The 54,398-nt window shown below is 67.6% G+C and carries 58 protein-coding genes and 1 pseudogene (2 of these 59 cut by a window edge); 23 read left to right on the forward strand and 36 right to left on the reverse strand.

Features of this window, described 5'->3' with window-relative positions; all coding sequences use genetic code 11:
• The 3 genes from MRBLAR12_RS13140 to MRBLAR12_RS13150 all read left to right on the forward strand — a co-directional run.
• Positions 1–3,883, forward strand: the 3' portion of a protein-coding gene (locus tag MRBLAR12_RS13140) for an NAD-glutamate dehydrogenase (protein ID WP_364746563.1). Its footprint begins 980 nt before the window's first position; only the last 3,883 of its 4,863 coding nucleotides appear in the window; its start codon lies off the left edge, out of view; its stop codon occupies positions 3,881–3,883.
• A gap of 157 nt (positions 3,884–4,040) precedes the next feature.
• A complete protein-coding gene (locus tag MRBLAR12_RS13145) occupies positions 4,041–4,544 on the forward strand; it encodes a GNAT family N-acetyltransferase (RefSeq protein ID WP_229991934.1) in 504 nt (167 codons plus the stop codon).
• 47 nt (positions 4,545–4,591) lie between these two features.
• On the forward strand, positions 4,592–5,026 hold the full coding sequence (locus tag MRBLAR12_RS13150) for an acyl-CoA thioesterase (protein ID WP_079555099.1): 435 nt from the start codon (positions 4,592–4,594) through the stop codon (positions 5,024–5,026).
• On the opposite strand, the gene MRBLAR12_RS13155 is transcribed toward MRBLAR12_RS13150, so the two are convergent.
• The 4 genes from MRBLAR12_RS13155 to MRBLAR12_RS13170 form a co-directional block, all read right to left on the reverse strand.
• Complete coding sequence (locus MRBLAR12_RS13155; RefSeq protein ID WP_364746566.1) at positions 4,965–6,065, reverse strand: FAD-dependent monooxygenase; 1,101 nt, start codon at positions 6,063–6,065, stop codon at positions 4,965–4,967. The genes MRBLAR12_RS13150 and MRBLAR12_RS13155 overlap by 62 nt on opposite strands.
• Positions 6,062–6,454: a nuclear transport factor 2 family protein gene (locus MRBLAR12_RS13160; RefSeq protein ID WP_229991933.1), complete on the reverse strand. Its 393-nt coding sequence runs from the start codon at positions 6,452–6,454 to the stop codon at positions 6,062–6,064. The genes MRBLAR12_RS13155 and MRBLAR12_RS13160 overlap by 4 nt, the downstream gene beginning before the upstream one ends.
• Positions 6,455–6,570: 116 nt before the next feature.
• Positions 6,571–7,761 (reverse strand): 4-hydroxybenzoate 3-monooxygenase, encoded by a 1,191-nt coding sequence (locus MRBLAR12_RS13165; RefSeq protein WP_229991932.1) that lies wholly within the window; start codon positions 7,759–7,761, stop codon positions 6,571–6,573.
• A gap of 95 nt (positions 7,762–7,856) precedes the next feature.
• A complete protein-coding gene (locus MRBLAR12_RS13170) occupies positions 7,857–8,636 on the reverse strand; it encodes an IclR family transcriptional regulator (protein ID WP_364746568.1) in 780 nt (259 codons plus the stop codon).
• A 132-nt stretch (positions 8,637–8,768) separates the two neighbouring features.
• Between MRBLAR12_RS13170 and MRBLAR12_RS13175 the strand changes: the two genes are divergently transcribed.
• Positions 8,769–10,073: an MFS transporter gene (locus tag MRBLAR12_RS13175; RefSeq protein WP_229991930.1), complete on the forward strand. Its 1,305-nt coding sequence runs from the start codon at positions 8,769–8,771 to the stop codon at positions 10,071–10,073.
• Here MRBLAR12_RS13175 and MRBLAR12_RS13180 read toward each other — a convergent pair.
• Positions 10,070–11,152 (reverse strand): FUSC family protein, encoded by a 1,083-nt coding sequence (locus tag MRBLAR12_RS13180; protein ID WP_364746572.1) that lies wholly within the window; start codon positions 11,150–11,152, stop codon positions 10,070–10,072. The two genes, MRBLAR12_RS13175 and MRBLAR12_RS13180, sit on opposite strands and share 4 nt — an antisense overlap.
• Positions 11,153–11,409: 257 nt before the next feature.
• Here MRBLAR12_RS13180 and mscL point away from each other — a divergent pair, with 257 nt between their 5' ends.
• The 3 genes from mscL to MRBLAR12_RS13195 all read left to right on the forward strand — a co-directional run bounded on the left by mscL (position 11,410) and on the right by MRBLAR12_RS13195 (position 13,521).
• Positions 11,410–11,907, forward strand: a complete 498-nt coding sequence (mscL, locus tag MRBLAR12_RS13185) for a large conductance mechanosensitive channel protein MscL (protein WP_229991928.1) — start codon at positions 11,410–11,412, stop codon at positions 11,905–11,907.
• 86 nt (positions 11,908–11,993) lie between these two features.
• Complete coding sequence (locus MRBLAR12_RS13190) at positions 11,994–12,557, forward strand: DinB family protein (RefSeq protein WP_364746574.1); 564 nt, start codon at positions 11,994–11,996, stop codon at positions 12,555–12,557.
• 106 nt (positions 12,558–12,663) lie between these two features.
• Positions 12,664–13,521, forward strand: coding sequence for an ACT domain-containing protein (locus MRBLAR12_RS13195; RefSeq protein ID WP_229991926.1), 858 nt, complete (start codon positions 12,664–12,666; stop codon positions 13,519–13,521).
• Positions 13,522–13,579: 58 nt separating this feature from the next.
• Here MRBLAR12_RS13195 and MRBLAR12_RS13200 read toward each other — a convergent pair whose 3' ends face one another.
• Entirely contained in the window at positions 13,580–14,530 is a 951-nt protein-coding gene (locus MRBLAR12_RS13200; protein ID WP_364746576.1) for a diacylglycerol/lipid kinase family protein, read from the reverse strand.
• Positions 14,531–14,747: 217 nt separating this feature from the next.
• Between MRBLAR12_RS13200 and MRBLAR12_RS13205 the strand changes: the two genes are divergently transcribed.
• Complete coding sequence (locus MRBLAR12_RS13205; RefSeq protein WP_364746578.1) at positions 14,748–14,939, forward strand: hypothetical protein; 192 nt, start codon at positions 14,748–14,750, stop codon at positions 14,937–14,939.
• 36 nt (positions 14,940–14,975) lie between these two features.
• Here MRBLAR12_RS13205 and MRBLAR12_RS13210 read toward each other — a convergent pair whose 3' ends face one another.
• The 12 genes from MRBLAR12_RS13210 to MRBLAR12_RS13265 all read right to left on the reverse strand — a co-directional run bounded on the left by MRBLAR12_RS13210 (position 14,976) and on the right by MRBLAR12_RS13265 (position 26,604).
• Complete coding sequence (locus MRBLAR12_RS13210; RefSeq protein ID WP_364746583.1) at positions 14,976–15,782, reverse strand: IclR family transcriptional regulator domain-containing protein; 807 nt, start codon at positions 15,780–15,782, stop codon at positions 14,976–14,978.
• 60 nt (positions 15,783–15,842) lie between these two features.
• Complete coding sequence (locus MRBLAR12_RS13215; protein ID WP_364746585.1) at positions 15,843–16,541, reverse strand: 3-oxoacid CoA-transferase subunit B; 699 nt, start codon at positions 16,539–16,541, stop codon at positions 15,843–15,845.
• A gap of 1 nt (position 16,542) precedes the next feature.
• Positions 16,543–17,232, reverse strand: a complete 690-nt coding sequence (locus MRBLAR12_RS13220; protein ID WP_364746587.1) for a 3-oxoacid CoA-transferase subunit A — start codon at positions 17,230–17,232, stop codon at positions 16,543–16,545.
• Between the two features lie 5 nt (positions 17,233–17,237).
• Positions 17,238–18,437 (reverse strand): thiolase family protein, encoded by a 1,200-nt coding sequence (locus tag MRBLAR12_RS13225; RefSeq protein ID WP_364746589.1) that lies wholly within the window; start codon positions 18,435–18,437, stop codon positions 17,238–17,240.
• Positions 18,434–18,889, reverse strand: a complete 456-nt coding sequence (pcaC, locus tag MRBLAR12_RS13230) for a 4-carboxymuconolactone decarboxylase (RefSeq protein ID WP_364746591.1) — start codon at positions 18,887–18,889, stop codon at positions 18,434–18,436. The genes MRBLAR12_RS13225 and pcaC overlap by 4 nt, the downstream gene beginning before the upstream one ends.
• Positions 18,886–19,704 carry an alpha/beta fold hydrolase gene (locus MRBLAR12_RS13235; RefSeq protein WP_364746593.1) on the reverse strand — a complete coding sequence of 273 codons (819 nt, stop codon included), beginning with the start codon at positions 19,702–19,704 and terminating at the stop codon, positions 18,886–18,888. Before MRBLAR12_RS13235 ends, pcaC begins: the two co-directional genes overlap by 4 nt.
• Positions 19,697–21,214, reverse strand: a complete 1,518-nt coding sequence (locus MRBLAR12_RS13240; protein ID WP_364746595.1) for a lyase family protein — start codon at positions 21,212–21,214, stop codon at positions 19,697–19,699. Before MRBLAR12_RS13240 ends, MRBLAR12_RS13235 begins: the two co-directional genes overlap by 8 nt.
• Positions 21,211–21,786, reverse strand: a complete 576-nt coding sequence (gene pcaG / locus MRBLAR12_RS13245; RefSeq protein WP_223982391.1) for a protocatechuate 3,4-dioxygenase subunit alpha — start codon at positions 21,784–21,786, stop codon at positions 21,211–21,213. Before pcaG ends, MRBLAR12_RS13240 begins: the two co-directional genes overlap by 4 nt.
• 7 nt (positions 21,787–21,793) lie before the next feature.
• On the reverse strand, positions 21,794–22,690 hold the full coding sequence (gene pcaH / locus MRBLAR12_RS13250) for a protocatechuate 3,4-dioxygenase subunit beta (protein ID WP_414645511.1): 897 nt from the start codon (positions 22,688–22,690) through the stop codon (positions 21,794–21,796).
• Between the two features lie 41 nt (positions 22,691–22,731).
• A complete protein-coding gene (locus tag MRBLAR12_RS13255) occupies positions 22,732–24,720 on the reverse strand; it encodes a sugar phosphate isomerase/epimerase and 4-hydroxyphenylpyruvate domain-containing protein (RefSeq protein WP_364746598.1) in 1,989 nt (662 codons plus the stop codon).
• Complete coding sequence (locus tag MRBLAR12_RS13260; protein ID WP_364746600.1) at positions 24,720–25,601, reverse strand: shikimate dehydrogenase; 882 nt, start codon at positions 25,599–25,601, stop codon at positions 24,720–24,722. The genes MRBLAR12_RS13255 and MRBLAR12_RS13260 overlap by 1 nt, the downstream gene beginning before the upstream one ends.
• A gap of 160 nt (positions 25,602–25,761) precedes the next feature.
• The gene (locus MRBLAR12_RS13265; protein WP_229991914.1) at positions 25,762–26,604 is read right to left on the reverse strand and encodes an IclR family transcriptional regulator; all 843 of its coding nucleotides are present in this window, start codon (positions 26,602–26,604) and stop codon (positions 25,762–25,764) included.
• Positions 26,605–26,829: 225 nt separating this feature from the next.
• Here MRBLAR12_RS13265 and MRBLAR12_RS13270 point away from each other — a divergent pair, with 225 nt between their 5' ends.
• Complete coding sequence (locus tag MRBLAR12_RS13270) at positions 26,830–28,149, forward strand: MFS transporter (protein WP_229991913.1); 1,320 nt, start codon at positions 26,830–26,832, stop codon at positions 28,147–28,149.
• A 115-nt stretch (positions 28,150–28,264) separates the two neighbouring features.
• Here the strand turns inward: MRBLAR12_RS13270 and MRBLAR12_RS13275 are convergent, their stop codons facing one another.
• Positions 28,265–29,350 (reverse strand): ATP-dependent DNA ligase, encoded by a 1,086-nt coding sequence (locus MRBLAR12_RS13275; protein WP_229991912.1) that lies wholly within the window; start codon positions 29,348–29,350, stop codon positions 28,265–28,267.
• Positions 29,351–29,456: 106 nt separating this feature from the next.
• Between MRBLAR12_RS13275 and MRBLAR12_RS13280 the strand changes: the two genes are divergently transcribed.
• The 3 genes from MRBLAR12_RS13280 (at position 29,457) to MRBLAR12_RS13290 (ending at position 32,612) form a co-directional block, all read left to right on the forward strand.
• A complete protein-coding gene (locus MRBLAR12_RS13280; RefSeq protein ID WP_364746603.1) occupies positions 29,457–30,452 on the forward strand; it encodes a TIGR03885 family FMN-dependent LLM class oxidoreductase in 996 nt (331 codons plus the stop codon).
• Positions 30,449–32,191, forward strand: a complete 1,743-nt coding sequence (locus MRBLAR12_RS13285) for an alpha-amylase family protein (RefSeq protein ID WP_229991910.1) — start codon at positions 30,449–30,451, stop codon at positions 32,189–32,191. Before MRBLAR12_RS13280 ends, MRBLAR12_RS13285 begins: the two co-directional genes overlap by 4 nt.
• Positions 32,192–32,375: 184 nt before the next feature.
• Entirely contained in the window at positions 32,376–32,612 is a 237-nt protein-coding gene (locus MRBLAR12_RS13290) for a hypothetical protein (RefSeq protein WP_229991909.1), read from the forward strand.
• Between the two features lie 3 nt (positions 32,613–32,615).
• Here the strand turns inward: MRBLAR12_RS13290 and MRBLAR12_RS13295 are convergent, their stop codons facing one another.
• The 3 genes from MRBLAR12_RS13295 to MRBLAR12_RS13305 all read right to left on the reverse strand — a co-directional run bounded on the left by MRBLAR12_RS13295 (position 32,616) and on the right by MRBLAR12_RS13305 (position 34,363).
• A complete protein-coding gene (locus MRBLAR12_RS13295; protein WP_229991908.1) occupies positions 32,616–32,942 on the reverse strand; it encodes a MoaD/ThiS family protein in 327 nt (108 codons plus the stop codon).
• 16 nt (positions 32,943–32,958) lie between these two features.
• Positions 32,959–34,083 carry a WD40/YVTN/BNR-like repeat-containing protein gene (locus MRBLAR12_RS13300; protein WP_229991907.1) on the reverse strand — a complete coding sequence of 375 codons (1,125 nt, stop codon included), beginning with the start codon at positions 34,081–34,083 and terminating at the stop codon, positions 32,959–32,961.
• Positions 34,084–34,150: 67 nt separating this feature from the next.
• Entirely contained in the window at positions 34,151–34,363 is a 213-nt protein-coding gene (locus tag MRBLAR12_RS13305; RefSeq protein WP_229991906.1) for a hypothetical protein, read from the reverse strand.
• A gap of 151 nt (positions 34,364–34,514) precedes the next feature.
• Between MRBLAR12_RS13305 and MRBLAR12_RS13310 the strand changes: the two genes are divergently transcribed.
• From MRBLAR12_RS13310 to MRBLAR12_RS13325, 4 genes are all read left to right on the forward strand, one after another.
• The gene (locus MRBLAR12_RS13310; protein ID WP_229991905.1) at positions 34,515–35,000 is read left to right on the forward strand and encodes a universal stress protein; all 486 of its coding nucleotides are present in this window, start codon (positions 34,515–34,517) and stop codon (positions 34,998–35,000) included.
• A gap of 214 nt (positions 35,001–35,214) precedes the next feature.
• Positions 35,215–35,592, forward strand: a complete 378-nt coding sequence (locus MRBLAR12_RS13315) for a metal-sensitive transcriptional regulator (RefSeq protein ID WP_229991904.1) — start codon at positions 35,215–35,217, stop codon at positions 35,590–35,592.
• Positions 35,593–35,661: 69 nt separating this feature from the next.
• Entirely contained in the window at positions 35,662–35,892 is a 231-nt protein-coding gene (locus MRBLAR12_RS13320) for a cation transporter (protein WP_229991991.1), read from the forward strand.
• A 136-nt stretch (positions 35,893–36,028) separates the two neighbouring features.
• Complete coding sequence (locus tag MRBLAR12_RS13325) at positions 36,029–38,263, forward strand: heavy metal translocating P-type ATPase (protein ID WP_414645520.1); 2,235 nt, start codon at positions 36,029–36,031, stop codon at positions 38,261–38,263.
• 27 nt (positions 38,264–38,290) lie between these two features.
• Here MRBLAR12_RS13325 and MRBLAR12_RS13330 read toward each other — a convergent pair whose 3' ends face one another.
• Complete coding sequence (locus MRBLAR12_RS13330; protein WP_229991902.1) at positions 38,291–38,563, reverse strand: DUF2277 domain-containing protein; 273 nt, start codon at positions 38,561–38,563, stop codon at positions 38,291–38,293.
• A gap of 94 nt (positions 38,564–38,657) precedes the next feature.
• Entirely contained in the window at positions 38,658–39,611 is a 954-nt protein-coding gene (locus MRBLAR12_RS13335) for an EamA family transporter (protein WP_229991990.1), read from the reverse strand.
• Between the two features lie 215 nt (positions 39,612–39,826).
• Here MRBLAR12_RS13335 and MRBLAR12_RS13340 point away from each other — a divergent pair, with 215 nt between their 5' ends.
• Positions 39,827–40,369: a CGNR zinc finger domain-containing protein gene (locus MRBLAR12_RS13340; protein ID WP_229991901.1), complete on the forward strand. Its 543-nt coding sequence runs from the start codon at positions 39,827–39,829 to the stop codon at positions 40,367–40,369.
• A 71-nt stretch (positions 40,370–40,440) separates the two neighbouring features.
• On the opposite strand, the gene MRBLAR12_RS13345 is transcribed toward MRBLAR12_RS13340, so the two are convergent.
• The 3 genes from MRBLAR12_RS13345 to MRBLAR12_RS13355 form a co-directional block, all read right to left on the reverse strand.
• Entirely contained in the window at positions 40,441–40,803 is a 363-nt protein-coding gene (locus tag MRBLAR12_RS13345; protein ID WP_229991900.1) for a hypothetical protein, read from the reverse strand.
• A gap of 84 nt (positions 40,804–40,887) precedes the next feature.
• The gene (locus tag MRBLAR12_RS13350) at positions 40,888–41,481 is read right to left on the reverse strand and encodes a hypothetical protein (RefSeq protein WP_229991899.1); all 594 of its coding nucleotides are present in this window, start codon (positions 41,479–41,481) and stop codon (positions 40,888–40,890) included.
• Between the two features lie 90 nt (positions 41,482–41,571).
• The gene (locus MRBLAR12_RS13355; RefSeq protein WP_229991898.1) at positions 41,572–42,927 is read right to left on the reverse strand and encodes an MATE family efflux transporter; all 1,356 of its coding nucleotides are present in this window, start codon (positions 42,925–42,927) and stop codon (positions 41,572–41,574) included.
• Positions 42,928–43,077: 150 nt separating this feature from the next.
• Here MRBLAR12_RS13355 and MRBLAR12_RS13360 point away from each other — a divergent pair, with 150 nt between their 5' ends.
• Together MRBLAR12_RS13360 and MRBLAR12_RS13365 are read left to right on the forward strand one after the other, a co-directional pair.
• Positions 43,078–43,512: a DoxX family protein gene (locus MRBLAR12_RS13360; protein WP_229991897.1), complete on the forward strand. Its 435-nt coding sequence runs from the start codon at positions 43,078–43,080 to the stop codon at positions 43,510–43,512.
• Between the two features lie 163 nt (positions 43,513–43,675).
• Positions 43,676–44,650 carry an acyl-CoA thioesterase gene (locus MRBLAR12_RS13365; RefSeq protein ID WP_364746610.1) on the forward strand — a complete coding sequence of 325 codons (975 nt, stop codon included), beginning with the start codon at positions 43,676–43,678 and terminating at the stop codon, positions 44,648–44,650.
• Positions 44,651–44,656: 6 nt separating this feature from the next.
• Here MRBLAR12_RS13365 and dnaB read toward each other — a convergent pair whose 3' ends face one another.
• Entirely contained in the window at positions 44,657–46,042 is a 1,386-nt protein-coding gene (gene dnaB / locus MRBLAR12_RS13370) for a replicative DNA helicase (RefSeq protein WP_091560661.1), read from the reverse strand.
• A gap of 730 nt (positions 46,043–46,772) precedes the next feature.
• Here dnaB and MRBLAR12_RS13375 point away from each other — a divergent pair.
• Positions 46,773–47,240, forward strand: coding sequence for a hypothetical protein (locus MRBLAR12_RS13375; protein ID WP_229991895.1), 468 nt, complete (start codon positions 46,773–46,775; stop codon positions 47,238–47,240).
• Between the two features lie 3 nt (positions 47,241–47,243).
• Positions 47,244–47,816 carry a hypothetical protein gene (locus tag MRBLAR12_RS13380; RefSeq protein ID WP_229991894.1) on the forward strand — a complete coding sequence of 191 codons (573 nt, stop codon included), beginning with the start codon at positions 47,244–47,246 and terminating at the stop codon, positions 47,814–47,816.
• A gap of 81 nt (positions 47,817–47,897) precedes the next feature.
• On the opposite strand, the gene MRBLAR12_RS13385 is transcribed toward MRBLAR12_RS13380, so the two are convergent.
• A complete protein-coding gene (locus MRBLAR12_RS13385) occupies positions 47,898–48,323 on the reverse strand; it encodes a zf-TFIIB domain-containing protein (RefSeq protein ID WP_229991893.1) in 426 nt (141 codons plus the stop codon).
• A 67-nt stretch (positions 48,324–48,390) separates the two neighbouring features.
• The gene (locus MRBLAR12_RS13390) at positions 48,391–49,020 is read right to left on the reverse strand and encodes an FMN reductase (protein ID WP_229991892.1); all 630 of its coding nucleotides are present in this window, start codon (positions 49,018–49,020) and stop codon (positions 48,391–48,393) included.
• A 139-nt stretch (positions 49,021–49,159) separates the two neighbouring features.
• Here MRBLAR12_RS13390 and MRBLAR12_RS13395 point away from each other — a divergent pair, with 139 nt between their 5' ends.
• Complete coding sequence (locus MRBLAR12_RS13395; RefSeq protein ID WP_229991891.1) at positions 49,160–49,582, forward strand: DUF1801 domain-containing protein; 423 nt, start codon at positions 49,160–49,162, stop codon at positions 49,580–49,582.
• A 91-nt stretch (positions 49,583–49,673) separates the two neighbouring features.
• Here MRBLAR12_RS13395 and rplI read toward each other — a convergent pair whose 3' ends face one another.
• The 4 genes from rplI to rpsF all read right to left on the reverse strand — a co-directional run bounded on the left by rplI (position 49,674) and on the right by rpsF (position 51,445).
• Positions 49,674–50,126, reverse strand: a complete 453-nt coding sequence (gene rplI, locus MRBLAR12_RS13400) for a 50S ribosomal protein L9 (RefSeq protein WP_229991890.1) — start codon at positions 50,124–50,126, stop codon at positions 49,674–49,676.
• Positions 50,127–50,143: 17 nt separating this feature from the next.
• Positions 50,144–50,383, reverse strand: a complete 240-nt coding sequence (gene rpsR, locus MRBLAR12_RS13405; RefSeq protein WP_003800144.1) for a 30S ribosomal protein S18 — start codon at positions 50,381–50,383, stop codon at positions 50,144–50,146.
• A 125-nt stretch (positions 50,384–50,508) separates the two neighbouring features.
• The gene (locus tag MRBLAR12_RS13410; protein ID WP_229991889.1) at positions 50,509–51,084 is read right to left on the reverse strand and encodes a single-stranded DNA-binding protein; all 576 of its coding nucleotides are present in this window, start codon (positions 51,082–51,084) and stop codon (positions 50,509–50,511) included.
• 55 nt (positions 51,085–51,139) lie between these two features.
• Positions 51,140–51,445, reverse strand: coding sequence for a 30S ribosomal protein S6 (gene rpsF / locus MRBLAR12_RS13415; RefSeq protein ID WP_090582123.1), 306 nt, complete (start codon positions 51,443–51,445; stop codon positions 51,140–51,142).
• A gap of 274 nt (positions 51,446–51,719) precedes the next feature.
• On the opposite strand from rpsF, the gene MRBLAR12_RS13420 reads away from it, so the two are divergent.
• Positions 51,720–52,403, forward strand: coding sequence for a DUF1345 domain-containing protein (locus MRBLAR12_RS13420; protein ID WP_229991888.1), 684 nt, complete (start codon positions 51,720–51,722; stop codon positions 52,401–52,403).
• 67 nt (positions 52,404–52,470) lie between these two features.
• Here MRBLAR12_RS13420 and MRBLAR12_RS13425 read toward each other — a convergent pair whose 3' ends face one another.
• Positions 52,471–53,787: a M18 family aminopeptidase gene (locus MRBLAR12_RS13425; protein ID WP_364746614.1), complete on the reverse strand. Its 1,317-nt coding sequence runs from the start codon at positions 53,785–53,787 to the stop codon at positions 52,471–52,473.
• A gap of 57 nt (positions 53,788–53,844) precedes the next feature.
• Positions 53,845–54,398 (reverse strand): annotated as a pseudogene (locus MRBLAR12_RS13430) (intradiol ring-cleavage dioxygenase); it runs 368 nt beyond the window's last position.

Genomic DNA, 54,398 nt, shown 5'->3' on the forward strand with positions numbered 1-54,398 from the left:
CGCCCCGGGCGCCACGGGCCGGTCTGTGCGGCGCATCCCGGTCATCCGGGACAAAGTGCGCGCCGTCCAGGAGCGCTTCGGCTTCACCGAGGCGTCCCATCCCGGCAAACAGCTTCTCGCCGTCCTCGAATCCTTCCCCTTGGACGAGCTGTTCCACCGGGACCTCGACGAACTTTCCGGGCTTGCCCGCGAGATCCTGCTCCTGCAGGCACACCACCAGACACGGGTGTTCCTGCGCGCTGACAGCTACGGCCGCTTCATGACCGCCCTGGTGTTCCTCCCCCGGCACAGGTACAGCACGGCCGTCCGCCTCCGGATCGAACACGAGCTCAAACAGGCGTTCGGCTCCTCCTCGCTCGAATTCGAAGTCCGGCTGAGCGAATCCCCAATGGCCCGCGTGTTCTTCCGGATACTGCTGCCAGCCGGCGGGATGCCCGACGTCGATCCCGCTGCAGTGGAGCGGAGCATTATCAGCGCAACGCGGACCTGGGCCGAGGGCCTGGACGAGGCGCTCCGTAACAGGTTGCCGGCCGGGGAGGCGAGCCGGTTGTCGGCTCTTTGGTCCGCCGCCTTCCCGGCCAGCTACAAGGCTGATTTCGAAGTCGAGGATGCCGTCGAAGATATCCTGCAGTTCGAGCAGTTCGATCTCGACGGCGCCGGTGGACGACCGCTGAACGATCCGCAACTGTCCGTTTATGTGCGCACTGCCGCGTCCGCGAACCTGGCCGAAGACGCACGGATCCGGCTCTACCTGACCACCGCTTATAGCTTGACGCGCATCCTGCCGTTCTTCCATAACCTCGGACTCGAGGTGCTGAACCAACGGCCCTTCGATGTGGTGCGCGGGAACGACTGGCCTTTGTTCCTCTATGACCTTGGCGTCCGGTATCCGGCCGGCGTGGATCCCGCCCGGACCAGCGCCCTGCTGGGGGACGCCTTCGGAGCCGCCATGCGCGGGGACTCGGAATCGGACCGCTTTGACGGCCTTGTCCTTCGCGAAGGCATTCCATGGCGCGAGGCGGCGGTCCTGCGCAGCTATGCCAAGTACCTGCAGCAACTGGGCACCATGACTTCATACGGTTTCATGGCCGATACGCTGCTGGCCAACGTCCGGGCAACCCACGGGCTTCTGGCACTGTTCCGGGCCAAGTTTGACCCCGATCTTCGGGCCCCAGGCCGGTTGGGAGATACCGAGGCAGCCCGGAAGGAATTGCTGGCCGCGATCGAGGAAATTCCCGTCCTCGACGCCGACCGGCTGCTGCGCACCTTCATGAACCTGGTGGAATCCACGCTCCGCACCAACTACTACCAGAACAGGCCCCACCTGAGCTTCAAACTGAGCCCCTCCGCTATTGCGAGTGCGCCATTTCCCCGTCCCAAGTATGAAATTTGGGTGTACGCACCCCGCGTGGAAGGCGTCCACCTGCGCTTCGGGGAACTGGCCCGCGGCGGGCTGCGCTGGTCGGACCGAAGCGAGGATTTCCGCACCGAAGTCCTTGGCCTGGTCAAGGCGCAGAACGTGAAGAACTCGGTGATCGTGCCCACCGGCGCCAAGGGCGGTTTTTATCCCAAACAGTTGCCTGACCCGTCCTTGGACCGCGACGCCTGGCTGACGGAGGGCCTGGAATGCTACCGGATCTTCGTCCGCGGGCTGCTGGACGTGACCGACAACCTGGTCACCACCGCACACGGCGAAACAGTGGTGCCTCCGGCGCGCGTGGTGCGGCACGACGTCGACGACTACTACCTTGTGGTGGCGGCGGACAAGGGAACAGCGTCATTTTCCGACGCTGCGAACGCGGTGGCCGAGGAGTACGGCTTCTGGCTGGGCGATGCCTTCGCTTCCGGCGGGACCGTGGGCTATGACCATAAGCAGATGGGCATCACGGCACGCGGGGCCTGGGAATCGGTGAAACACCATTTCCGCGAACTCGGGATGGACTGCCAGGAAGAGGACTTCACAGTTGCCGGCATCGGCGATATGAGCGGCGACGTCTTCGGAAACGGAATGCTTCTGTCCCGCCACATCCGGCTCGTGGCTGCATTCGATCACAGGCACATCTTCCTTGACCCGACGCCGGAGGCGGGGTCCTCGTTCGAGGAGCGGAGGCGGCTCTTTGCCCTCCCCCGCTCATCCTGGGCGGATTACGATCCAACCCTGATCAGCGCGGGCGGTGGTGTCCACTCCCGCCGGGCGAAGGCCATCAGCATCACCGAACAGGTCCGGAGCTCTCTCGGCCTGGACCCTGGCACCGTGTCCCTGCCACCCCACGCGCTGCTTCAGGCCATCCTCCGGGCGCCCGTGGACCTGCTGTACAACGGCGGCATCGGAACCTACATCAAGGCATCGTCAGAGGGCAACGCCGAGGTTGGCGACAAAGCGAACGACCCCATCAGGGTCAACGGCAATGAGGTGCGGGCAAAGATCGTCGTCGAGGGCGGGAACCTGGGAATCACGCAGCTCGGGCGGATTGAGGCCGCCCTGTCTGGCGTCCAGCTCAATACCGATGCGATCGACAACTCAGCCGGAGTTGACTGCTCGGATCATGAGGTCAACATCAAGATCTTCGTGGACCGGATGATCGCGGCGGGAAAGATGCCGACGGCGGAACGCGCCGATTTCCTGCATTCCCTCACGGACGAGGTGGCCCGCCTTGTTCTGGCCAATAACGTGGACCAGAACGTCTTGCTCTTCAACGACCGGCACCTGGGACTGGAGTGGAGCCCGGGCTTCGAGCGGACCATGGACTGGCTCGAGAACGCCACCGACCTCGACCGCAGGCTGGAGGGCCTGCCAAGCAGCAAACAGCTCCGGGCACGGCTGAAGTCAGGTGAGGCCCTGACCGCGCCGGAACTGTCGGTGCTGGCCGCCTACGCCAAGATCGAACTGGCAGCCGAGCTCAACGCCAGCGACCTTGCCGACGACCCGTGGTTCCGGCGCGTCCTCAGCGGCTATTTCCCGCGCCAGCTTTCCGAACGCTTTGAAGCAGAACTGGAGGACCATCCGCTGCGCCGACAGATCGTGTGCACAGTAGTGGCCAACGACATGATCAACCTCGGCGGAATCACGTTCGCCTTCCGCGCCATCGAGGAAACCACGGCGACGGCCCCCAGTGTTGCCAAGGCCTTTGTGGTGGCGCGGGAAGCCTACGACCTGCCGTGGATCGTCAACCGGCTGGCGGCACTCCCCGCCGGATATCCCAACGAACACGTTGCCGAAGCGACCCTGCACATGCGCAGGGTCCTCGACCGGGCCACGCGGTGGTACGTGACGCACGACCATCGCGACCAGCCCGTGGACGCGGCCTTGGGTCGGATCATGCCCACCATGGAACTACTGCGGACCTGCACCGTGGACTACCTCCGCGGCTCGGACCTGGATCGTGTGCAAGGAAGGCTCGCGCACTGGGACGCCGTGGGGATGCCCCGTGAGCTGGGCCTGCGTGCCTCCGACCTGCTGGAGAGTTTCGGGCTGCTGGACATCTCCCTGATCTCCGAACAAGTGCGCGAACCGATCGCCACCATCGCCGATCTGTATTGGGCGGTTTTCCAGCGGATCGGCGCCGCGAACCTCCTGCTCAGCATCACCGACCTGCCGCGGCAGAGCCGCTGGGAGGCCCTCGCGCGGGCCGCCCTGCGCGATGATGTCTATTCCGCAGTGGCGGACATGACCGTCTCGGTGATGGAAACCACCCAGGGCCTTGGCGCCGCAGACGCCGGCACATCCGATACCGTGGAGCGCATCGTAGAGTGGGAACGCGGGCACCAGGAGCAGCTCGCACGGATCAAGGACACCTTCGCGGAAGTGACCAAACCGGGGCAGGTCGATATCGCCTCAATCTCCGTGGCGCTGAAACTCCTGCGGACACTGGTGCGGCGCTAAGCTGTGGCCGCCCCAGGTCCGCCGGGAAGTCGAGCCGTAGGCAGCAACCGCAGGCCCTCCATCCACAGTTCTCCCGAACCTTACCGGCAGGAAACACGGCCGAAACCGCCGGCGCCTAGCCTTAGACTGCATAACACTTCGGCGAATCGAGGCAGTCATGCAGACCAATCCGCGGCTCAACATCCGTCAGGTCACCTGGGCGAACCCCGTCGGCGCGGACCTGAGGGCCGCCCAGCAGGCAGAACTCGAGGCCCGCTTCGGCCGGCCCGACCACGAGCCCGGGCCGCCGCCGTCGGAAGCGGACACGGCGGTGTTCCTGGTGGCGCACGACAAAGCCTCAGGCCAGCCGGTCGGCTGCGGCGGCCTTCGCATGCTGGACGCCCAGACCGCCGAAATCAAGCGCCTCTATGTGCTGCCCTACACCCGCGGCTCAGGGGTGGCGAGCTCCATCCTCGCGGCCCTCGAAGCCCACGCCCACGCCCTGGGGATCACCACGCTGACGGCGGAAGCCGGCTCGGTGCAAACCGACGGGCGGCAGTTCTACGAGAACTCGGGCTTTGTGTCCGTGCCGAACTTCGGGCCGTATGTCGGCGTGGTGCACTCGTACTGCTACGCGAAGCCGATCGATTCGCACAGCGCCGCGCACACCGCCATGGCCTGAGGCCGTCACACAACGCCGCCCGTCACGGAGTCGGCTAACCTCGCACTATGGAATCGGCCGACATCACTTTCCGCACCCGCAAATGGGTGCGGCCCGAGGACCTCAACGCCAACGGCACCCTGTTCGGCGGGAGCCTGCTGAAGTGGATCGACGAAGAGGCGGCCATTTACGCCATCCTGCAGCTGGGCAACGGCCGGGCCGTCACCAAGTACATCTCCGAAATCAACTTCGTCAGCTCCGCCGTCCAGGGCGACCTGATCGAAATGGGCCTGACCGCGACCCGCTTCGGCCGGACATCGCTGACCATGCGGGCCGAAGTCCGGAACATGATCACGCGCCGGAGCATCCTCACCATTGATGAGATCGTCTTCGTGAACCTGAGCCCGTCGGGGAAGCCCGAGCCGCACGGCTACACCGAAATCACCTATGACCGGGACCGGATTCCGACGCACCACCTGACCGAGACCCTGGACCAGGACTAGCCAAGCCCAGCAGCGCGTCCCGTACAGGCTGACCACGTTCGGCCAGGGCCAGCCGCATCACCCCCGACGACGCCGCCCGCAGCGCCTGCGTGCGCAGGAGGCGCGCCCGGTTATAGGCCCTCAGTGCCTCGTCCACGGGCCGGGTGTTGAGAAGCTCCGCAAGGGTCACGGCATCGACCAGCGCTTCACAGGCCCCCCGGCCAAGATTCGGGGTCATCGCGTGGGCGGCATCGCCGACGAGGGCTACCCTTCGGCGGACATAGCTGCAAAGCGGCGGCGTTGTCCAGACCCGCTGCACTAGTGATGTCCGCGGCTCTGCCGCGGCCAGGACCTCGAGGATCCCCGGTGAGTAGCCTGCGTAGCGGGCGCGTGTTTCTGCCAGGGCGGTGGCGACATCCAGGCTCCCGGGACGTGCCCCGGAGCGGAACGCCGCGTACCAGTTGGTCCCGGCCGCCGCGGGACCAATCCCGAACAGCTGCCCGCGGCCCCAGTATTCGCCCGTGTGCCCGCACCACAGCCGCCCGGGAACCACGCCGCGGACCGCGAGATACGGTGTGGGCCGCGCCCCGGAGCGGGCGCCCCAGCAGCTGCGGCGGACCGAGCTGTGGACGCCGTCGGAGCCCACCACAAGGCCGGCGGGGCCGGGCCGGACGATGTCGATGCGGCCGGATGCCCGGCCCACGCTGACCGGAACGGCGGCGTCCAGCAGCCGGATGAGGTCAACCCGGGAAACGCCGAGCAGTCCTGGCGCCTGTGCCGCTGTCCATGGCTTGCCGGAAGCCGCACGGACACTCATGCCCTCGATCACCGGGCTGGCCTCCCGGACCGCGTCCAGGATTCCCAGGCGGCCAAGGGCCCGCTGGGCCGCGGGCCACACCGCAAGGGAAGTTCCGACGGTCGGGAGTCCGTCGCGTTGCTCGTGGACGGTGACGTCGAACCGTGCGGGATCGAGGCGGGCTGCCAGGGCCAGCCCGGCGATGCCGCCGCCGATGACGGAAACCGCCTGCCGGCCGGGATCAGGCGGCGCCGGTTCGGTCACGTCCAGAATTCGTCTGCCTTGGCCGTGTCCTCGAAGAATTCCCGCCCTTCGGTGATCTTTCCGTCGCGGACCACAAACGTGATGACGGTGGCCAGGTCCAGGGTCTTGCCGTTGTTCTCCCCGCGGGTTTGCTGGATCGCGACGGTGTGGTTTTCCCCGCCCACGATGTCCTCGAGGTCCGCTTGGAAGTTACCGTGGGTGCGCGCTCCCAACTCGCCGAAGTACGCCAGGATCGCGTCCCTGCCCTGTTTGGTTCCGGAAAGCACGCCGCTTCCGGGAACGTACCAGACAGCGTCCTCCGCGAACATGTCGCTGAGGGTAGCCATATCCCCTGCGTTGAACGCCGTGTACCCTCGCCGGACCAGTTCAACATTCTCTGCGGTTCCCATGATCGGACACCTCTCCGTCATCCTTGTCGGGCCATGCTGGGACGGTTAAAGGCTAGCCCTGGCCCCGGCACGTGTCGACGGAAATCTGTCTTCAGACCAGGGCTTCTGCCGGAGCCCTAGCGGGCTCCGGGCCAGCCGGTGTAGGCCTCCGCGAGGTAGGCGCGGCCGTGGCGGGAGGACACCACGGAATGAAGTTCGCCGAGCTGGCGGGCGCGGGAGAAGTCGTCGGCGTCGGCGGAGGTGTGCAGCATGGAGGTCATCCAGTATGAGAACTGCTGGGCCTTCCACACCCGGTTCAGGGCGCGGTCGCTGTAGGCGTCCAGGAGCACGGTGGAGCCGGTGGAGTAGAAGCTGTCGAAGCCCTCAAACAGGACCTTGACATCGTTCAGCGCCAGGTTCAGGCCCTTGGCCCCAGTGGGCGGCACGGTGTGCGCGGCGTCGCCGGCGAGGAACAGGTTGCCGTGCCGCATGGGGGCGTGGACAAAGCTGCGGAACTTCAGGACCGTCTTGTCGATCACCGGTCCTTCCTTGACCTCGAAGCCGTTGCCGTTGACGCGGCTGCGGAAGGCGTCCCAGATGCGGTCGTCATCCCAGTTGTTGACGTCCTCGTTGGGGTCGCACTGGAAGTACATCCGCTGGACCGACTCGGTGCGCTGGCTGATCAGGGCGAAGCCGTTTTCCGAGTTGGCGTAGATCAGCTCGTCGGAGCTGCGCGGCGCCTCGGCCAGGATGCCGAACCAGGCGAAGGGGTATTCGTGGAAGTACCACTTGCGCTGCGCCTCCGGAATCTGGAAGCGGCAGTGGCTGCGCGAACCGTCGGCACCGGCGATGAAATCGGCCTGGAGTTCGTACTCGACGCCGTCAGCATCCGTAAACCAGACCTTGGGCTTGGCTTCGATGTCATGAATGGTGGTGTCCGTGACGGCGTACCGGACGTCCCCACCGTCGGCCTTCCGGCGTGCGGAGAGGTCCAGGAACACGTCCGTCTGCGGGTAGAGCCACACCGATTCCCCAACCAGGTCCTGGAAGTCGATCCGGTGGCTTTCGCCGTTGAAGCGCAGTTCGATTCCGTCATGCCGGTCGCCGTCGCGCAGCACCCGGTCGGAGACGCCGCTGTCGACGAGCATGTTGACCGAGCCGTGCTCCAGGATGCCGGCCCGCACCGTCTCGGAAATCTCCTGGTGGGTGCGGATCTCGAGGACGGTGGATTCAATGCCGGCCTTGGCCAGCAGGTGGGACAGCATGAGCCCGGCCGGGCCGGCACCCATGATCGCTACCTGGGTGTTGATGACTTTTCGCTGTGCCATGTTCATCTCGCTTCGTTGCGGGGTTGGGGCGGTCAGGGACCGGGGGCCGTTTTGGTCTTCCGGCTAACAGTGTGCTCCCCAAGGCGTGATGGGCGTTACATCAATTCCGCTGAATGGAATGAGAGGCTCTCGCGGGACTCGCCGAGCCGCCGCCCGATCCCGCGGGCCGCGGTCTGCAGGGCGGGAACGAGCGCCTGCAGGCGCACCTCGTGAAGGGGAACGACGACGCCGAGGGCCGCCACGGCGAGCCTCCTGCGGTCCAGTACGGGCACGGCGATCCCCCACGTGTCCGGGTCGACGACGCCGGCCAGCTGCGCATAGCCCTGATGGGCCGCTTCGCCCAGGAGGGCGCGGAGGTCCGCCAGGGCCAGCCGGCCGGTCGGATCGCTAAACCCTTCGAGGTACTCGGCCTGGACGTTGCGGGGCTGGTTGGCCATGAGCACCAGCCCGGCGGAGGACACGTGCACGGGCATCCGGCCGGCCACCTGCGCACGGTTGGCGACCGAGCCGCGGCGGGACAGCCGCTCCACAAAGAGCACTTCCTGGCCGTCCAGCACGGCGAGGTTCACGTTTTGGTTGAGCACCTGCTGGATGTCCTCCATGAGCGGCAGGGCGGCCTGGCGGAGTTCAAGCGTGGGGGAACTGCGGTTGGCGAGCTCCCAGAGCCGCAGGCCCAGGCTGACTGAGCCACCGGGAGCGACTTCAAGCAGGCCGTGCCCGGCCAGCTGCCGGACGAGCCTGTGCGCGGTGGTCAGCGGGAGTTCCGCCCGCGCGGCCAGCTCCGAGAGCTGCAAAGCCGTGACACCCTCCGGGAAGGCGGCAATCAGCCGCAGGATCCGGTCCACCACCGAATCGCCGGAGTTTGAATTGGCCACGCCCCTCCTTCCATTGAACGGTTTTTAGTGTCCCACGCAACACTCCCGGGTGATAGAACTCTCACAATAGGAAGAGTCCGACCTACACCGCCGGGCACGCGGAATCACGTAAATACTAGCGCTGAGGTAGCAATGTCAATGTCGTCATTGGGAAACAAATCACGGTGGCCCGTGTGGCTCTGCTGGCTGGCCATGGTGCTGGACGGCTTTGATCTGGTGGTGCTTGGCACGGTCATCCCGACCCTGATTAAGTCGCAGGAACTTGGCTTCGACGCAGTCGGGGCGACGTTCGCGGCGACCATCTCCCTGGTGGGCGTGGGGCTCGGCGCGCTCTTCATCGCGCCGCTCTCGGACCGCCTCGGCCGGCGAAACCTGCTGGTGGCCTGCGTGACGTGGTTTTCCATCTTTACGATTGCGGTCGTCTTCGCACCGAACGTGGCATGGTTCAGCGCGTTCCGGCTGCTCGCCGGCCTTGGCCTGGGCGCCTGCCTGCCCGCCGCACTGGCCTACATGAACGACTACGCGCCTGCCGGGACGGCTGGAAAGTCCACCACCCGGACCATGACGGGATATCACGTCGGCGCCGTGGCCACGGCGTTCCTGGCCATCATGGTCATTCCAAGCTGGCGGACCATGTTCGTGGTGGGTGGCCTGGCAGGCTTTGCCCTGGTCCCCTTCCTGTGGTTCAAGCTTCCGGAGACACTGCCGCCGGTCCACCACATCCCCGCAGCCGCAAAGTCCCCGGCCGCCACGTCCCCGGCCGTCAACCCGGCGCTCACCCCGGACAGCGCTGTGGCCGCCCCGGCGGAGGAACGCGCCAGCTTCCGGGACCTTGGCCGCAAGCCCTACCCGATGATCGCCGCCGGCGTGGCCGTGGCGTCCTTCATGGGGCTGCTGCTGGTCTACGGCCTGAACACCTGGCTGCCGCAGCTCATGGCCTCCGCCGGCTACAGCCTGAACGCCGGCCTCGCCCTGCTCCTGGTCCTGAACGTGGGCGCTGTGGTGGGCCTCCTGATCGCCGGGGTCCTCGCGGACCGGCACGGCACCAAGAGGATCGTCCTGCTCTGGTTTGGCCTCTCCGCCGTGTTCCTCGCCGCGCTCAGCATCCAGATCCAGAATGAAGTGGTGCTCTATGCCGCCGTCTTTGTCACCGGCGTGTTCGTCTTTAGCTCCCAGGTCCTGGTCTATGCCTGGGTCAGCCAGCTCTTCCCGGTCCGGCTCCGCGGCACCGCGCTGGGCTTCGCCGCCGGCGTGGGCAGGCTGGGAGCCATTTTGGGCCCCGCCGTCACCGGCGCGCTGGTCGCCGCCGGCATCGCCTACCCGTGGGGCTTCTACGTTTTCGCCGCCGCCGCACTCCTGGCGGTCCTCGCCCTCGCCTTCGTCCCGCAGACCGTGCCGGCAGTGTCCCGCACCGGCGCCGGCGTCGGGCACTCCTAGGAGACGCGCCCGGGGGTCCTCGCCCCGCGGCGGCCCCTGAGGCCGCGCCACGCGCCGGGCGCCAGCACGACGGCGATGCCGACGGCGGCACCGATGACGGTCTCCACGATTCTGTCGCGGAGCAGGATGCCGGGCGGCATGGGTGCCACGAGAAGCGTGGAGATCAGCGCCAGCGGCGTGACGAAAACCTGCGCCAGCATGTACTGCCGCGCGATGAACATCTCGGCGCCGAACTGGCACGCGGCAATCACCAGCACCGTCTGCCAGGGCGTCGGCTGCAGGAGCAGGATTCCGGCGAGCAGCACCAACCCCAAGGCAGTGCCCGCGATCCGTTGCAGGCCACGGCTCACGCGGTGCCGGGTGGTATGGCCCACGAGCGGAACGACGGCGGCCACCATCGCCCAGTAATTGTGGCCAATTCCAAGCCATTCCCCGGCCAGGGTACCCAGCGTTCCCGCCACGCCTGCCGCCACGAGGTAGCCCACGCTTTCGTGCCAGGCGACGCGTTTCTCCTGCGGTGTAAGGGCCGCAGGCCTCGGATTCACCCACGGGGTCCGGTGGCTCCGCGCCACCCGCGAGGACTGGCCGAGCAGCAGGGAGAAAGCGACCGTGAGTACCGCCACGAGCATGCACTGCCACAGCGGCGGCTGGTTGGGGATCGACGCGATGGCCGCGAACGCAAAGATATGGAACAGCGAACCCGCGGGACGCAGGCGCCACCACGCGACAACCAGGGAGCAGCCCCAGGCGATCACCGTGGTAGTCCCGACCAGGACCCAGGCGGTGCCTGCCGCGGAAAGCCCGGCAAGAGCGTCCACACGCGCTGTGAGGGCGGCCAGGAACATCACCAGGAGCATCAGCCCACCGCCCCGCACCTGAAGAGTCAGCCGCCTGGCATGCGGCTCATTCCGGCCGTAAATCCCGGTGAAGGCGCCGAAGGAAGCGAAGATTGCCAGATCCAGGCGGTCAAGCAGCACCAGCGTGATCAGCGGAACAAAGACCCCCACGGCGCAGCGGAGGGCGACCTGGTGGTCCTTGTTGGCCGGGGCGATGGTGAACATCTCGGAGAACAGCTTCACAGCGCAGGCCTTACAGCCTCAGGCGCACAGCGAAATGCTTTCATGGGCGTGTTCTTCATGGGCAGGCTCTCACGGGTCGGGCGCCTCTCGTTGCAGTCGGAGTATTACGACGGCGGCGTTGGCATCCACCACGGAGTTTACGCCGGAACGGTGCGGCGGCGGCATCGGAATCCGTTGATCGGGATCTGCTGGGCGCCCAGCGAAGTGGTAGCGTCTATCGGTTGAATCAAGCCAGCAACGCACACCGGAGGTTCCCCATGCTCAAAGGATTCAAGGATTTCATCCTGCGCGGCAACGTGATCGAACTGTCCATCGCCGTCGTGGTCGGCACGGCCTTCACCGCCCTGGTCAGCGCCTTCACTTCCAACATCGTCAACCCGATCCTCGCTGCCGCCGGCGGCGTCGAGACCCAGGGTCTGGGCTTCCACGTTTGGCCGGGCAACGACAAGACCTTCGTGAACATCGGCGCCGTGGTGACCGCCTTCCTGACCTTCCTCATCACTGCTGCGGTGGTGTACTTCATCTTCGTGGCCCCGATGAACCGGATCAACCGGATGGTCAAGAACCGACTCAGCGCCGCTGAGCCCGAGGAAGAACCGATCCCGGCCGACACTGCGCTGCTGGCCGAGATCCGCGACTTGCTGGCCACGTTGGCCGGTCCGGAATCCGACGGCGGCCGCACCGGGGCCGGGGAGCACCCGGACGGGAACACGTCGGCTGTCCCTGCCGGCGTCGCAGCCCGCCGTCAGGCTTAGGACTCGCCCTATGGCGGGCGGGAGGTCCGGAGTACTTTGATGTAGACACCCCCGCCGCTCGGGCCTGGATGCCGAGGAGGAACATCGTGCCGGATGTTAGCTGGAACCACGAGCTAGTGGATCAACTGGACTGGCATTTTGCCAATCAGGCCCGCCCGAGGCTGGACGGGTTGACTGACGACGAGTATTTTTGGGAGCCGGTTCCGGGCTGGAGTGTCCGGCGCAAGGACGCATCAACGCCCCCGACCGCGCCGGGTACGGGTGATTTCACCATTGATTTCAGCTACCCGGAGCCCGTTCCTGCTCCGGTGACGACCATTGCCTGGCGCCTGTGCCATATTCTGGTCGGCGTGCTGGGCGCGCGGACAGCATCACACTTTGGCGGTCCTGCCGTGGATTACCAGAATTTCGCCTACCCAGGCACGGCGGCCCTGGCACTGGCCCAAGTGGACGAGTATTACGCCCGGTGGATCCAGGGCGTGAAGAGCCTCAATGAGGCCGGTTTGGGGGCAGCCTGCGGTCCGTCCGAAGGTCCGTTCGCCGAGGCCCCCATGGCGGCACTGGTCCTGCACATCAACCGCGAGATGATCCACCACTTGGCAGAGGTCGCCCTGCTCCGCGACCTCTATGCGCACCGCCACTTGCTCTAACGCAGCCCCTAGGGCGCGTTGCTGCGAGCCTCCCTCCTGCCCGTCCGGTCCGAAACCGTCACCCGGCGGCAACCGGGCCGAAACAGCTGGCCGGAATCATAGGTGTATGACGCGCAAAGCCCATGGCAAAGCCCAGTCCCCTGCCACCTCCGAGTTGAGCTGCGAAGTGTGCGGCCAGATGCCCGAACCGACCAAGGCGCGGCTGACGCTGGCCAATGTGGCCGTGATGCTTCCGATCGAATTGCTGGTGCACGCGGCGGTGGTGGAAACCCACCTGCCTTATGTTGCCAAGGTCCTGGTCCTGACCATGACCGCGACCATCCTGGTGATCTGGGTCGCCGAGCCCTCGGCGGCCCGGATGCTCAGGGGCTGGCTGCATGCCCCGGCCCTGCGCCACCGCAAACGGCTCGTCGCCGCGCCTGCCCTTTGGCGGGCGCGGACCGTCCTGAAAGACAAACCCGGGTCGCTGCAGAAACTGACGCAGGCCCTGGCCGGGTTGAACACGAACATCCTCAGCATTCATGTTCACCCCGTGGCCGGCGGTGTGCTGGACGAGTTCGTGCTCTCGGCACCGGGTGATGTCCGCGAAGCCGAGCTGCTCCGGGCGCTGCGGGCGGGCGGCGGAGCGGATCCGCACGTCTGGCCGACCACCGCCCTGGCCATGGCCGACGGGCAAACCGGCGCGCTGAGCCTGGCTGCCCGGATCGCCGCCAGTCCGGAGGAGCTGCCGCTGGCCGTCGCGGAACTGCTGCGGGCACGGATCATCCCCGGACCGGCGGCTGGCAACGCCGAGGTGCCACCCCGGACGGGCGGGGACGGGACGGTCCTGAAAATCCCTACAGCGTGGCATGGGCCCATCACGTTTTCCCGGCCCGGCGAGCCGTTCACGCCTGCCGAATCCGCCCGCGCGCACCGGCTGGCCGAACTCGCTGAGATCCTGGCACACCGGCCGGCGGCGCGCTAGCCAGCCCGGGAAGCGGCCGGCCCGGAAAGCGGCTGGCCCGGGAAGCGGCCAGCCCGGGTCAGATGCCCGTCATCCGGATGGTGAGAGCGTCGTGCTCCACAGTGACGTTGAGGTGTTTGGCCTTGCCGAGGGGGTCACCGTCGAGCTGGAATTCCTGCTCGTGGGCGAGTTCGATTTCGGCTGACTTTCCGGCGAAGTATTCGACCGACGTGTTCTTGGCGTTCTTCCGGCCGAAGACGCCGGACAGCACATCCAGCCAGCCGAACCGGCCATGAGGGGCCAAAATCACGACGTCCAGGATGCCGTCGTCGACCTTGGCATCGGGGAAGATCTCCACGCCCCCCATGATCTTGCCGCAGTTGCCCACCATGACGCTGCGGATCCGGCGCCGCACGGCATGCTGGCCGTCAATGCTGATCTTCGCCCTGATCGGCTTGCCCGGCAGGTGCCGGATGCCAGCCTCGACATAGGCGAGCCAGCCCACGCGGTCTTTGAGTTCGTCCACAGTGTTGGCCATGATGGCGGCGTCATAGCCGAGACCGGCCATGACAAGGAAGATGTGCTCCTTCTCGGCATGGTCCAGCCTGGCCTTGACCACGTCTACCTTGGTATCCGCGCCGCTGAGGACGTCGTAGCTGGCGGCCACGGGGTCGGTGATGTCGACGCCGAGGTTGCGGGCCAGCAGGTTGCCGGTCCCCAGGGGGACCAGTCCCATCGGCGTTCCGGTGCCGGCGAGGACCTCCGCCACGCAGCGGACCGTTCCGTCCCCGCCCGCCGCGATCACGACGTCGACTCCGGCATCCAGCGCCTCGCGGGCCTGGCCAATCCCGGTGTCCTCCTTGGTGGTCTCCAGCCACAGCGGCTCGGCCCAGCCCTGGGTCTCGCACAGGCGGAAGAACGAGGCACGGAAGCTTTTACCGGGAGATTTCATGGGGTTGATAACCACGGCGGCGCGCCGGGACGCTGCGTTGTCCGGGGTCTCCGGAGTCGCGGTGTTGTTCTCTGTCATGGCGTCCTTAGGGCAATGGGGCGAAAGAGTACCCGAACTGAAATCCTAGCCGCAGTGCCCGCGTAACCTCCGCAGGGCCGGCGCAAATCGTGGACGCGCGCTCCGCCACCTCACTAGACTGGGCTTCGTGATGTTCCGGAGGCTGCGCTCCGGACGCCGAAAGCGGGGGCAGATGACTGAACCAGAGAAGTATTCAGCAACGGCTGAATCATCCAGTATGGATCCTCACGACTGGGGCCGGGCCATGGCACTGGCGCTCACGCGGCTGGCCGAGCAGGTAGCGCCCGGAGACAGCGACGACATCCATGCCCTGGTGGTGGGCAGGAACTTTCACCTGAAAATCAGTGACGAGCCCGGGGGCGTCAAGATCACGGTTTCCACCGAACCCATCCCAGACCCCGCTCCCTGACGGTCCCCTTCCCAGACGTCACGTCAGGACAGTGTTTCACCGTCCCGAAGTCAGGTCCTCGGAGATGACTTCCGCTGTGGCTACCGTCGCCTCGCGCACGGCCTTGAGGTAGGCGTCGGGGTCGGTCTGCGTGGACACCGTCTGGGCCTGCAGCGAGACGTTGATCGCCGCTACCACCTTGGGCCCGTCATGGACCGGCGCCGCAATGGACATCAGCCCCAGCTCCAGTTCCTGATCCAACAGGCACCAGCCCTGGGCGCGGACCGTATCCAGCTCCGCCAGAAGGTCAGCCCGCGTTCCGATGGCTCCCGGCGTGAGGGGCCGGATCTCTGTGGCCGCGAGATAGTCTTCCAGCTTCGCCGGCGGCAGGGCCGCGAGCAGCACCCTGCCCATGGACGTCGCGTAGGCCGGGAAACGGGTGCCCACCGTAATGCCGACCGTCATGATCCGCCGGGTGGACACCCGGGCGATGTAGGCGATGTCGGTGCCCTCGAGCACCGCGGCCGACGTCGACTCCCCCAGTTCGAGCGAGAGCTCCTCCAGGTGCGGCTGGGCCAGCTGCGGCAGGGACAGCCCGGACAGGTAGGCGTAGCCGAGCTGAAGTACCTTGGCGGTCAGGGCGAAGGTCTTGCCGTCCGTTCGGACATAGCCCAACTCCGCGAGCGTGTGCAGGAACCGCCTGGCCGTGGCCCGGGTCAGTTCGGTCCGGGCCGCCACCTCGGTCAGGGTCATCTTGGGGTGCTCTGTGTCAAAGGCACGGATCACGGCGAGCCCGCGCGCCAGCGACTGCACGTACTGGTCGCTGGCCGCGGGCGCGCCGCCGCTCTTGGCTGGCTCAATCATTTCTCGCCTCTCGGTCCCGCATCACTTTAGCGGGGCGCAGGTTATCCGGCGGCAGGACTGTCAGCTTGGGTCCGTCGCCTTGAGGGGGACGGGCACCATGGCCTGGAGTTCCTCGAGCGTGCAGCCGAAGGTCTCCCGCACCTGGACGCCGTCGGGGCCGGTCAGGAAGACGGCCTTATCGGTGTAGACGCGGGTCACGCAGCCGATCCCGGTGAGCGGGTAGGTGCACGCCTCGACGAGTTTGGACACGCCGTCGCGGGTCAGGAGCGTCATCATAACGAAGACGTCCTTGGCGCCGGTGGCGAGGTCCATGGCGCCGCCGACGGCGGGGATCGCGTCCGGCGCGCCGGTGTGCCAGTTGGCGAGGTCGCCGGTGGCGGAAACCTGGAAGGCGCCCAGGACGCAGATGTCCAGGTGTCCGCCGCGCATGATGGCGAAGGAGTCAGCGTGGTGGAAGTAGGACGCCCCCGGCAATTCGGTCACGGGGATCTTCCCTGCGTTGATGAGGTCGCCGTCGATCTGGTCCCCGGTGGCCTCCGGGCCCATGCCGAGCATGCCGTTCTCGGTGTGGAGCGTGATGTTCTGCTCCGGCTCGAGGTAGTTGGAGACCAGGGTGGGCTGGCCGATGCCGAGGTTCACGAACGATCCGGGCTGGATGTCGCGGGCCACGAGGCGGGCGAGGTCGTCGCGGCCCAGCGGCTTGTCGGATGCCTGGATGCCGGTCCGGACACCCGGCTGGTCATTGGTCGGGATGCTCATCTCAAGCCACGCTTTCTGTCTTGCCTGCGGCTGCGGCCACGCGGACGATGCTGTTGACGTAGATTCCGGGGGTCACGATGACTTCCGGGTCCAGGCCGCCGGTGGGCACGATCTCGGATACCTGGACGATGGTGTGTTTCGCGGCGGCGGCCATGATGGGACCGAAGTTCCGTGCGGTCTTGCGGTAGACGAGATTGCCCCTGCCGTCCGCCGTGAGGGCCTTGATGAGGGCGACGTCGGCGTGGATGGGGGTCTCGAACACCTGCCACTTGCCGTCCAGGTAGCGGGTTTCCTTGCCCTCGGCGAGCATGGTGCCATAGCCGGTGGGCGTGAAGAAGCCGCCGATCCCGGCGCCGGCGGCACGGATCCGCTCAGCGAGGTTCCCCTGCGGGACCAGCTCGAGTTCGATCTCGCCGGCACGGTATTTGGCGTCGAAGTGCCAGGAGTCGGACTGCCGCGGGAAAGAGCAGATCACTTTCTTCACCCGGCCTTCCTTGATGAGCAGGGCAAGGCCCTGGTCGCCCTGGCCGGCGTTGTTGTTCACCACGGTAAGGTCGGTGGCGCCGCCGTCCAGCAGCGCGTCGATCAGTTCGAACGGCTGCCCGGCGTTGCCGAAGCCGCCGATCATAACCGTGGAGCCGTCCTTGATGCCGGCGACGGCCTCACCGACGGTGTCAATAAAATTCAGCATCTCACTTAACCCTTCACGCCAGAAGTTACGTTTTCGAGCACGACGGCCAGGCCCTGGCCGACGCCGATGCAGATCGCGGCGACGCCCCAGCGCTGCCCGGAGGCCTGCAGGGACCGGGCCAGGGTGCCGAGGATCCGGCCGCCGGAGGCGCCGAGCGGGTGGCCCATCGCGATCGCGCCGCCGTGCCGGTTCACGATCCCGGGGTCGATGCCCCAGGCGTTGATGCAGGCCAGGGACTGCGCGGCGAACGCCTCGTTCAGTTCGACGGCGCCGACCTGGTCCCAGCCGATGCCGGCCTTGGCGAGGGCCTTGTTCGCGGCCTCCACGGGGGCGTAGCCGAAGTACTGCGGGTCGTTCGCGTGCGCGCCGCGCCCGGCGATCCGGGCCAGCGGGTCCAGGCCCAGGATCGCGGCGGCGGCCTCGGAGCCGAGCCACGCCGCGGAGGCGCCGTCGGAGAGCGGGGAGGCGTTCCCGGCCGTGACGGTGCCGTTCTCGGTGCGGAACACGGTCTTGAGCCCGGCGAGCTTCTCGGCCGAGGACCCGGCCCGGATGCCCTCGTCGCGGACCAGGTCCGTGCCCGGGACCGGGGCGACGAGGGTGTCGTAGAAGCCCTCGTCCCAGGCCGCGGCGGCCAGGTTGTGGGAGGCGGCGGAGAACTCGTCCTGCGCCTGCCGGCCCACGCCGTATCTTTCGGCCAGCCGTTCGGTGGCCTCGCCCAGGGAGATGGTCCATTCCTTGGGCATGGCCTGGTTCACCAGCCGCCAGCCCAGCGTGGTGGAGGCCAGGGTGAGGTCCCCGGCCGGGTACGGCTTCTCGGTCTTGGGCAGCACCCAGGGCGCGCGGGACATGGACTCGGCGCCGCCGACCAGCATCAGCTCGGCGTCGCCGGTGTTGATCTGCCGGGAGGCGATGATCGCCGCGTCCAGCGAGGAGCCGCAGAGCCGGTTGACGGTGGTACCGGGAATGGACACCGGAAGGCCCGCGAGCAGGGTGCCCATCCGGGCGATGTTGCGGTTTTCCTCCCCGGCGCCGTTGGCGTTGCCGAACACCACCTCATCGATCCGCTCCACGTCCAGCCCCGGGGCGCGCTTCACCGCTTCCCGGATCACGTGCGCGGCAAGATCATCCGGACGGACCCCGGCCAGGCCGGAACCGAACTTCCCGAAGGGCGTCCTCACGGCATCGTAAATGAAAGCCTGGTTCATGCTGTCTGGTCCATTTCTGTGTTGTCCATGGATTGGAACACCTGCTGGGCGGTCTTGAAGGCCGTGTTGGCGGAGGGGACCCCGCAGTAGATGGCGGTCTGGAGCAGGATTTCCTTGATCTCATCCCGGCTCAGGCCGTTGGTGATGGCGGCACGGATGTGCATGGCCAGTTCTTCCCAGTGCCCGTGCGCCACCATGGCGGTAAGGGTGACGGCCGAGCGCATCTGGCGGCTGATCCCGGGCCGGGTCCAGATGCCGCCCCAGGCGATCCGGGTGATCATGTCCTGGAAGTCCTCGGTGAAGGAATCCTTGTTCGCGTTGGCGCGGTCCACGTGCGCGGCGCCGAGGACCTCGCGGCGGACTTTCATGCCGCCGTCGTAGATTTCCTGGCTTGTCGCGCCGGGCTGGACTACGCCGTTTCGTTCGGGGCTGTTGAGTTGGTGTCCGGTCATTCGCCCGCTCCTTGGGTCTCGGTCCAGGTGATGAGGCTTTTCAGCAACTCGGCGATGTGCCCCGGCGCCTCGAAGGGCGCCAGGTGTGCCACGCCCTCCAGGCTGACGGCCGTGGCCGTGCCGCCGCCGGAGGTGATGCCCGCGGCGACTTCCTCGGCCATGGACGGCGGGGCGACGGCGTCCATGGCACCGGCAACCACCTGCGTGGGGACGCGGATGGTGCCGAGCTGGTCCCGCACGTCGAAGCCGGCCAGGGCCTCACAGCAGAAGGCGTAGCTGAAGCGGTCGGCGTCCCGGAGGGTGTGCAGGAGCCGGCCGCTGAGCTCGGGCTGGCGGTCCATGAACCCCGGTGCGAACCAGCGCTCCGCGGACCCTTGGATCATCACCGGGGTTCCCTGCGTGCGGACGGTTTCGGCTCGCTCCAGCCAGCCCTCTGGCGTGCCGAGCTTCGCGCCGGAGCACTGCACGGACAGGCTCTTGAGCCGGTCGCCGTGCTTGATGGCCAGTTGCAGGCCGGTGGCCCCGCCGAGGGACACGCCGGCATAGTGGAAGCGCGCGCCGGGGGCGATCGAATCGACCAGTCCGATCACGGCGTCGGCCAGGTCGGCGACCGTGAAGTTCTCCTGCGCCGCGGGCGAGACGCCGTGGCCGGGCAGATCCCAGGCGACGACGTCGACGTCGGCGCCCAGTATGGTGCCGGCCTGGCTCCAGAGCAGCGAGGATGTCCCGAGCGATGGGCCAACGACGAGGAGGGGCTTGTCGCCGAGCGGACGCTGGGGCGAGAGCAGGACTGCTTTGACGGTGGGTCTAGCCACGGGAGGCTCCGTTCTGGAGTTGGTGGGCGGTGGCGCCGGCCGGGGCGGCGGCGTGGGCGGTGGCGTATTCCGGGTACGCCGCGAGGATGCGGCGGGAGATCTCAACGGCCTGGCCGAGGTAGTTGGCCGGGTCCAAAAGCTCCTCAAGCCGGGCGTCGGTGAGCAGATATTCCGGGACGGCCGCGCGGAGCAGTGTCCGGTAGGTGGCCGCCTGCTCCGCGGCCGGGGCCCGGAGCGTTTCGTCCACGACGGCCTGCAGGCGCTGCTTCCCGGTCCGGCCCGATCCCGTCTCGGCGCTGCGCACGTCCAAAAGCGGCGCGACGGCGGCGTTGACGGCTTCAGAGAGCAGCAGCGGGCCGGCGAGGTCCAGGTTGCGGCGCATCGCTGCGGGGAAGACCTGCAGCCCTTCGGCCAATTCGCGCATCTGCGCCGCGGCGCCGAGGGCCAGACGCAGCAGCTGGCGCAGGGCCACCCATTCGCTGTGCCAGGCGCCGTCGGGGCGTTCGTCGTTGAAATTGGCGGCCGCGAGGTGCAGCTGTGCGGCCAGGGCCGGAGCCTGCAGGGCGGCGCTGCGGATCAGCACGGAGAGCACGGGGTTCTGCTTTTGCGGCATGGCCGAGGACACGCCCCTTCCCGCGACGCGCGGTTCGGCGAGCTCGGCCACTTCCGGCCGGCTCAGGAACAGGATGTCGGCGGCCATCTTTCCGGCCGCGTCCGTCACGGCCGCCAGCGCGTCGCCGAGCCCGGTCACGGCCAACCGGTTGGTGTGCCAGGGGGCAGGAACCGTGGCGAGACCCAGGCGGGCGGCGAGCCGGTCGGCGAGGTCAAACGGGGAGAGCGGCCCGCCGGCGGAAGTCAGCACCGTGCCTGCGGCGAGGGTCCCGGCGGCGCCGCCGGTCTGGACCGGCAGGTCGAGGGCCTCGAGCCGGCTGGCCGCGGCAGCGAGCCCGTTGAACCACTGCGCGGCCCGCAGCCCGAAGCTGTAGGGCAGCGAGTGCTGGGTCAGGCTGCGGGCAACACAAAGCGTGGCCGCATGGGCTTCGGCAAGCACCGCGAGGGCGGACGTGGCCGCCTTGAGCTCGGCCTTCAGCTCGCGCACGGCCCCGGCAGCCAGCACCATCAGTGCCGAGTCGAGCACGTCCTGGCTGGTCAGCGAGGTGTGAACGGCCTGTACCGCGCCAATACCGCCGGTGTCCAGGTTCCTGACCTGTTCCCGGAGGTCGGCGAGCAGCGGGATGACGGGGTTGCCGCCGCCCTGGGCGCGGACAGCGATGCCAGCGACGTCGTACCGCTGCACGTCCGCGGCGGCGGCCACCACTGCGGCGGACCCGGCCGGGGCGAGGCCCGCCTCGTCCAGGACCGTCGCCCAGGCTTCCTCCACGGTCAGGATGGCGGCGAGCACTGCACGGTCCCCGGTCAGCGCCGCCACAAGCGGCGACGCCGACACGGGATTCAGCAGGCCAAAGTCGCCATGCAGGCCAACGTCGCCGTCGGTCTCGAAGAAGGTCACTTCGAGGCACCCTCGGCGTCGCTGAAATCCAGGAACACCGTCTCGCCCTCGCCCTGGAGGCGGATGTCCCAGGTCAGTCCGCCGTCGGGATCCCGGCGCGCGATCAGGGACCGGCGGCGGTCCGGCTCGAGCGAGCTGAGCAGCGGATCCTTGGCCAGGGCTTCCTCGTCCTCCGGCAGGTAGACGCGGGTGAACAGGCGGTTCATCAGGCCCCGGGCAAAGACGGCGACGGCGATGAACGGCGCCGCGCCCTCCTCGGTGGGGCCGGGATTCACCGTGGTGAAGGTGAAGACGCCGGTGTTGCCCACGGCGCTGCGGCCGAAGCCGGTGAAGGTGTAGCCGTCGCGGACCAGGGAGCCCGTGCGGTGCGGAACGTTGCCGTCCGCGTCGGCCTGCCAGATCTCCAGGATCGCGTCCGGGATCGGGTGCCCGGCGCCGTCATAGACGGTGCCCTGGAGCCGGATGGAGCCCGGGGAGCCGGGGGCCAGGAGCTCGCGGTCCTTGGTGTAGGGAAGGGCGTAGCCGTAGAACGGCCCCACAGTCTGGCCCGGCGTCGGGGTGAGTTTACTCATGGCGCTCCTATTCATTCTCGTCGCCTCCTGCGCCCAATGCCTGGTTTTCGGTCCAGGTCCGCTTGGACCCGGTCAGGACAATGTCCCAGTTGTAGGCCAGAGCCCATTCGGGTTTGGTCTGCTCGTGGTTGTAGGTGGCCACGAGCCGGTCGCGGGCGTCCTGGTCCACGATCGACTGGTAGATCGGGTCCAGCGGGAACAGCTGGTCACCGGGGAAGTACATCTGGGTGACGATCCGCTGGGTGAACTCCTGCCCGAACAGGGAGAAGTGGATGTGGGCCGGGCGCCAGGCATTGAGGTGGTTCTTCCACGGGTAGGCGCCGGGCTTGATGGTGGTGAAGCTGTAGGAGCCGTCGGCGCCCGTGATGCAGCGGCCGACGCCGGTGAAGTTGGGGTCCAGCGGTGCCGGGTGCTGGTCCCGCTTGTGGATGTAGCGGCCGGCGGAGTTCGCCTGCCAAATCTCCACAAGCTGGCCGGCCACGGGGCGGCCGTCGCCGTCGAGCACGCGGCCGGAGACCACGATGCGTTCGCCCAGCGGCTCGCCGTTGTGCGCGATGGTCAGGTCCGCTTCCAGCGCGTGGACGTCCATGTGCCCGAACGCCGGCGAGTAGAGTTCGATGGTTTCCGGGTCCGCGTGGTGCAGGTCCTTGGTGGGGTGGCGCAGGACGCTGCTGCGGTACGGCGCGTAGTCGAGCCGCGGCTGGGTTTCGGCCGGGGCTCCGTTTTTGAGGGCCTGCGCGTAGGCCTCGCCGATCGCCTTCATCTCGGCGCTGAGGTCCGCCTGCGACTCAGCGGCGGCGTCGAGCGGCGCATACGTCTTTGGTGCGGCCTCCGTGGCTTCGTCGGACACGTCCTCGGTGATCGGGTCGGCATTGTAGATGTCGAGGTTGATTTCTTCAGGCACAGCAGCCTCCTTTCCTTGGTGTGTTTGTTGTTCGGATGGGGTCAGGAAGTGCGGGTCAGGTGGTGCAGATGGTCGTACTGGACGGCGTGCCGCACCGGGGCGTTCGGGGCGCCGTAGCCGTCGTAGGCGCCGCGGCGTTCCACCATTTCGAAGAACACGCTGCCCACCGTGGCCGTGTAGAAATGCAGGAATTCGCCGTCGGCATCGCGGTCATAGAGCAGGTTGAGCTCGCGGAGCGTGGCCAGGAATTCCGGCTCCAGCTCGAACCGGGCATCGAGGTCCTCGTAGTAGTTCGCCGGGATCCGCAGGAAGTCCAGTCCGCGGTCCCGTGCCGCCCGGGCAGTGGCCACGAGGTCATCCACGGCGAACGCCACGTGCTCCTGGTAGGTGCGGCGGTGGCCGGTCCCGGACGCGCCGGGTTCCGACGCGCCGGTGGGGCCCTCCTGCTGCAGCAGCGGCGCCAGGTTCAGCACCAGGCGGACGCCCCGGTCCTGCGTGAGCATCACCTGGGACCGGACCAGCCCGGTGGGGCTGGCCACCTCGGCGAACGGCTGCGGCTCCAGCGCAAGCGCGCTGGTGTAGAAGAGCACGGCCTCGTCGAAGTGCTGCCACGGCTGGGCGAGGTTGACGTGGTCGATCACGGCGCCCGGGTTGCCGGCCCGATCCTCCGCGGGGACGCCCGGTCCGTCGCCGAATTCCCGGGTCCACGCGGCGGTGCCGTCCGGGCTGCCCTGGCAGAGGAAGATTTCGGTGGAGTCCGGCGCGGCGAAGCCCTGGAAGACTTCCTCATTGGCCTGGCTCTTGCGCGGCACCGCGGGAGCCTTGAGCTGCTGGGCGCGGGCGGCGGCGATGACGGGAGAGTCGACGTCAAAGCCCACGGCAGAAATGGCAGCGGAAATGGCAGCGGCGGCGGGAGCCTGCTGGAGGGCAGCACCGGCGGCGGTGGCCGGTTCTTCATTGATGATCACGCGGGCGTGGCCCATGGTCCACAATTGCACGTCCTTGGTCCGATGCCGCCCGTTAAACGCAAACCCCAGCTGGCCGAGCAGGGTTTCCAGGCCGGCGGTGTCCCCTGCGCGGACCTCGGCGAAGTTGAAGCCGGCCGGCTCGGCCACCCGGGGCAGCGTGGCGAGCTCCATGGGGTAGCGGCGCCGGGCCGCGGGGCCGGCCGCCTTGCTGGCCTCCTCGCCTTCGGCGGGGGCCGGGTTTGCCTCTAGCCAGGCGGCGCTTTGCTCTTCGAGCCAGATCAGCGACCGCATGGCATCGACGGCGGTGCGTTCGACGTCGGACTGGCGGAAGACGTCGTTGAACACCTCCAGCGACACCGGCCCGGTGTAGCCGGCGCGGACCACGTGGCCCATGAACTTGGCGAGCTCGAACTGGCCCTCACCCGGAAACACCCGGTAGTGCCGGCTCCAGGACAGCACGTCCATGGACAGCTTGGGGGCATCGGCGACCTGCACGAAGAAGATCTTCTCCGGGTTGAAGGCCTCGATCGGCGCGGTGTCCCAGTCCCGGGAGAGGATGTGGAAGGAGTCCAGGCAGGTGCCCAGGTTGGGGTGGTCCACCATGTCGACCAGCCGGTGGGCGTGCTCGTAGTCGTTGACGTACTTGCCCCAGGCGAGGGCCTCATAGGCGACCTTGACGCCGTGTTCACCCGCGAGGTGCGCGAGCCGGGAGAGCTGGGTTGCCCGGAGATCGTCGTCGTCGATCGTGGCCGTGCCGACGTTGGAACAGAGCAGCATGGTGTCCATGCCCAGGCGGGACATGAGCCTGAACTTGGCATCCGCGCGGCGAAGGTTGGCGGCGAGCAAGTCCTCGGGAACACTGTCGAAGTCGCGGAAGGGCTGGTAGAGGTCCAGGTTCAGGCCGAGGTCGGCGGCCAGTTTCCGGACGTCCTCCGGGCTCAGCGGGGACGTCACGAGGTCCTGTTCGAAGATTTCGATCCCGTCGAAGCCGGCCACGGCGCAGGCCTGCATTTTTTCCCGCAGGGTGCCGGCGAGGCAGACGGTGGCGATTCCGGTGCGCATCAGGCGGCCACTTCTTCCGCGGCCACAAGTTCCAGGAAGTGGGAGCGCATGCGGTCGGCATCGGCCTGGCGCCCGGTGAAGATCCGGAAGGCGTCCGCCGCCTGGCCCACGGCCATCCGGCCGCCGTCGAGCACGTCGCAGCCCTTGGCGCGCGCCTCGCGGACAAGCTCGGTTTCGATCGGCCGGTACACGATGTCGGCCACCCAGTGCCGGGACTCCACGAGGGACATGTCCAGCGGAACGCCCGGGTGGGCGGCCATGCCCACGGGGGTGCAGTGCACCAGGCCGTCGGCCTGCGGCATGAGCTGCGGGAGCTCCGCCGTCGTCCGGGCAGTGACGGTCCGGTCCGGGAAGAATCCGGCGAGCTCGGCCGCCCGGGCGGCGCAGCGCGCCGCGTCGGTGTCCACGAGGTCCAGTTCGCGGACTCCCGCGGTGAGCAAGGCGTAGGCGACGGCGGAACCGGCGCCGCCGGCGCCCAGCTGCACCACGCGGTCCAGGGTGGCGCCGGGGAGCCCGGAGGCCAGCGCCGCCGCGAAGCCGGAAAAGTCGGTGTTGTAGCCAATGAAGCGGCCCTCGCGGATGACCACGGTGTTGACGGCGCCGAGGCGCCGGGCGTCTGCGGAGACTTCGTCGAGGTAGTCGACCACGAGCTGCTTGCAGGGGTGCGTGATGTTCAATCCGTTGAACCCGAGGCTCCGGGCGCCGGCGAGCAGCTCCCCCACGGCCTGGCCGGGCAGGCCGAGTTCGGTGAGGTCGATGGGGCGGTAGAGGTACCGGAGGCCCTGCACGTCGCCTTCGCGTTCGTGCATGTAGGGCGTGAGGGAGGGCATGACGCCGTCTCCCACGAGGCCCACGAGGAAGGACTCTGCTCGATTGCTCATCCGGTTAGCTCCTTTGACAGCGGCACTCGGCGGGCTGGGACGCTTGCGGCATCTCCGGCGGCCCGGGTGACAGGGATTACATTACAGACTTTGTTCACATGTTGCACTGTTGTTCGAATGACGAACTTATTGTTACGGCGGTGGCTCCGGCGTCGGGCCGTCACCGCTGGGGCAGCCGGGCCGACAGCTCGGCGGCCGCCGCCTGAAGCAACGGCACAAGGGCCACCAGGGACTCCATGCTGAGGCGGAACACCGGAACTGCCGTGGCAAGGGAGGCGAAGGCGTGCCCCTGGGCGTTGAAGACCGGGACGGCGACGGCGCGCATGCCGAGCTCGTTTTCCTCGTCCATGGTCGCGTAGCCCTGGCGCCGGACCTGCTCGATTTCCGCCCGGAAAGCCTCGCGGTCGGTGATGGAGAGCGCCGTCAGCGGTTCCAGGGGCAGCTCGTCGACGAGCTGGACGCGGGTGGCGTCATCGGCGAACGCCACCAGCGCCTTGCCCACCGAGGTGGTGTGCAGGGCCCCGAGATGCCCGGGGTCGCTCGTGACCCGGAAGGTCTGCGGGCCGTCCACCTTGTTCACCGTCAGGTGGTGGAGGCCGTCGCGCACGGAGAGGATGGTCGCCTCGCCCGTTTCCTCGGTGACCCGCCGCAGGATGGGCAGGGCCGTACCCGCGAAGCCGTGATGGTTGGAAACGCGCTGGCCGAGCTGGAACACCCGCAGCCCCAGGTGGTAGCGGCGGCCGTCCGGCTCATAGTCCACGAAGCCGTCCCGCGTCAGGGACCCGAGCAGGCGGTAGGTGGTGCTGAACGGCAGATCCGCCCGGCGGGAAATGTCCGCGGCACTGGCGCCGCGCGGCTCGTCGCCCAGGAGGACCAGCAGGCCCAGCGCCTTGCCCACCATGTCCGTCCTCGAGTCCTCCCTGGCGGCTTTGGCCGGCTTTGCAGGGGCTTCCCCGGGATACCCGGAAGCGGCGGGCGTATCTGTGGCTTGATTCACACTCATGTACTGATATTCCCACATAGTGAGAGCTATTTCTAGATGGTGATTATTTTTCTTGACAAGTGACTGTGCTCACAGTCATGATTGCTATATCGCAAAAGTAGCTTCCACCATGTGGCTACTAATCCTGGTCTTTCCACGGACCTCCGGCTGCACCACACTTAAGCAAGCGGCAGTCGAGACCTTCCTGATCCATCCGCGACAACGTCGTCACACCAAAGGAACACCATGAGCCACACTGTCCCGTCCACGACGCCGGGTACCGTCACAGGAGGGACGCCGAAGAAGGCGGCCCTTGCCAGCTTCCTGGGCAGCGCCGTCGAGTATTACGACTTCTTCATCTTCGGTTCCGCAGCGGCACTGATCTTCCCGCACGTTTTCTTCCCCGATGCGGACACCAATGCGGCCATCATGTCCTTCGCGACCTTCGGCTTCGCCTACGTGGCCCGTCCGGTCGGCGCGGTCATCCTCGGCCACTTCGGCGACAGGATTGGACGCCGGAAGGTCCTCATGTTCACGCTGCTGCTGATGGGTGCCGCCACTTTCGTTATCGGCTGTCTCCCGGACTTCGACACGGTCGGCTGGTGGGCCCCGGCACTTCTGGTGCTGGCACGGCTCTGCCAGGGCCTGTCCGCAGCCGGCGAGCAGGCCGGCGCCTCCTCCATGACGCTCGAGCACGCCCCGGACAACCGCCGCTCGTTCTTCACCTCCTGGACCCTGACCGGAACCCAGGGCGGCCAGATCCTCGCCGCCCTCGTGTTCATCCCCGTACTGGCCCTGCCCGATGAGATCAAATACACCATCGGCTGGCGCATCCCGTTCTGGCTCAGCGCCGTGGTTGTGCTGATCGCGTTCTTCATCCGCCGCACCCTGCACGAGCCCCCGGCGTTCGAGGAAGCCCAGAAGACCAAGCAGATCTCCAAGCTCCCGGTGGCCGACCTCCTCAAGGACCACTGGCGCGATGTCCTCCGCGTCATCGCCTGCGCCTTCATCGCCGCCGTGTCCACCGTCTTCGGCACCCTGGCCATCAGCTACGCCAAGAACGTCGCCGGCGTGGACGGCACCACCACCCTCTGGCTCGTGGTGGGCGCCAACTTCATGGCCCTGGGCACCCAGCCGCTGTTCGGCATGCTCGCGGACAAGATCGGCCGCAAACCGGTCTTCATCTATGGCGCACTGTCCAGCGCGGTCCTGACCCCGGTCTTCCTGCTGAGCCTCGAATCCGGCAGTGTCCCTCTGATGTTCCTCGCGGCAATCGGGTTCTTCTCGTTCGGCTACGCTGCGGCCAACGCGGTCTGGCCCTCCTTCTACGCCGAGATGTTCACCACCAACGTCCGCTTCTCCGGCCTCGCGATCGGTACGCAGCTTGGCTTCCTGATGGCCGGTTTCGCCCCGGCGATCGTCGCGGCCATGGGCGGCATCCAGTCCGGCGGCTGGGTCCAGATCAGCATCTTCACCGGCATCATCTGCCTGATCGCCACCGTCGCGGCACTGACGGCCAAGGAGACGTTCAAGGTCCCCACCCGGGAGCTCGGCCAGCAGCACTAGGTTCCCGCCCGGCGCTCGGCCGGCAGTTCCGCACCGCACGACGGCGGCCCGTCCCTTTGGGGGCGGGCCGCGTCGTTAAAGGCGCTATTGCGTCGTCTCAGGTTAGGTTTGGGCCTTAGCGTACGGCGCCCAGCACCGCGGCGAGATCGAACTTCACCGGCTCCTCCAGCTGGTCATAGGTGCAGGAGTGCGGATCCCGGTCCGGACGCCAGCGCACGAACTGGGCAGTGTGTCGGAACCGTTCGCCCTCCATGTGGTCGTACTTCACTTCCACCACGCGCTCGGGCCGGAGCGGGGTGAAGGACAGGTCCTTGCCGCCGCTCCACCGGCTTCCCTGGGCATTCCGCGGGGTCCGCGCCCCCTCCTCCTGCCGGGCCCAGGCCCAGGGGTGGTCCTCGAAACCGGTGACCAGCTCCTGCAGCTCGGCAAACAGCTCCTGGCGCCGTGCCATCGGGAAGGCGCCCACCACGCCGACATTCGCCAGCACCCCGGCGTCGTCGTAGAGCCCCAGCAACAGCGAGCCGATCCGGTCCGGACCGGAGGTGTGCACGCGGTATCCGGCGAGCACGCAGTCCGCCGTCCGCTCATGCTTGACCTTGACCATCGCGCGCTTGTCCGGCTGGTAGGTGCCCTCCAGCGTCTTGGCCACGATGCCGTCAAGTCCGGCGCCCTCGAACTGCCGGAACCAGCGCTGCGCCGTGTCCCGGTCGGAAGTCGCGGCCGTCAGGTGGACCGGGGCCGCGCTGGCCGCGAGTGCGCGTTCGAGCTCCCGCCGGCGCTCGGCGAAGGGTTTTCCGGTGAGGTCCTCGTCGCCGAGGGCGAGCAGGTCGAACGCCACGAAACGCGCCGGGGTCTGTCCCGCGAGCAGCTTCACCCGGCTGGCGGCCGGATGGATGCGCTGCTGGAGCGCATCGAAGTCGAGCCGGTCCCCCGAGGCCGCCACCAGGATGATCTCGCCGTCCACCACGCAGCGTTCCGGCAGCTCCGTCTTCAGCGCCTCGACGAGCTCGGGGAAGTAGCGCGTCATCGGCTTGCCGTTCCGGCTGCCGATCTCCACCTCGTCGCCGTCGCGGAAGATGATGGAGCGGAACCCGTCCCACTTCGGTTCAAAGAGCCAGCCCTTTCCAGTGTCCGGCACCGGCAGGGCAGGGAGTGCTTTGGCCAGCATGGGCGCAATGGGTGGCATCAACGGCAGTCGCATAGCGCCCATTCTTGCGCCGCGGACCCGGCACCGCCAGCCCCGCCGCAGGGCTTTCCCCAACGAGGGTTTCCTCGACACGGCCCCGCCCCCACGGTAGACATGGGTGATGGCTACCATTGGGTTCCACGCCTCGCATGAACAGATCAGCCCCGGCCGCCTCCTCAAGGACGTGCAGCTGGCCGAGCAGGCCGGCTTCGATGCCGCGATGTGCTCGGACCATATTGAGCCGTGGTCCGCCCGGCAGGGCCACTCCGGCTTCGCCTGGTCCTGGCTCGGGGCCGCGCTGGCCACCACCGGGCTGCGTTTCGGGGTGGTGACGGCGCCCGGGCAGCGCTACCACCCGGCGATCATCGCGCACGCCTCGGCCACCTTGGCGGACATGTTTCCCGGCCGCTTCTGGATGGCGCCGGGCAGCGGTGAGTACATGAACGAGCACGTCACCGGCGAGCACTGGCCGCAGAAGGAGACGCGGCAGCGCCGGCTGGAGGAGTGCGTCGACATCATCCGCCGGCTCCACGCCGGCGACGTGGTCACGCACCACGGCCTCGTCACGGTGGAGCAAGCCCGGATCTGGGACGTCCCGGAGACCAAGCCGCCGCTCATTGCCCCGGCCGTGAGCGTGAAAACAGCGCGCCGGGCGGCGGCCTGGGCGGACGGACTCGTCACCGTGAACCAGCCGCCGGAAAAGCTGAAGGACATGCTGGCGGCCTACCGGGACGCCGGTGGCCGCGGGAACGCTGCCCTCCAGGTCCACCTGTCCTGGGCACCGACAGAGGCCGAGGCCGTCGCGATCGCTATGGACCAGTGGCGCACCAACGTCTTTGCGCCGCCGATTCCCTGGGACCTGCCCACGGCGGCCCATTTCGACGGCGTCAGCGCCGGTGTCCAGGAGGACCAGGTGCGGGCGGCCGTCAACGTTTCCGCCGATGCCGGGCAGCACGCCCAATGGCTCGCGTCCTATCTGGACCTCGGATTCGACGAGCTGTACCTGCACTTCGTGGGCCAGGAGCAGGCTCCGTTTATCGACGTCTTCGCCGAACACGTCCTCCCCCAGCTCCGCCCGGCCGGACAAGCCCTGACCGGACCGGACGGTGCGCTGTGAGAATCGCCGAAACCTCTGACCTCTGGTGGAAAAACGCGGTGATCTACTGCCTGGACCCGGAGACTTTCTTCGACGGCGACGGCGACGGCACCGGAGACTTCGGCGGGCTGATCCAGCGCGTTGACTATCTTGCCGCGCTCGGAATTACCTGCATCTGGCTCATGCCCTTCTACCCCTCCCCGGACCGGGACGACGGCTACGATGTCACCGACATGTACGGCGTGGACCCCCGGCTGGGGAGCCCGGGGGACCTGGTGGAATTCATCCGCACCGCCAACGATCGCGGCATCCGGGTGATCGCGGACTTTGTCATCAACCACACCTCCGACCGGCACCCGTGGTTCGTCCAGGCCCGGAAGTCCGTGGACAACCCGTACCGCGACTACTACGTCTGGCGGAAGGACACGCCGCCGGACACCTCGGACCAGGTGGTGTTTCCCGGCGAGGAGACCTCCATCTGGACCCAGGACAAGGCCACCGGTGAGTGGTATCTGCACATGTTCGCCAAACACCAGCCGGACTTGAACGTGATGAATTCCAAGGTGCGGGACGAGATCGCGAAGTCCATGGGATTCTGGCTGCAGCTGGGCCTGGACGGCTTCCGGCTGGATGCGGTGCCCTTCTTTCTGGAGTTGCTCGGCGAGCCCAAGGACGAGGCCGCGAGAATCGATCCGCACCAATACCTGAGCGCCCTGCGCAGCTTCCTCAACCGCCGCCAGGGCAGTGCCGTGCTGCTCGGCGAGGTCAATCTCCCGTACAAGGAACAGCTGAAGTACTTCGGCGGCCCGGCCGGCAACGAGCTGAACATGCAGTTTGATTTTCTCTCGATGCAGAACATGTACCTGTCACTGGCCCGGCAGGACGCCCGGCCGCTGGCCCGGACGCTGAGCAGCCGTCCGAAAATCAATCCTGACAACCAATGGGCCATGTTCGTCCGGAACCACGATGAACTCACGCTGGACAAACTCAGCGATGCCGAACGCGACGAGGTCTTCGCAGCCTTCGGCCCAGATCCCGACATGCAGATGTACGGCCGCGGACTGCGGCGGCGGCTGCCCACCATGCTCGGCGGCGACCCGGCCAGGATCCGCATGGTCTACTCCCTGATGTTCTCGCTGCCGGGCACCCCGGTGCTCTTCTACGGCGAAGAGATCGGGATGGGCGAGGACCTGCGGGCGAAGGGCCGCTCGGCCGTCCGCTCCCCCATGCAGTGGGACAACACCACGAACGGCGGCTTCTCGACCGCCCCGTCCGGGGACCTCGTGGCCCAGCCGGTGGAGGGACCCTTCGGCCCGGCACATATCAACGCCGCGGCCGCGAAACGGGATCCCGATTCGCTGTGGAACTTCGTCGCGACGCTGATCCAGCGCTACCGGGAATGTCCCGAGCTCGGCTGGGGCAGGTTCGAACTCATCAAGCAGGGCTCGCCGGCGGTGCTGCTGCAGCGCTGCACGTGGGACGGTTCCACGGTGATTGTCGCCCACAACTTCGGCGCGGAGTCGGTGTCCGTGACGGGCGCGATGGCGGCGGCATCGCCGCAGGAGGGCGAGGAAAGCGGGCCAGCGGGTCCGGACGCGACGGGCGGCGAGGTGCGGTCGTACGCCGGGGCCGTGCTCCGGGACCTGCTCGGCGGCGAGGACATCCCGCTCTCCGACGACGGCGCCTTCGAGCTTCCGCTGGACCGCTACGGATACCGGTGGTTCCGGGTCCAGCGCCCGGGGGAACGACAACTCCCCTGAGCGCGCCCGCCGGCAGTGCGGCGGCCGGCAAACTAAGGGGGCCGGCGAAAAAGAGGGCCGGTAACCGCCGCGCCGTCGAAAACTAACCGGCCCCTTACCGTGCTGAAACGCGGACGCAACATTGGCGCAGGACACTGGAAGTGCCGGCAAGAGCAGGCACCAGCTCCAGTCAGGAGGCCCCGCCATGTTGAAGGAAGCCAAAGCCCATGTAACCCGTATCCGCACCCTCGACCAGCTGCACCGCGGCGATGAGATCGAGGCCCGCCTGAGCGTGGGCCCGAACTACGACGACGTCGTGATCCGCCGCGGCAGCGTCCAGGAAACGGCCCCCGGAATCGGCGTCGTCTGGATCATGGACCGCCAATCGGGCATGCGCAAGGCCATCAACGCGGACGAATGCACCGTCTGGCGGGTCGCCTGAGGCTCAGCCTCCCGCCACTGACTGGATGATGAGGACTTCCTGGCCTGGTGCCACGGCAGTCACCAGGCCCTGCAGCCGCCGGATTTCATTCCCGTTGACGTATATATTCACGTAACGGCGGACAGCTCCGGTCTCGTCCCGCAACCGCCGCGACAACGCCGGATAGTCCCCGGTCACCGCATCCAGCAACCGCTCCACCGTCACCGCCGCCTCCGCGGGCGTAGTCAGGATGGACTGCCCGCCAGCGAGCGGCTGGAGCACGCTGGGCAGGACCACACTGATCGCGGACTCGGCCGGCATGGAGTCGCCGTCGACCATGGCGCCGTTCATGCGCTTGTTCGTCCCCTCACGGCTGCGCCGGCACCAAAGCCGCGGAAACCACGGCCGCCCGCACGCACAGCACGTCCGGCAGGTGCGAGGCGATTTCGGTGAAGTGTTCGCCCTCGTCGGCGCTGGCGTAGACACTGCCACCCCGCGTCCCGAAGTAGACGCCCGTGGGCTCCGCGCCGTCCACGCTGGCAGCATCGCGCAGCACTGCGTTGTACTCGGCATCCGGGAGCCCGGCGTCGAGCCGTTTCCAGCTGGCGCCGGCGTCATCCGTCCGGTGCACGGCCAACTTCCCGTCCGGCGGAATCCGTTCGCCGTCAGCCTTCAGCGGGATCACCCAGGCCGTACCGGCCCGGCGCGGATGCGTCAGCATCACAAAACCGAAGTCCGCCGGCAGCCCCTCGGCGATCGACTCCCACGATTCGGCGTCGTCGTCGCTGCGGTACACGCCGTGGTGGTTTTGCGCGTACAGCCGGCCGTCGACGGCGGCGTCGGCCGCGATCTTGTGGACGCACTGGCCGAATTCCGGGTTGGGGTCTGGCATGAAGTAGGCGGAAATCCCCTTGTTGCGCGGCTCCCAGGAGGTGCCGCCGTCGAGCGAGCGGTAGACCCCTCCCGTGCTCATGGCAACGTGGACTTTCTCGCCCGTGGGGTCAACGACGATCGAGTGCGCCGCGGCGCCGCCATAACCTGCGCCCCATTCGCTGCGGTGCGGATGGTCCCAGAGGCCGCGGTTGAGCTCGAAATGCTCGCCGCCGTCGGTCGATTTCCAGACGGAGATCGGTTCACATCCTGCCCACACGACGCCCGGGCGGGAGTCGGCGTCCGGGTGGATCTGCCAGATCCGTTCCAAGGCGGCCTCGGTGCCGTCGGGGAACGTGATGGCGCCGTTTTCGGGTTCGCTCCAAGTTCCGCCCAGGTCATCGGAGTGAAAAACCGTGGGACCCCAGTGCTCGGAGCGGACCCCCACCAGGATCCGGGTCCTGCCATCGCGGGTATCGATGCCGATGCTGGGCACCTCACTCATCAGAAAATGCGGCCCGGACAAGGACCAGTGCCTCCGGTCCGGGCTGGTCGCCAGCCAAAGGCCCTTCTTGGTCCCGATCGCCAGGACATAACTCTCTGCAGTAGCCATGCGTCCCATGCAACCATCCCCGCCGGAAGGCCGCAATGGTTTTCTCCCGGCGCCGACGGGGGTACCGTGGCGCGTGTCAGTCGACGAACTCCGACTGCGTCTCGATGAAGTCCCAGTCCGCAGCCGTCAAAACTGCGGCGCCGCCGGCGGACGATTCAGCGGGACTGGGGCCGCCGGCGGCGGCTATCCCCCGCTGCACGGCCTCGGGCAGTTCGACGGTCCGGAGATTTTCCCGAAGCCATTCTTTGCTCGCCAAATCCAGATCCAACCACCACATGTAGATCTCCACGGCGGCCACCTCCTCCTGTGTTCTTCAACCGTAGGCCCCGTCCCCGGGCTGTTCAAGGGATTCCCCGGCAAACTGCGCCAGCGCCGTCCCGAGCTGCGGGAACGGGAAGTAAGCCCCTGTTCAGGGCGGCACCCCGGCGCCAGAATGAAGTATGTCTGACGACTCCGCCGACGGCCCGGCGCCCCTCGTGGTGGGCGTGGTTCCGGGGCAGCATCCCGAGGTGCTGCAGCTGGCGGCATCCCTTGCGAAGACCCTGGCCGCGCCCATGATCTGCGCCTACGTGGATGAGGCAAGCTACCTCGTGGAGTGGGATCCGGCGCGGTCCGCGCACCGCCTGTCGCTGCATCCGGACGCGGACGACGCCCGGATCCGGGAGACCACCCAGGAGTTGCGTTCGGCCATTGAGGCACACTGCGCAGGCCTGGGGATCGACTGGACACTGCGCACCCTGGCCGGGGACCCCGCCCGGGCGATCGGCAGGCTGGCCGCGGACGCCAACGCGCGCATGATTGTGGTGGGGACCCCCGAACGCGGCATCGGCCACCGCATTTCCGCGGCGCTCAACGGCTCTGTGGCGGCATGGCTGAGCCACCATCAGGAACGTCCGATCCTCATCGTTCCGGCGGGTAGAAAATAAAGCGAAAGTACTTATTCGGAGTGCTGGTGTTATCCCACTACCGCCAAGTAAGCTCGATGTGTAGGCGGGACGAACCGCCTACCCTATAGCTGCTCCGGAGTGCGTATCCCCCAATAACGCACTCCGGAGCTCTTTAATTTGCGCAACGTTCCAGATTCCCCGCAAGCCCGCGCGCAGGCTTGAAACATACCCCTAGGGGGTATATGTTGGGGGCATGAGCGAGTCAGAAGTCCCCGGCACGGCGCGCCCGGACCCGTCGAGCTTGGACCCGTTGAGCTTGGACACAGCGCCCCACGAGCAGCACGGCTACACGGCCAACAAGGATGCCTACCTTCGCCGGCTCAAGCGGATCGAAGGGCAGGTCCGCGGCATCGCCCGGATGGTTGACGAGGACAAGTACTGCATCGACATCCTCACTCAGGTCGCCGCCGTCACCAAGGCCCTGCACGCGGTGAGCCTGGGGCTCGTCGAGGAGCACATCGGGCACTGCGTTGTCGGCGCCGCCGCCGAGCCGGATCCGGAGCTTCGGGCCGAGGCCATCGATTTCAAAGTCAAGGAAGCCACCGATGCAATCGGACGCCTCCTGCGCTAGGACCTGCACCACCCACCACACCACCGGGCCGGGGAACCACCACACCTGCCCAGCGACAAGGAGCACGCCATGGCCACCGTTTCCACCACCGTCAACGTTTCCGGCATGACCTGCGGCCACTGCGTGTCCTCCGTCAGCGAAGAACTTGAGGCGCTCTCCGGCGTCGAAAAGGTCGACGTCGATCTCAAGGCCGGGGGCATCTCCACCGTCACGATCACCTCCAGCGAGACACTGTCGTCCTCCGAGATCGGCGAGGCCGTCGCCGAGGCCGGCTACCTCATGGTCGCCAGCGAAGCCTGAGTGACGTTCGCGCCGGCGGACGGCAGACGCCGGCCAACGGCAGACAGGGCATCGACGGGAAAAGAAGGGCGCCGTGAGCAGCGAGCAGTTGTTGGACCAGGCCGGAAGCCGGGTCATTGACCTCGATATCGAGGGCATGACCTGCGCCTCCTGCGTCAACCGGGTCGAGCGCAGGCTCGGAAAGCTCGACGGCGTCGAGGCCAGCGTCAACCTGCCCCTCGAGTCCGCCCGTGTCAGCGTCCCGGCGGACATTACCGACGACCAAATCACCGCCACGGTCGCGGCCGCTGGCTACAAGGCCACGATCCGGTCCCCCAAGTATCCGGGCACACCGGTTGAGCCCGCAGAACTCCCGGCCACCACCGGGGTTCCGACTGGCTCAGCCGCACCCTCACTCCGCCCGCGGCTCGCCGCGGCAGCCGCGCTCACCGTGCCGGTGTTCGCGATCTCGATGATCCCGGCGCTGCAGTTCCCGAACTGGGGCTGGACAGCCGCCGTCCTTGCCCTGCCGGTGGTCACCTGGGCGGCGTGGCCGTTTCACCGCGCCGCGGCAGCAAACGCCCGGCACCTGGCCTCGACCATGGACACCCTGGTATCAATCGGCGTGATTGCTGCCTACGCGTTCTCGGCCGGCCAGCTCCTAGCCGACCCGCGCATGACCGCACACCCGGCAGCGGAGGGCATGAGCTCCGGCGGCCTGTATTTCGAGGTCGCATCCGTGGTCACCACGTTCCTGCTCCTTGGCCGCTACCTCGAGGCCAATGCCAAACGGAAGGCCGGCGACGCCCTCAGGGCCCTGCTGGACCTGGGGGCAAAGGACGCGACGATCCTGCGCCACGGCACCGAGCACAAGATCCCGGCCGACCAGCTGGCCGTCGGAGATGTGATGGTGGTCCGCCCCGGCGAGAAGATCGCCACCGACGGCGTGGTCATCGACGGCTCCTCGGCCGTGGACGCCTCCCTTGTGACCGGCGAATCCGTACCGGTGGAAGTTGGCCCGGACAGCCAAGTCACCGGGGCCACCATCAACACCTCCGGCCGGCTGCTGGTCCGCGCCACCCGCGTCGGGTCCGAAACCACGCTGGCCCAAATGGGGCGCCTCGTCTCTGCGGCGCAGACCGGAAAAGCACCCATCGCCCGGCTCGCAGACCGCATCAGCGCCGTCTTCGTACCGGTCGTCCTGGCCATCGCCGCCCTCACCTTCGGGGCCTGGCTGATGGCGGCCGCACCGGCCATGGGCCCCGACGAGGTCCGGGTCGCCTTCACCGCCGCCGTCGCTGTGCTGGTCATCGCCTGCCCCTGCGCCCTGGGGCTGGCCACACCGGTGGGGCTGCTCACGGGAACCGGCCGCGGCGCCCAGCTCGGCATCCTGATCAAGGGGCCGCAGGTCCTCGAGGACACCCGGACGGTGGACACGATCCTGCTGGACAAGACCGGAACCGTCACCACCGGCCGGCTCGCCGTGGACGGCATCCACAGCTTCGGACCGCACAGCGAAGCCGAGGTCCTGCGCCTCGCGGGGGCAGTGGAAAACGCCTCCGAGCACCCGATCGCCCGGGCCATCGCCGCTGCGGCTTTGGCCGCGGAGGGCTTGAACAACGACGGCGCCGGCCACCCCGCCGTCGCCGGCTTCCGTTCCGCGCCCGGCGGCGGCGTCCAGGGCACCGTGGACGGACGGCGGGTAACCGCGGGGCGCACCGGCTGGCTGCTGGAGCTCGGCATCGCCCCGGCCCCGGCGCAGCGGGAGGCGCTGGGCACTGCCGAAGACTCGGGCGCCACGGCCATCTGGGTTGCCGTTGACGGCGAACCCGCCGGCATCATCCGCCTGCGGGACACCCTCAAGCCCGGCTCCGCAGCCGCGGTCGCCCGGTTCCGGGAACTCGGGCTCCGGCCGATCCTGCTGACCGGTGACAACGCCGCCGTGGCCGCGCAGGTGGCGGCCGCCGTCGGGATCAGCCCGGACGACGTCTTCGCGGGTGTACTCCCGGAGGGCAAGGTCGACGCCGTGCGGAAGCTGCAAGCGGCGGGCGCCACTGTGGCGATGGCCGGGGACGGCGTCAACGACGCCGCGGCGCTAGCGCAGGCGGACCTGGGCATCGCTATGGGCTCCGGCACCGACGTCGCCATCGAGGCCGCCGATCTGACGGTGATGGGCAACGACCTCGGGCAGGTGGCGCAGGCGATCGAGCTCTCCCGCCGGACGCTGGGCACCATCAAGACGAACCTTTTCTGGGCGTTCTTCTACAACGCCGTGGGCATTCCGGTGGCAGCCCTGGGCCTGCTCAACCCGATGATCGCCGGCGCCGCAATGGCCGCCAGTTCGGTGCTGGTGGTGGCCAACTCGCTGCGGCTGCGCAGCTTCGGCCGCTAAGCCGGTCCCGCCCCTGGCGCCACTGCCTCAGGCCGCGCCGTAGCGGACGGCAGCGCGGGCTTTGGCCTTGGCGGCTTCCTCCCCGCGGTCCTTTGCGGGGGCGTGGGTCACGAGGGAGTCGAGCAGGTGCTGCGTCGCGTGGGCAACCTCATGCACAGCCCGGTTGAAGGCCTCTTCGTTGGCTTTGGACGGCTTCGTGCTGCCACTGATCTTGCGCACGTATTGCAGCGCTGCGGCCTCCACCTCGGCGGTGGTCGCGTGGGGCTCAAAATTGTGGAGGGTCCGGATGTTTCGGCACATATCTCCATGCTAGGTGCCTTCGGGCCCGGGAACGAGGACCCCGGCGTGAATGCTGGCACCCGGCAGGCACCTGAGAGGTAACGCTGGTGGTGGCTTACGGCACGGGCTCGCAGTCGTTCGCGTGATCCAGTGCTGCCGCACCGGTGCCGGCCGGTGCCCGGAGCTCGTCCAGACGGACCAGGACCACGCCCCCGACGATCAGGAGCCCGCCCAGGAGCTGGATGGGTCCGGGCAGTTCGCCCAGCAGCAGCCACGCCCAGATGACGGCGAACAGCACTTCGGTGAGCGAGACAAAGGACGCGACTTTCGACCCGAGCGCCCGCGCGGCGACAATTCCGGACACGTACGCCACCACCGTGGCCAGGACGACGAGGCCGCCCAGCGCCACCCACCACGGGGTGACCCAGGGTCCCAGGCGGGTGTCGGCGGTGCTGAAGGCCATCGGCAGCAGCCCGGTTGCCGCGGTCAGCCACATGACAATGGCGCCCACCATGAGCCCGCCGGAGGCCAGGACGATGGGCGGGAGGGTGTCGTTTTCCTTGGCGGTGATGAAGAAGTAGATGGCGAGGCAGACGGCGGCCGCGATCCCCCACAGCACGCCGATGAAGTCGACCTTCACGGCTCCCGTGAGGTCCAGGACCAGGACCAGCCCGCCGAGGGACAGGAGCGTGCCGGCAATGGTCAGTGGCCGCGGCCGTTTCCGGCTGACGGCCCACAGCCAGAGCACGATCAGGACCGGCGCGAGGTACTCCAGCAGCAGGGCGACGCCGACCGAGAGCCGGGACACTGCGTTGAAGTAAAACAGCTGGCATGCCGCGACGCCGATGAATCCAAACAGCACGACGGTCAGCCAGTTGTCCCGGAGCTGGTGCCACCGCCCGCGCAGGGCGGGAATGGCGGGGATGGCCAGAATCAGGGCCGCGCCCGTGAGCCGGGCCGTGACGGCCGCGCCGGGTGTCCAGCCCGTTTCCAGGAGCGCCTTGGCGAATGATCCGGAGAGCCCGAACACCGCGGACGAAAACAGGGCGACGCCCAGGCCGGAGGCCATGAAGCCTGATGCCGCTCCGGTCCGATTGGCAGCCTGTGTGGCACCCTGGCTCGCGCCCTGCGCGGCGCTGCCCGGTTCGGAGGCAGGCCGCTGGGCGGCAAGGTCTCGTACCGGGGCGGCGACGGGGCGTTGGGGGGCAGACACGGCAATCTCCTGTCAGGAGTAAAATAGGGTTATGCTCATGACATTACGCCCGGACAAGGTAAGGAGTCAAGATGGTTTTTGCCCCTGACACGGAAGTTGCCCTGCGTTCTGTGGTCAACCTCATCAACACGGCGGCCAACGGTGAGGAACATCTGGCCACCGCCAAGGATCTGGACGACTTCCTGGAGGCCGAGGGCTTCACCGGTTCCCGGACCCGGGATGAGGCCGAGCTGGCAAGCGTGCGGTACCTGCGCGGCGAGCTCGCCGAGCTCTGGCTGGCGGACGAGGCCACTGCCGCCGAGACCGTGAACCGGTTGCTCCGGGAGGCCAGGGCGCTGCCCCAGCTGGTCAAGCATGTTCCGTGGGACTGGCACTTGCACGCCACCACCCCGGAGGCTCCGCTGGCCGACCGGATGAGTACGGAGGCGGCCATGGCGATCGTTGACGTGATCCGCAGCAAGGAAATGGACCGCCTGCTGGTGTGCGCCGCGGACGACTGCGACGCCGTCGTGCTGGATCTGAGCCGCAACCGCTCGAAGCGCTACTGCGACACGGGCAACTGTGCCAACCGCGCCCACGTGGCCGCGTACCGGGCCCGGAAAGCCGCGTCCTGACGGCGACGGCCGCGGGCCGTGGCCTTCTGTTAAAACTGCGCCGTCAGGCCTGCGCTGTGAGGCCTGTGGTGTTAGGCCTGCGGGCCGCCATCACGGGAATCGCCGGGGCCGGCCTCGGGGCGGGGCCGCGCTGACGGGCCGCCGTGGCCGGAGGACGGGTGCTTGGAACTGAGGTTGACGCCGGAGCCCTTGCCCAGGTCCTCGGGGTTGTCCTTGTGGCTCATCGCGAGCATGGCGGCCACCACCAGGATCACAATGAAGGCGATCCCGGCGCCGATGAACGCGAGGTCGAACCGGGGTGAGCGGGCGCTGCCGCCCGAGGCGAAGATCAGGACGCCAAAGAACATCACCACGGCCCAGAACGCGGAGAACATGAGCGGCCCCTTGACCGAGTTCCGCAGGCTGCGGGGCGCTCCGGGTTTCTGCTGTGCCAAGGTGTTTTCCTCCTGCAGCCCGCGCGGGGAAGCGTGGCTGTCTTGTTACCGCAATTGTTCTACGCCGGGTAGAACCTGTCGGTACTAGTTTACGGCCTCCGCGGAATCGCCCGGAGCATCATGCCGCAGGGTCAGGCCGGACAGCATCCACAGGACGCCGCTGATGATGGCCCCGCCGCCCGCAACGCCGAGGAGTGCGTGCGGGCCGAGGCCGATGAAGAACGGCAGCGCGATCGCGGTGCCCAGCCCGATCACGCCGGAGGCGATCCAGTCGCGGGCCAGTACGGACCGGCCGCGGGCGAGAATGCCCGCGGACAGTTCCGCGGCGCCGGCCACGCCCAGGCCAAGGGCCGCGATCGTTCCGAAGACGAGTGGGGCGGGGATCAGGGCCACGGCCGCGCCGGCTCCGGCCAGGGCTGCTCCGCCGGCGGAGAGGATCCTGCCGGCGCCTTCCCGGGGGCGGAACCCGGTCTTGGGCAGGCCCCAGATCATGACCACACCGGTGGCCAGCAGGTAGAGGCCGCCGGCCCAGCCCATGCCGGCCTCGGACGGCGCGGCCCAGAACACGGTCACGGCACCAAACACGAGCGCAACGGCCGCCCTGAGAAGCACGGGCTTCCAGAGGTCGGCCGCGGCGCGGATGGCAGGGGTCGCGTCAGGCGCTGCGGGAAGAGTCACCCGTCCAGTTTAGTGCGAAGCCGCCACTGCCCGCGCGTCTGCTGGCCGGGCCGGCTCAGTGCGCCCGCCCGCGGTTCCTGCTCAGCGCACTCAGCGCGCGCCGAGGACCATCCACTTCTCCGTCCGGGCCCGGAGGCCGAGCGTCAGCGCCCGCGCCGCCATGTAGCCCAGGGAGAAGGCGGCCCACAGCCAGAGCAATCCCGCGCCGGCGCCGGCGCCGGAATACCCGACGGCCAGCAGCAGCGGCAGGTAGGCCGCGAGATTGACGACGCCGGCGATCGCCAGATAGCGGGCGTCGCCCGCGCCGATGAGGACGCCGTCGAGGACAAAGACGTAACCGGCCAGCGGCTGCCCGGCGGCGAGCACCCAAAGGGCGAGGGTCAGCGCCGCCCGGACGTCGGCGTCGGACGTGAAGAGGGCGCCTGCCCATGGCGCCGCGGCAGCCAGGAGGATCCCGGTCAGTGCGCCGAAGCCGAGCCCCCACCGCGTCATGGTGCGCGTCAGCGCGCGTGCCGCCACCGGCCGGGCCGCACCGAGTTCCTTGCCGATCAGGGCCTGGGCGGCGATCGCGAGGGCGTCCAGCGCGAAGGCGAAGAACGTGAAGATGGTCATGGCCAGTTGGTGCGCGGCGAGATTGACGGGACCCTGGGCGGTGACCACCACCACCGTGGCGAGAATCGCGATGCGAAGGCTGAGCGTGCGCAGCATCAGCCAGGAGCCCACCCTGGTCAGGGCCCGGATGCCGCGCCAGTCCGGCCGCAGGGACACCCCGTTGTTGCGGGCGTTGCGCCGGACGATCAGCACATAGACGGTTGCCATGGCCCACTGCGCGATGCTCGTGCCCACGGCCGAGCCGGTCACGGACCAGCCCATCCCGTAGACGAGGACCAGGTTCAGCGCGATGTTCAGTGTGAAACCGGCGGCGGCGACGATCAGCGGGGTCCGGGTGTCCTGGAGTCCGCGCAGCACCCCGGTGCCCGCGAAGATGAGCAGCATCGCCACGAGGCCCGGCATGGACCCGCGCAGGTAGTCCACGGCAAACCCATGCACCTCACCGCGGGCGCCCATCAGGTCCAGGAGCGGCCCGGCGGCCAGGAACCCGGCGGCCGCCAGGACGAATCCCAGCAGGAGCGCCAGCCAGACGCCGTCGCGTCCAACGGCGAGGGCTTTCGCCAGCTGGCCGTTGCCGATGGCCCGCGCCACGGCCGGCGTCGTGGAGTATGCCAGGAACACCATGAGTCCAACTGCCGTGTGAAGGACCGCCGATGCCAGCCCCACGCCGGCCAGCTCGGCCACGCCGAGATGGCCCACAATTGCCGAATCCGCGAGCAGGAACAACGGCTCGGCGATCAGCGCGCCGAAGGCCGGCACGGCCAGGCGCAGGATTTCCCGCCGGTGCCCTGTAGCCGGCGGCAGGGTCGTGGACAGCGGCGGGGAAGGATGCACGGCTTAACCCTAGCCGGGCACAAGAATAGCCACAGAACGTCATTTGGTTGACATTTCAAGTAAATGACGGAACCATAAGAGTTGAACATACAACTTTTGCGCTGCTGCGGCCCGCCCGCCGCAGCACCCAGACTCTAGAAAAGGCACGTAATGAACCAGCCCGCACTGACCACCTCCGCCCGGACCATCCTGCGCGTCATCACGGGCTTCCTGTTCGCCGCCCACGGCTGGCAGAAGTTCAACGAATTCACCATCGCCGGCACCCAGGCGGCTTTCTCCCAGATGGGCGTCCCGGCAGCCCAGGCGGTGGCCCCCTTCGTCGCCACCCTCGAACTCGTCGGCGGGGTCGCACTGATCCTGGGCGTCCTCACCCGGGTCTTCGCCGCCCTCCTTGCGCTGGACATGCTCGGCGCCCTGTTCCTGGTCCACGCCTCCGCCGGCGTCTTTGTCGCCACCGGCGGCTACGAGCTGGTCCTGATCCTGGCCGCCGCCGCCCTGGCCGTGGCCCTTGTCGGCGCGGGCAAGCTCTCCGCTGACCGGGCCCTCTTCGGCCGCAGCAACTCGAAGCTCAGCGTCCTCGCCTAAGGCTTCGCCAAAGGCAATCAGCGAACGACGGCGGGCAGTCACCCTTGGTGACTGCCCGCCGTCGTTCGTGCCACCGCCTGACACTGTCCCGGTTATGGCGTCCCGGACAGCGATTGTGTCGCCTGCCGGCGGCTCCTGCCGGGCCTTTCAGTAAACTCGCAGCATGAGCGAGAACGCGCCCAATTCCGTGACCCTGCGCTTCCTGGCGGCCCCCACCGATGTCGGCCACAGTGGCTCGGTCGACGCCGGCACCGTGCTCGAGTGGGTGGACAAGGCGGCCTATGCCGCCGCCGTCGGCTGGGCAAAGTCGTACTGCGTGACGGCCTACGTGGGAAACATCCACTTCGCGGACCCGGTCAACAGCGGCGACATGGTGGAGGTCGAGGCCACGATCGTGTACACCGGGCGCTCTTCGATGCATATCCGCACCGTGGTGTCCTCAGGGGACCCCAAGGGCGGAGCTGCCACCATGCGCAGCCAGTGCATCGTGATCTTCGTGGCAGTGGGCGCGGTCGGCAAGCCCATCCCGGTGCCTCAGTTTGAACCCGTGACGCCGGAAGAAATCGAGCAGCGGGACGACGCTCTGGCCCGGATAAAGGTCCGCGAGGACATCGTCCAGGCCATGAGCGGACAGGAATATACCGACGCCGGCACGGCCGAGCGGGTGGTGCTGCGGTTCATGGCGGCGCCCACGGACGTGAACTGGGGCGGCAAGGTCCACGGCGGCATCGTCATGAAGTGGATCGACGAGGCCGCTTACGTCTGCGCGTCCCGCTACTGCGGGAAGGACACCGTGGCCGTGTTCTCCGGCGGCGTGCGGTTCTACCGGCCGCTGCTGATCGGCCACGTCGTGGAGGTCGAGGCCCGGCTGGTCTACACCGGCACCAAGGGCATGCACATCGCTGTCCATGTCCGGTCCGGAGATCCCAAGGGGCGCGAGCTGAACCTCACCACCTACTGCCTGACGGTCATGGTCGCCCGCGACGAGACCGGCACCTCGGTCCCGATTCCGCAGTGGGTACCGGTGTCCGGGGAAGACGTCCGGCTCCACGCCCATGCCCGCGAACTGCTGGAAATCCGCGGCCGGGCGCCGGGAAACCGGCTGCCCAACCACCTGCTCGCGGCAGGCGGGGCCTAGGGCCGGCTAGAAGCCGCCGCCACCGCCGGCGTCGGCCGCCATGTTGGCAAACCGCGAGTAGTGGCCCTGGAAGGCCACCACAATGTCCTTTGTGGGGCCGTTACGGTGCTTGGCGATCAGGATGTCCGCCTCGCCGGCGCGGGGGGACTCCTTGTCATAGACGTCTTCGCGGTGCAGCAGAATCACCATGTCGGCATCCTGCTCGATTGAGCCGGATTCGCGCAGGTCCGAGACCATGGGCCGCTTGTCCTGGCGCTGCTCGGAGCCACGGTTCAGCTGCGACAGCGCGATCACCGGCACCTGGAGTTCCTTGGCCAGGAGCTTGAGGGCGCGGGAGAACTCGGAGACTTCCTGCTGGCGGGATTCCACCTTCTTGCCCGAGCTCATGAGCTGCAGGTAGTCCAGGATCACGAGCTTGAGATCATGCTGCTGCTTCAGGCGCCGGCATTTGGCCCGGATTTCCATCAGCGACATGTTGGGGCTGTCATCGATGAACAGCGGGGCATCGTTCATGCGGCCCATGGTGGTGGCGATCTTGGACCACTGCTCGTCTTTGATGGTGCCCTTGCGGAGGTCCTGGAGACCAATGGTTGCCTCGGCGGACAGCAGGCGCATGGCGATCTCGTTGCGGCCCATTTCGAGGGAAAACATGACGGTTGCGAGGTTGTTCTTGATGGCTGCCGAGCGGGCGAAGTCCAGCGCGAACGTGGATTTGCCGACTGCCGGGCGGGCGGCGATAACGATCATCTGGCCCGGATGCAGGCCGTGGGTCAGTTCGTCGAGCTCATAGAAGCCGGTGGGGACGCCCACCATGCCCTCGCCCCGGTGGCCCGAGGCCTCGATCTCGTCAACGGTGGATTCCATGACGTCCTTGAGGACCACATAGTCCTCGGCGGTCCGGCGTTCGGCGACGGCGTAGACCTCGGCCTGGGCCTGGTTGACCAGGTCTTCGACCTCGCCGTCCTGTCCGTAGCCGAGCTGGACAATCTTGGTGCCGGCATTGACGAGGCGGCGCAGGACCGCGCGTTCGCCCACGATTTCGGCGTAATAACCGGCGTTCGCGGCCGTGGGGACGGTCTGGATGAGTTCGTGCAGGTAGGCGGGGCCGCCGATCCTGTTGATTTCGCCGCGCTTGGTCAGCTCGTCCGAGACCGTCACGGCGTCAGCCGGTTCGCCCCGGCCGTAGAGGTCGATGATGGCCTCGTAAATGGTTTCGTGGGCCGGACGGTAGAAGTCCTGGCCACGCAGGATCTCGACGACGTCGGCGATGGCGTCCTTGGACAGCATCATGCCGCCCAGGACTGACTGCTCCGCGGGGATGTCCTGCGGGGGCTTGCGGCTGCCCTCGCCTCCCCGCGTACCCTCGACTGAGTCCAGATGCGTAACTGACAAAACTGCCGTCCTTCATTGTGTGCCGTGGCGGATATCCGTTCGCCGCAGCGCGTGTGCCCAGTGCCTTAATGCCCTGCGCCTTAATGCCCTGTGCCTTGATGCCCAACAGCCGTGATGCCCAACTGCTGTGATGCCCGATGCTGTGATGCTGTGATGCCCAGCGGCAAAGCCCGGCACATGCCGGCCGCTCAATTCTTATCAGTCAGCTCCGACAGTTCGCGCCGATCCGACACCGCCGTTATCCACAGCGTTGGTGCGGCTTGTGTGCCACCGGGATCCGGGGGCTGGGCCCCGGTTGGCATCACCTGGCTACCGCAGGATTTCCGCTTCCCAGGCCCGATATCCTGCAACGTTATCCGCCGATCGGTCAGGCACCAACCCGGCAGCCCCGCTCCCCTGTGGATAACCTGTGTAGTAGTGCCAGATGCTTGTGCACAGTCTGTGGGTAGAGCTGTGGATAGAAAGAAAGTTAAGCCCGAAATCCGTACTTGACCTGCGGAAACATTGGATTCATCTTGTGGACACAAAACATTTTTCGCCAAGCTTCATCCACAGCCTGCACCTTGCAGCTGGGGATAGACTGCGGCGCCGGAGGCCACATTTGCCGCCCAATGTGCACATTTTGTGACCGGACTCATGCCGCCGCACCGAATTGACGCCAGCCGCGGCGCACTGTACGCGCGGTGCGGAACATGCTGTGGATAACCGCAATCTGGCATAAGCTCTAAACATGGGCGATGTACTGATAGTCATGTTGCCTGCCCTCATTCTGGCGGCGGTGCTGTGGGCGGTGACCACAGCCCTGAAGCCGCGGAATTTCGGCATCTCCGACGCCGAGCGCTATCAGCGGGAACTGGCGGTAAAGTCCCTGGCCCACTACGCGGCACAGGTCCAGGCTGCCGAGGCTGCCCGCGCCCGGGTTGAAGCCACCACGCGCCCCAGCCAGAACTCCCAGCAGCAGACGCAGCAGGCCGACAACGCCCGCTCCGCCCTGCTGGCCAAGATCGGCTCCGCCCCCTCGCGGAGCCGCCACGGCCACGAGGACGCCCTGCTCGCCGTCGGACACCTGAGTCCCCAACTCCTCCTGCAACTCCAGTCACTGGCCCGCGACGGCCAGAAGACGAAGGCCGCCCGGCTCCTGCGGCAGTCGACCCACTCGGACTTCAAGACCGCAAAGAATTACGTAGAACGGCTGTAGCACATGGACTCCCTGCTCATTCCCGTACTGATCCTGGTGCTCGTGGCCGCCGGCGTGCTGATCGCGGTCCGCGCCTGGAGCCGCCGCGGCGAACGCTCCAGGCCGGCACCCATGCCACAGCAGGACCCCGGCTCGGCGGAGCTGGCGCGTGCGGCGGCCGCCAGGCTCACCCAGGAGCAGCACCGGCGGCTATACGCTCTGATCGCGCAGGGGCAGGCGATGGCCGCCATCAAGGTGTACCTCGAGGCCACAGGCGAGGGCCTGCGGGCGTCGCGCGACGCCGTCGCGGCGCTGGCGGCGCACCCCCAGCCGTTCCGCGCCCCGGAGCCCGCGCCGGAGGACGTTCCGGACGAGGACGACGTGCCGCAGCGGTTCGCGTACCGCTACCGCGCGATCGCCAGCAAGGGTGATGTCACGCGCGAGGTGAGCAGCAACATGCTCAATGATGAGATCTACGGGAGGATCCGCACCCTGGCCAAGAGCGGCGATACCGAGGCCGCAGCGACAGCCCTGACCCGCCACTCGGATATTTCCATGAAGCAGGCCAGGGAATTTATTGCGTTGCTGGGCGACTGAGCGCCATAGGGCCCTGGCCCCGTTCATCCATCCCGCTGGCCCTACCCGGTAGATTCCGCGCTGGCAGGTAGTTTCCCTCGCCTAGAAGTCGAACAGGTCCCCCAGCCAGCTTTCCTTTTTCTTGGGACGGCGGCGGTCGTCGTAACGCGGCTGCTCATACCGCGACTGATCTGGGCGCGACTGATCTGGGCGCGGACGGTCGCGGCGCTCATCGTACCTGCGGTCGTCATAGCGGCGGTCATCCGGGCGCCGGTCATCCCGGCGCGGGTCGAAGTTGTACAGCGGAGGCGGAATGTGGCCAGGCGCCGTAGGGGGGAAGGCAGCAGGCGGGAGCGCAGTCGGCGGCAGCGGCGCGGCGGGGACGGCTGCTGCCGGGCCCAGGGACTCCGCCGCACGGTCGATGATCTTGTCCAGCTCCCCCCGGTCCAGCCACACTCCCCGGCATTTGGGGCAGTAGTCGATCTCCACGCCGCTGCGTTCACTCATGATCAGGTCAATAGAATCCACGGGACACTTCATGTCCCGGACAACGAGCGGGCCGCCGAAAAGGTTCGGGCGGCCCGGTGTGCAGAGCCTACCGCTGGCCGGTGATCCCGGCGAGCAGCTGCTCAAACGGCAGGGATTCCAGCGCGGCCGGCTTCTGCTGCGGCCCTGAGTCCTGCAGCAGGCCGACAAACTCCTCCGCCGCCCGGTCCACGCGCACCGAGAGCGGTGAGCCGCCGTCGTCGTCGTTGTTTCCCCAGTCCTGCGGTCCGGCGAAGACCGCGGTGGCGGCGATCCGGGTGCGCAGGTAGGTGAAGAGCGGCCGCATCGCGAAGTCCAGCACCATCTGGTGCCGGTCCGTGCCGGCGGTGGCCCCGAGCAGAACGGCCTTGCCTTCCAGCGCCTTGGGATCGAGCACGTCGATGAAGGACTTGAAAAGCCCGCTGTAGGAGGCGCTGAACACGGGGCTGACGGCGATCACGCCGTCGGAGGCCTCGACGCCGGCGATCACTTCGGCCAGCCGCGGAGCCGCGTAGCCGGTCACGAAGTTGTTGGCGATGTCCACGGCCAGGTCCCGCAGCTCCACGACGTCGATGTCCACGGCGTAGCCGGCCGCGGCGAGCTGCCGTTCAGCCGACGCCGCCAGCTGGTCCGCCAGCAGGCGGCTCGAGGAGGGGACGCCGAGTCCGGCGGAGATAACGGTGATACGGCGGGTTTCCACGGAGTGCTCCTAAGTTGAATCCTGGTAGCAACGCTGTTACATGCGTTTGCATCTACCTCTAGAAGCGGCGGATGCCTGGATTTATTCCCGGACACACGCCTTGCCTGACAGGAGTGCCGCGCTCTGCCAGACTGCCCTCATGGCTGAAAACAAAACGCAGGCCACCGGCGCCTCGGTGGAGGAGTTCCTGGCCGCCGTCGAGCATCCGGTCCGGCGCGGCGACGGGTTCCGCCTGCTGGCGCTGATGTCCGGAATCACGGGGGAACCGGCGCAGATGTGGGGTCCGACAATTGTGGGGTTCGGCCGCTACCACTACAAGTACGCGAGCGGCCGGGAGGGCGACGCCGCGGCGGTCGGATTCTCCCCCAGGAAATCCAGCCTGTCGCTCTACGGCCTCACGTACGGACCGGAGGCCGCCGAACTGCTCGGCAGGCTGGGCAAGCACAAGGTCGGCGCCGGCTGCCTGTACGTCAACAAGCTCGACGACGTCGACGAGGCCGTGCTGGCGGAACTGATCCGGCTCGGCTACCGGCATGTCAGCACGATGCTGCACCACGCCTAGTTTTTTAAAGCAGAAGGCCCCCGCCTTCGGTCCCTCAGAGGGAACCGGAGGCGGGGGCCTTCCCGCAGTTCAGGACTGCAGCCGGTGAGGGCTACTTGCCTGCGATTACGTCGAGTTCGATCACAGCGGAAACGTCGTCGTGCAGACGGACGTTTGCCTGGTAGGAACCGGTCGACTTGATGTGTGCCGGCAGTTCAACCTTGCGCTTGTCGATGCGGCCCAGGCCAGCGGCCTCAACAGCGTCGGCGACGTCGCCCTGCTTGACGGTGCCGAACAGGCGACCGGTTGCGCCGGCCTTGACGATCAGCTTGACCGGCTTGGCGGAGAGTGCAGCGGCCTGCTTCTGAGCGTCTTCCAGGGAAGCGTGCTCGCGGGCAACGCGGGCAGCCTTGATGGACTCAACCTGCTTCTCGCCACCCTTGGACCAGGTCAGGGCGAAGTTGCGGGGCAGCAGGTAGTTACGTGCGTAACCGTCCTTGACCTCGACAACATCGCCAGCAGCACCGAGACCGGTTACTTCGTGGGTCAGAATGAGCTTTGCCATGTTAGTTAATCCCTTCCTTAGCCGCGGCCAGCGCCGGAGTAAGGCAGCAGAGCAACTTCGCGGGCGTTCTTGATTGCCTGGGCGATCTTGCGCTGTTCCTGCACCGTGACGCCAGTGACGCGACGGGCGCGGATCTTTCCGCGGTCGGAGATGAACTTGCGCAGCAATGCTACGTCCTTGTAGTCGATGACAGTGATGTCAGCGGCCTTCAAGGGGTTGGACTTTGGTTTGGGCTTACGGAGTTCAGCCTTAGCCATCGTGGAGCTCCTATTCGATGGAGCCCGTGGATATTGATCCACGGGATGGTGGTGATCCGGCGCGGTCTGCACCCGGCCGCCTTGCGGCGTCCAGGCGGTTTTCGTTGCCGGACCTTAGATGTTGTTTAGAAGGGAGGTTCGGAATCCGGGCCGTTGCCCCAGCCGCCACCGGCATTGCTGACCCCGGGCGTGGCCCACGGGTCTTCCTGCGCGGCGGGCTGGTTGCCGCCCCATGTTCCACCGGTGTTGCCGCCCTGGTTTGCACCCTGGCCGCCACCGAAGCCACCGCCGCTGTTGCCGCCGCCGAAGCCACCCTGTCCACCCTGACCGCCGGAGCGCTGGGTGCGGTTGACCTTGGCATTGGCGTAGCGCAGGCTCGGGCCGATTTCATCGACCTCAAGCTCGATAACGGTGCGCTTCTCGCCTTCTTTTGTTTCGTAGGAACGGCTCTTCAGGCGGCCGGAGACGATCACGCGCATGCCCTTGGTCAGGGATTCGGCGACGTTTTCGGCTGCTTCGCGCCAGACCGACGCGCGGAGGAACAGGGTTTCCCCGTCCTTCCACTCATTGGACTGCCGGTCGAAGGTGCGGGGAGTAGACGCGATGGTGAAATTCGCTACGGCCGAACCGGACGGTGTGAACCTGAGTTCGGGGTCATTGGTGAGGTTACCGACAACCGTGATAGTGGTTTCGCCTGCCATCTACTGCCTCCTTGTGCGTTCCTGCGGGGATGAAGATTGAAGGTTGGCTGCTGAATTACTCAGCAACAACTTTCTGCTCTTCGGGGCGGGTGATCTTGGTGCGCATGATGGTCTCGTTGAGACTCAGCTGGCGGTCAAGTTCCTTGGCGGTAGCCGGCTCAGAGGTGAAGTTCACCACGGCGTAGATACCTTCGGACTTCTTCTGGATTTCGTAAGCCAGGCGACGACGGCCCCAGATGTCAACCTTTTCGATGGTTCCACCATCGTTGGTGATGACGTTCAGGAACTTCTGAAGCGACGGCTCAACGGCACGCTCTTCGACCTCGGGGTCGATGATTACCATCAATTCGTAAGGACGCATATGTGAACCCACCTCCTTTGGGCTAAGCGGTTACGGCATTTCCGTAACAGGAGGTTCATTTGCGGTGTCATGCAATGCCCGGCCGCCGGAACGGTGGCAGGGCGCAGCACAGACTTCAATATCTTAGTGCATTGGGGCTGGTTTCGGCGATTCCTGATGGAGCCACGCTAGCCCGGGCTTGCCGGGGGCGGAACCGGGCAGGGCGCTCATGTGGAAAACCGCCGCACGGCCGGCGGTCGGGGAGCCGGCGTGCGCTCTGTGCCATGATCTGAAAATGGACACCGACACCGATGCCACCGCCGTGCCCCCACCGATCCGCCGCAGCCGGCTGCGCTTTGCGGTCATGATGCTGGTCGGCGTGCTCGCTGCGACGGTCACCGGGCTGGCAGGGTACTGGGTGGAGGCCCCGGCGGTCGGCTGGTCCTGCGCCGCGGCATGCTACGTGATCTGGGTCTGGCTGGTGATCGGCCGGCTGGACCCCATCGAAACCATGGCCCATGCCACGGCGGAGGACCCGTCCCGCAGCGTCACCGACCTGCTGATCCTGGCCACGAATGCGGCGAGCCTCGTCGCGGTGGCCGCCGTCGTTATCGATTCGCACAGCACCGACACCTGGGCGCGCTTCGGCGGCGGGCTTTTGGTGCTGTCCTCGGTGGCGCTGTCCTGGCTGCTGGTCCAGACCCTGTTTACGCTGCGCTATGCCGAGCTTTACTACAGCACCGACGCCCATGCGGGGGCGGCGGTTGGCGGGATCAACTTCAACCAGGCCGGCCCCCCGCAGTACACGGATTTCGCCTACCTCGCCACGAGCCTGGGAATGACGTACCAGGTCTCCGACACCGCCCTGGAAAACCATGGTGTGCGGGCCGAGGCGCTCAAGCACAGCCTGTTGTCATATATTTTCGGGACCATCATCCTGGCCGCCACACTCAACCTTGTGGTCGGGCTGACCGTCTAGGGCCGCTAGGCCCTTTCAGGGCCGTCTAGGGCCGGCCATGGCGCTTCAACCCCTCATTGACCTGCGGTTACACCGCCGTCCGGAAAAACGTCCGGGTGACCGTGGCCAGCCAGTGCGGGTCCTGGACTCCGCAGAGCTCGCGCGCCGAGTGCATCGACAGCAGGGGCACGCCGACGTCGACCGTCCGGATTCCCAGCCGGGTGGCCGTCAGCGGACCGATCGTCGAGCCGCACGGCATCACGTTATTGGAGACGAATTCCTGGTACGGAATCCCGGCGTCCGTGCACAGCCGCGCCCAGAGGGCGGCCCCGGCGGCGTCGGTCGCGTAGCGCTGGTTGGCATTGATCTTTAGCAGCGGCCCGCCGTTGAGGACCGGCCGGTTGGCGGGATCGTGCCGCTCCGGATAGTTCGGGTGCACGGCATGGCCGGCGTCCGCCGAAACGCAGAACGACGCCGCGAACGCCTGCCGCCGCTGGCTCGCCGAGGCTCCGAGTCCGTCGGATATCCGCACGAGGACGTCTTCGAGGAGGGGCCCGCACGCGCCGGATCGGGACGCTGATCCGATTTCCTCATGGTCGAAGGCGGCCAGCACGGCGATCGGCGCACCGTTTGGCAGCGGCGTGGCGGCGTGCGCGATCAACGCCGTGAGTCCGGCATGGGTCGCTGAGAGGTTGTCGAGCCGGCCGGAGGCGAAGAATTCACCCCGCGCGCCGAACACCGCCGGGGCCTGGGTGTCCGCAATGACGACGTCGTACCCGCCGATCTGCGCCGGATCCACCGCAGCATCGCTGACCCTGTCCGCGAGGAGCCCGAGCAGGTCCTCGCCGGCGGGATCGCCCAGGCCAAAGACCGGGTTCATGTGCTGCTGCTTGTCCAGGGCGAGGCCTTCATTTACGGCCCGGTCAAGGTGGATGGCGAGCTGGGGGAAGCGCAGTAGCGGGCCTGTGGCCGTGAGGTGCTGTCTGCCGTCGCGCATGACGAGCCGGCCGGCGAGCTGGAGTTCGCGGTCCAGCCAGGAGTTCAGGAGGGGCCCGCCGTAGACCTCAACGCCGGCCTGCAGCCAGCCGAACTTGCCCGTAGTGGGTTTCGGCTTGAGTTTGAAGGACGGCGAGTCCGTGTGGGCGCCGAGGATGTTGAAGCCCGTGGTCGGTCCGGCGCCTGACGGCACCACCCAGGCGATGAGGGCGCCGTCGCGGATCACATAGAACTTGCCGGCAGCGGCGGCTTGCGGCTCCGGCCAGGCCTGCAGTTCTTCCAGGCCCGTGAAGCCCGCCGCCTCCAGCCGGCGCGCGGCTTCGTGGACGGCGTGGAAACTCGACGGCGACGCGCTGACGTACGCGCCGAGGTCCTGGATGTGCTCTACGGCAGTGCTCGGTGTTGGCATGGCTCCGAGTCTAGCCCGGCACGCACAGGGCCCCGGGCGTGCCGGGCGCCGCCTTGCCTAGACGGTGACGTTGAGGCCGGCGGCGTAGCCCGCGGCTACCGAGCCGCTCATCGTGGCCAGCTGGTAGATACCGCCGTCGTTGCCGAAGACGTTGTCGGATTTCAGCGTGGTGCGGGGGAAATTCTGTGCACTGGATTCGTAGCCGGCCGACGCGTAGACCTCCTTGCAGGCTGCCTCGGTCAGCGCGATCTGCGACACCGCCAGAACCTGGCCGGCCGCCGTCGCCTTGTTCATGGACTCGAACACTTCGAAGTGGATGTGCGGCCAACGGCCGCTGTAGGCGCCGGGGTAGATGGTCGTGAACGTGACCTGCCCGTTGGCGTCGGCCTCCTGGACGCCGCGGAGGTAGTTCTCGTTCTGGAGCCCGGAATCGTACATGGAGTATCTGCCCTCGCGGTCACAGTGCCAGGCGTAAACGGCGGCGCCGGCCAGCGGGGTGCAGCCGTTGGCGTTGTCCAGCAGGGTCAGCGTGACGGTCAGCGGAATGCCCTCGGCCGTGCTGGTGGAGGTCCCGAAGCTGGACGTCATGTCCTGGCGGACCACGCCGGAAG

This window comes from Arthrobacter sp. LAR12-1-1.1 (genome assembly GCF_040676555.1).
GTDB lineage: Bacteria > Actinomycetota > Actinomycetes > Actinomycetales > Micrococcaceae > Arthrobacter.

Coding starts and splice junctions, on each gene's coding strand:
- MRBLAR12_RS13425 (WP_364746614.1), bottom strand. CDS start 53,787: ATGCCAACACCGAGCACTGCCGTAGAGCACATCCAGGACCTCGGCGCG.
- pcaC (WP_364746591.1), bottom strand. CDS start 18,889: ATGACCGGACACCAACTCAACAGCCCCGAACGAAACGGCGTAGTCCAG.
- MRBLAR12_RS13210 (WP_364746583.1), bottom strand. CDS start 15,782: ATGATTGAGCCAGCCAAGAGCGGCGGCGCGCCCGCGGCCAGCGACCAG.
- MRBLAR12_RS13335 (WP_229991990.1), bottom strand. CDS start 39,611: ATGGCCTCCGGCCTGGGCGTCGCCCTGTTTTCGTCCGCGGTGTTCGGG.
- MRBLAR12_RS13310 (WP_229991905.1), top strand. CDS start 34,515: ATGTCTGACGACTCCGCCGACGGCCCGGCGCCCCTCGTGGTGGGCGTG.
- MRBLAR12_RS13175 (WP_229991930.1), top strand. CDS start 8,769: ATGTCAATGTCGTCATTGGGAAACAAATCACGGTGGCCCGTGTGGCTC.
- MRBLAR12_RS13300 (WP_229991907.1), bottom strand. CDS start 34,083: ATGGGACGCATGGCTACTGCAGAGAGTTATGTCCTGGCGATCGGGACC.
- MRBLAR12_RS13360 (WP_229991897.1), top strand. CDS start 43,078: ATGAACCAGCCCGCACTGACCACCTCCGCCCGGACCATCCTGCGCGTC.
- MRBLAR12_RS13420 (WP_229991888.1), top strand. CDS start 51,720: ATGGACACCGACACCGATGCCACCGCCGTGCCCCCACCGATCCGCCGC.
- MRBLAR12_RS13220 (WP_364746587.1), bottom strand. CDS start 17,232: ATGCTGAATTTTATTGACACCGTCGGTGAGGCCGTCGCCGGCATCAAG.
- MRBLAR12_RS13160 (WP_229991933.1), bottom strand. CDS start 6,454: ATGGGAACCGCAGAGAATGTTGAACTGGTCCGGCGAGGGTACACGGCG.
- MRBLAR12_RS13290 (WP_229991909.1), top strand. CDS start 32,376: ATGTTGAAGGAAGCCAAAGCCCATGTAACCCGTATCCGCACCCTCGAC.
- MRBLAR12_RS13325 (WP_414645520.1), top strand. CDS start 36,029: ATGACCTGCGCCTCCTGCGTCAACCGGGTCGAGCGCAGGCTCGGAAAG.
- MRBLAR12_RS13150 (WP_079555099.1), top strand. CDS start 4,592: ATGGAATCGGCCGACATCACTTTCCGCACCCGCAAATGGGTGCGGCCC.
- MRBLAR12_RS13275 (WP_229991912.1), bottom strand. CDS start 29,350: ATGCGACTGCCGTTGATGCCACCCATTGCGCCCATGCTGGCCAAAGCA.
- pcaG (WP_223982391.1), bottom strand. CDS start 21,786: ATGAGTAAACTCACCCCGACGCCGGGCCAGACTGTGGGGCCGTTCTAC.
- MRBLAR12_RS13410 (WP_229991889.1), bottom strand. CDS start 51,084: ATGGCAGGCGAAACCACTATCACGGTTGTCGGTAACCTCACCAATGAC.
- rpsR (WP_003800144.1), bottom strand. CDS start 50,383: ATGGCTAAGGCTGAACTCCGTAAGCCCAAACCAAAGTCCAACCCCTTG.
- MRBLAR12_RS13380 (WP_229991894.1), top strand. CDS start 47,244: ATGGACTCCCTGCTCATTCCCGTACTGATCCTGGTGCTCGTGGCCGCC.
- MRBLAR12_RS13365 (WP_364746610.1), top strand. CDS start 43,676: ATGAGCGAGAACGCGCCCAATTCCGTGACCCTGCGCTTCCTGGCGGCC.
- MRBLAR12_RS13315 (WP_229991904.1), top strand. CDS start 35,215: ATGAGCGAGTCAGAAGTCCCCGGCACGGCGCGCCCGGACCCGTCGAGC.
- MRBLAR12_RS13205 (WP_364746578.1), top strand. CDS start 14,748: ATGGATCCTCACGACTGGGGCCGGGCCATGGCACTGGCGCTCACGCGG.
- MRBLAR12_RS13145 (WP_229991934.1), top strand. CDS start 4,041: ATGCAGACCAATCCGCGGCTCAACATCCGTCAGGTCACCTGGGCGAAC.
- MRBLAR12_RS13225 (WP_364746589.1), bottom strand. CDS start 18,437: ATGAACCAGGCTTTCATTTACGATGCCGTGAGGACGCCCTTCGGGAAG.
- MRBLAR12_RS13265 (WP_229991914.1), bottom strand. CDS start 26,604: ATGAGTGTGAATCAAGCCACAGATACGCCCGCCGCTTCCGGGTATCCC.
- MRBLAR12_RS13320 (WP_229991991.1), top strand. CDS start 35,662: ATGGCCACCGTTTCCACCACCGTCAACGTTTCCGGCATGACCTGCGGC.
- MRBLAR12_RS13395 (WP_229991891.1), top strand. CDS start 49,160: ATGGCTGAAAACAAAACGCAGGCCACCGGCGCCTCGGTGGAGGAGTTC.
- rpsF (WP_090582123.1), bottom strand. CDS start 51,445: ATGCGTCCTTACGAATTGATGGTAATCATCGACCCCGAGGTCGAAGAG.
- MRBLAR12_RS13260 (WP_364746600.1), bottom strand. CDS start 25,601: ATGAGCAATCGAGCAGAGTCCTTCCTCGTGGGCCTCGTGGGAGACGGC.
- MRBLAR12_RS13280 (WP_364746603.1), top strand. CDS start 29,457: ATGGCTACCATTGGGTTCCACGCCTCGCATGAACAGATCAGCCCCGGC.
- MRBLAR12_RS13200 (WP_364746576.1), bottom strand. CDS start 14,530: ATGACAGAGAACAACACCGCGACTCCGGAGACCCCGGACAACGCAGCG.
- mscL (WP_229991928.1), top strand. CDS start 11,410: ATGCTCAAAGGATTCAAGGATTTCATCCTGCGCGGCAACGTGATCGAA.
- MRBLAR12_RS13375 (WP_229991895.1), top strand. CDS start 46,773: ATGGGCGATGTACTGATAGTCATGTTGCCTGCCCTCATTCTGGCGGCG.
- MRBLAR12_RS13165 (WP_229991932.1), bottom strand. CDS start 7,761: ATGGCACAGCGAAAAGTCATCAACACCCAGGTAGCGATCATGGGTGCC.
- MRBLAR12_RS13270 (WP_229991913.1), top strand. CDS start 26,830: ATGAGCCACACTGTCCCGTCCACGACGCCGGGTACCGTCACAGGAGGG.
- MRBLAR12_RS13330 (WP_229991902.1), bottom strand. CDS start 38,563: ATGTGCCGAAACATCCGGACCCTCCACAATTTTGAGCCCCACGCGACC.
- rplI (WP_229991890.1), bottom strand. CDS start 50,126: ATGGCAAAGCTCATTCTGACCCACGAAGTAACCGGTCTCGGTGCTGCT.
- MRBLAR12_RS13195 (WP_229991926.1), top strand. CDS start 12,664: ATGACGCGCAAAGCCCATGGCAAAGCCCAGTCCCCTGCCACCTCCGAG.
- MRBLAR12_RS13340 (WP_229991901.1), top strand. CDS start 39,827: ATGGTTTTTGCCCCTGACACGGAAGTTGCCCTGCGTTCTGTGGTCAAC.
- MRBLAR12_RS13295 (WP_229991908.1), bottom strand. CDS start 32,942: ATGAACGGCGCCATGGTCGACGGCGACTCCATGCCGGCCGAGTCCGCG.
- MRBLAR12_RS13215 (WP_364746585.1), bottom strand. CDS start 16,541: ATGAGCATCCCGACCAATGACCAGCCGGGTGTCCGGACCGGCATCCAG.
- MRBLAR12_RS13255 (WP_364746598.1), bottom strand. CDS start 24,720: ATGCGCACCGGAATCGCCACCGTCTGCCTCGCCGGCACCCTGCGGGAA.